This is a genomic window from Cellulomonas fimi, assembly GCF_028527925.1.
GTDB lineage: Bacteria > Actinomycetota > Actinomycetes > Actinomycetales > Cellulomonadaceae > Cellulomonas > Cellulomonas fimi_C.
Window position 1 is genome coordinate 1 of the sequence record NZ_JAPESW010000029.1, and the last position, 46,729, is coordinate 46,729.

Sequence of the window (46,729 nt, forward strand, 5' to 3'; positions counted from 1 at the left end):
GTCCCGGCACTCGTCGAGCCGGATGGCCCGGGTCGCGGCGACGACGGCGCGGTCGAAGCGGCCCCGCTCCATCTCCAGCTCGGCGAGCTCGACGGCGGCGGGCTCCTCGACGACCTGGACCTCGTCCCAGTCGAGGTAGTTGCCGCACTCGCCGCAGAACTGCTCGTCGTCCTCGTTCCGGCTGCCGCACGACGGGCACACGATCATGAGGTCTCCTCCTCCAGGTCGAGCGTGAAGGGCACGTGCGCGGCGGTCACGGCGGCGACGACGCGCTCGACGCGCCGCCGGTCGACGGGACCGCTCGCGCGTACCCGGACCAGCAGGCCGGGTGTCGGCTCGCCGGGCACGGGCCCGCCGGGGGTCGACGACCAGCCCGCCGCACCGGTGTCCGTCACCTCGACGTCGCCGTCGACGACGAGCCGCACCGCCTCGGCGACGCCGCGCGTCGTGCCGCGCCACCGGTGCACGGCGGACGCGTGCGCGACGACCTCGCGCCGACGTCCGACGCTCCACGTCTGGTCGGGCTCGATGCCGACCCAGGCGCACAGCCACTCGAGGAAGTCGGCGGGTGCGAGGTGCGGGTCGACGTACGCGGCGAGCGCGTCGAGCGTGAGGTGGACGGGCGCGAAGGTGTCGTCGATCGCGGCGACGAACCGCAGCAGGAAGTCGTCCTCCTGAAGGACGGCGGGCAGGCGCGTGCCGATCGGGACGGGCGTGGTGAGCCCGTCGACCATCCCGCGCCTGCTGCGGACGTCGGGCATCAGCGCCTCGCCACCCTGACCTGGTGCCGGAAGGAGAAGACGAGCGCGTGCTTGTCGAGGTCGATGCGCTGCACGGCCTCGCCCCGGCGGCCGGTGAGGGGGTCGGCGGCGAACAGCTTGACGTCCTCGACGAGCTCGGTGCCGGACAGCCGCTGCAGGACCGCGTAGACCTCACCGGCCTGGACGGGACGCCCGAACGGCCAGCCGTCGCCGTCGGGTCCGCCGGTGAGCGGGTCGAAGTAGCGGTAGAGCGCACGCTCGGCCTCGGTCGCGAGCAGCGCGACGTCGGCCCGGGGGCGGGGGGACAGGCGCGCGACGACGGTGACGCCCTGGTAGAACGGCGGCTCGACGAGCACCCGCGCGCCCACGGGACGGCGCTCGTCGAGGTGGTCGGCGATCGCGGCGAGCGTGTCGGCGGGCGGCACGAGGTCCTCGAACCGCAGCATCCCCGCGGCGTCCGGCACGGCGGTCGGCACGACGAGCACACGCACGGCACCCGCGTCGGCCCCGTCGCCGGCGGCCACGGCCCGGACACGGGCGACCCCGGTCGTGGCGGCCCGCGCGATCTCCTCGTAGTCCTCGGTCGTCACGGCCCGGTCGCGGACGCGCAGCGCGAGCGGCCCGCGCTCCTTCGCCTCGTCGACCGTCTCCGCCGCGACCCCGCCCACCGCGGCGCGCCGGTTGGAGACGCGGTCGACGAACGGCACGGCACCGCGCAGCACCTGGATCGTCCCGGGCGCGACGTTCCCGTCGGGACCGCCGCCGGTGCGGTAGCGCGGCAGCCTCAGGGGCGCGCCCTTGGGCGGGACCGCGCCGTACGCGCGCAGCGTCCCGTCGGGCTCGCGGACCGCGGGGGCGAGGTGCAGCTCGCCCGCGGCGCGGTCGATCCGGAACACCTGGTCGTCGGGCTCGTGCCCCGCGAACGAGTCGACCTCGGTCCACGTGTCCCAGCCGGGCCCCGCGGCGACCTCGAGCGTCAGCGGCGGACCGGCGACGACGGGCCCGTGCTCGAGCGGGAAGACCTGCGCGTACGTGCCCTCGGACAGCCCGACGACCTCGTCCTCGACGGTCGCCGCGTGGATCGCCGCGACGGTCCCGCCGATGGTGAACGCGCTCGCCTCGCGGACCGTCGGCGACGCCGAGTAGCCCGTGTAGTCGGTGTCGGGCGGGACGACCCGGCAGCGCAGCCACCCCGCGCGGCGGTCGGCGAGCACGTGCGCGGTGTGCGTCGGGGGCACGTGCAGCACGACGTCGCCGGGGCGGTTCAGGCCGCCCGTGCCGTCGCTGTCGACGTCGCACGACACCCACGACCGCCCGTCCCACGCCTCCCAGACGATCGGCGGGTGGCGCGGGTCGACGCCGACGCCCTGCACGTCGGAGTCGAAGCGCAGGACGATGACGCACGACGGCGCCGCGTCGTCGAGGCCGAGCAGCAGCACGTCGTCGAGCTGCGGGACGTCGGCGAACACCGGGAACTGCTCGCGGAACGAGAGCTGCTCGTCGTGCGGGACGGGCTCGCCGCCGGGTCGCTGCGTGAGCACGTGCCGCAGCTCGCGCGGCGGGATGCGCAGCTCCGCGGTCGTCGCGAACACGACGGGCTCCTCGCCCTCGCCGCGCTGCGTCGCGGCCTCGGTACCCTCGGGCACGACCACCGTCTCCGGCTGCGGGGCGGACAGCCACATCGTGACGTCGACGCTCGCCGCGCCCGCCGGGTGCAGCGTGACGCCCAGGAGGTCGAGGAACGCGACGTACAGCCGGTCGGGCACGCGGTTGAGCCGGTAGAACAGCTCGTCGGCCATGAACGCGACCGTCTCGATGAGCGTCACGCCCGGGTCGGACACGTTGTGGTCGGTCCACTCCGGGCACCGCCGCTGCACCATGCGCTTCGCGTCGTCGACGAGGTCCTGGAACCGGCGGTCGTCGAGGTTCGGGGTGGGCAGCACGTCAGGCACCTCCGCCCGTCGGCCCGGCGGCGCCCGTGCCCGCGGGGGTGCCGGGGCGCTCGTCGGGGATCGTGTAGAAGGGGAAGACGAGGTTGCGGGGGTCGTTGGTGCCGCGCAGCGCGTACTGCACGTCGATGTACAGCAGGCCGCGGTCGACCTCGTCGTAGCGGACCAGCACGTCCTGCAGGTCGATCCGCGGCTCCCACCGGTCGAGCGCGATGCGGACCGCGTCGGCGATCGCCCCGGCGGTCGACGCGTCGGCGGGCGCGAACACGTGGTCGTGCGCCGCGCAGCCGAACTCGGGCCGCATGGGCCGCTCGCCGGGGGCCGTCGCGAGGATCAGCCGGATGCTCTCCTCGATCTCGCGGCCCTCGCGGGACAGCGCGATGCGGCCGGTCGCGTCGGTGCGCACGGGGAACGCCCACCCGGCACCGATGAACTCCTGGCCCACGTCGCGCCCCCTCAGTTGATCTTCACGAGCGAGCCGCGGACGGTGGTGACGCCGGACGCGGACAGCTCGGCCGTCCCCTGCGCGGCGACCTTGACGGCGGCACCCTTGACCTCGGCGCTCGCGGTGCCCTCGACGGTGACCTGCGGGCCCTTCACGGCGACCGACTTCGAGCCCTCGATCGACACGTCGACGCCCTTGACCTTGACCGCGCCCGTCTGGCTCGTCACCGAGACGTCCTTCTGCGCGGTGACCGTCGCCTCCTTCTTGGCGGTGACGGTGACCGGGCCCTCGGAGATGATCTCGATCGCCGCGTCCGGCTTCTGCACGAGCCGGATCTTCTGCGCGCCGGCGTTCGTCGAGATGGTCAGCTCCTCCGCACCGGGCTTCTCCAGGTGCTCGACGCGCATGCCGGTGCGGGACACGAACACGCGCTTCTGGATCTTGCCGTCGGTCCCGCCGACCTGGTCCGCGTCGGGCTTGTCCTTGCCGTTGTAGAGACCGCCGAGCACGTACGGCTGCGCGAGGTCGCCCTCGGCGAACGCGACGAGCACCTCGTCGCCGACCTCGGGCAGCATGCCGGTGCCGCGGTTGGCGCCCGCGCCGGGCTGCACGACGCGCGCCCAGCCCGACTCGTACGTGTCGGAGTGCGCGGGGAGCTTGATGCGGACCCGGTTGAGCGCCTCGGGGTCCTTCGCGTCCGTGACGATCGCCTGCATGACGCCGAGGGTCGGGGTGCGACCCGTCGGACCGCCCGCGACGCCCAGCCCACCGCCCGTCGACCCGAGCACCGTGCCGAGCAGCGACCGCTCGGACGCGCCCGCCACCGTGAACGACGTGATGTACCCGCCCTCGGCGTCGAAGTCGTGGCGCACCGCGGTCAGCACGTACTGGCCGTCGAACGGCGAGCCGATCCCGCGCACCGCGACCGACGCGCCCGCGAGCAGCGCCGGGTTGCCGTGCGCCGCGCCCTCGAGCTCCGCGAACCCGCCCGCGATCCGGTCCGCGAGCGCCTTGGCGCGCGCGGTCACCGCGGCCTGCGTCTCGAGCGACGACGCGGACTCGACGAACGTCGGGCTGCCGAACTTCTTCGCGAGCTTCACGGGGTCGGTGTCGGCGAGCTGGGCGCTCGTCGTGGTTGCCGTGGCCGTGCCGACGAGCGCCTTCTTCTGCTTCACGTCCCAGCTGCGGACCTCGACGTCCGGCACCTGCCCCGCGGCCGTCACGGTCGCGCGCAACCACTGGAGGTTCATGCCCTTCTCCAGCACGAGCGGGTCCTTGCGCGCCTCACCGCTCGTCGCGGGCGCGGAGGTGGCCTGCGCGGGCGGCCCGGCCTGCAGCTTGCCGTCGACGACGCGCAGCACCCAGCCGAGCTCGTCCGCGAGCGTCGAGACGAACGTCCAGTCGTCCACGTCGTCCTGCACCGCGTGCTCGATGACGGAACCGTCGGACGACACCGTGCCGACCGCGACGCCCGCGCGCCCCGCGACCTTGCGGACGATCTCACCCGGCTTCATGCGTCGGTACGCCTCCATCCGCCGGCCCCGGAACATCCGGTGGGACACGTCGTAGCCGCGCACGACGGTGTGCAGCCCTTCCGGGCTCAGCTCCGCCTCGACCGCCGTCACCTCGCCCTTGAGCAGCGGCTTCGGGCCGCCCGGGCCGCTGAGCTGCACCTGCAGCTCGACCTGCGCGCCGATCGTGAACCCGCCCTTCGCGAGCACGGTCCCGTGCTCGTCGGAGAACCGCAGCACGAACAGGTCGGGCACGCTGCGCGCGCTGTCGACGTACCCGGACACGAGCAGCGGCGCGACGTCGGCCGGCAGCGGTGCCCCGTCGACCGACACCAGCAGCGTCGCGCTGTGCTCCTCACCGAACGGCACCGGCCACCTCCCTGCGGGGTGCGGGGGTCACCGCGGGGGCGCCCGCGCGCGGCGTCGTGGGCGGCGTCCGCGGCGCCGTCGACGGGGCCTGGCGCAGCAGCTCGTCGGCGGTCGGGAGCAGCAGGCGTCGCCCGGGACGCAGCCGTGCGGGGTCGTCGATGCCGTTCACGTCCGCGACCGCCCGCCACAGCGCCGCATCCCCGTACTCCTGGTACGCGACGCCCGGAAGCGTGTCGCCCTGCACCACGACGTGCTCGCGGTGCGGCACGCGGCCGCCCGACGTGGGGTTCGTGCCCGGCGGCTCGCCCGCGAGCTCCTGCAGCGTCACCGTGCACACCGCGCGCACCGGCAGCCCCGCGGGCGTGAACAGCGTGTACTTCACCTGCACCTGCTCGATGTACGCGAGGAACCCCGTCAGGCCGCCCCAGGAGAACTTGACCCACGGCGGGGAGTCCTTCTTCTGCCCGTGCGACGCGTCGGTCGGCACGCAGCACTTGAACAGCTGCTCCACGGTCTTGACGACCGAGCCGCTCTGCTTCTTGCCCGGGTCGAAGAACACCGACTCGTCGAGGAACATCTCGAGCGTCAGCTTCGACGGCTGCGGTCCCTGGTACTGCGGCGGGCTCGACCGGGTCGCGCCGCTCGTCGTCGGGCGCGTCCACTTCGCCGACTTCTGGAGCGTCAGCTCCTTCGGGTTGAACTGGAAGTCCACCGACCCGATGAGCGGCCCCGGCTTGTCGAGCGCACCGTCCTTCGACGGCTCGTGCAGGTCGAGCTTCGCGTGCGTCAGCGTCGAGGCGCCCGCCGGTGCCGCCGACGCCGCGCTCGCGTTGAACCCCGTCGCCGATCCCACGTCACGCCGCCTTGCCGAAGCCGTGGTGCGCGAGCTCGAGCGTCTCGGTGGCGACCTTCGTCGTGTCCGGCGTCAGCGACGGGCCCGTCCACCGGATCGGGACCACGCCCTGCAGCGTCCAGCGCACGACCTTCGTGCCGTCGGTCGTCCTCGCCTCGATGCTCGCCGTCGTCGCCACGAGCCCCTGGCTCACCGTCGACAGCCACGCCATGACGTCCGCCGTCTCCTTGCCCAGCGGCCGGCTCAGCTTGACGTTCGGGTACTTCACGCGCGTCGGCAGCTGCCACACGCCGGTGTTGAACCCGCCCTCCTCGCGGCTCTCGACGACGACCTCCAGGCCCAGCCCCTCGCACGACGCGAACGCGCCGAGGTTGTGGCCGTCCACCGTCACGACGTACTGCAGCCCGACGGCCGTCGCGGTGTCCTCCAGCACGGTTCCCTCCTCCCGCTCGTCGTCCTGCCCGTCATCGGTCCGTCCGCGTGCCGCGGCGCTCGCGGTCCACCAGCAGCTGGCCGCGTACCCGTCGCATGAGCGGCGTCATGAGCCGACGGGCCAGCTCGTCGAGGTCCGCCGGGGTCGCCGACGCGAACGGCGACGCCCCGGACCCGTCCGGCGCCTCGCCCGCCGCGTCGGGCGCCACGACCGGCGTCGCGACGGGCGGCGGGGGAGCGGCGTCGTCGCTGCGCTGGAGCGTGGGCCGTGCGGCGGGCGGCTCCGGCGGGACCGTCGTCGGTGCGCGCTCGGCCCGGCGCTGCACCAGCGGCAGGGCGTCGGGCGACGCGGCGGTCCCGGTCGCGGTGCCGGTCGGAGGGGTGGCCGGTGCGGGAACCGGCCGCGTCGACCGCGACACCGTCAGGCCGCCCGGCGCCCCGACGCCACCTGGGGAGAGGGGCGTCAGGGGCCGGTCGGTGGTCATGGTCGTCGACGGTGCGCCGGCGAGGTCGAGGCCGCTCGGGAGGGACGACGCCGGCCCCGTCGACGAGTCGTCCGTGGCTCGCCCCGGCGCCGCGAGCGGGCCGTCGGCGGAGGCGCGCTGGACGGTCGCGGGCCGCCTCTCGGCCCGCGAGGTGCTGGTCGAGGGCAGGGCGAGCGCGGACGTGGTCGCTGCCGGTGCCTGCAGGGTGACGAGGTCGGCTCGCGTCGTCACCGCCGCATCGGGCGGCGCCCACGGGTCGATGCCGTCCGGGCCCTCGTGCACCGCGGGCGCCGGCGTGGCGTCCGCGCCGGGGGCATCGGCGGCGCCGGACGCCGGCACAGCCCCGGTCGGGTCGTGGTCGAGCACGGTGGCGGACAGGGTCGCGCCGCCGGTCGTCGGGGTCGAGGGGGAGGGAGCGCCGACGACGACGCGCTGCACGGGCACCGCGCGGCGCGCGGCGGGCCGGCCCGCGAGCACCGTCGGCGGGCGGCGCTCCGTCAGCTGGACGGGGACGGGCGTGCCCGCGAGCAGCGGACCGACGCGCAGCGGTCGGCCGAGGTCCGGGAGGGGAGTCGACGGCGCCGTGCCCGCTCCGGTCCTCTGCAGGGCGGCCGTCGGGCGGGCGCCGGTGGTGCTTCCGCCGGCTGGGGTGGTCGAGCGTGCTCCTGGCGTGGCCGTGCTCGCGGCGGTGGGCATGTCGGGGGCGGTGGTCGTAGGGCCGCCGCCGGACGTCGTCGTGCCCGTGCCGCTGCCGTTGTCCTCGGCCGTGGTCGCGCGGGCGTCCGTGCGCGCGACGACGACCGGGAGGTCCGATCCGCCCGCCGGGCGCGGGGCGTCGAGCGACACGGCGGGGGCGGCTCCTCGGCGCGCGGTGGGCGGCGTGTCGGTCCACGCCGGTCCGCGCGGGGCGCCGTTGTCTGCCGGCGCGGCGTCGTGCTCGGATCCCGTCACCGTGCGCTGGACGGGCGGTGCGGCGGCGGGGTCCGTCGGCGCGGGTGAGGACGGTGCCGGGGGCGGCGGTGCCGGTGGTGCTGCGGGCGTCGACGCGGTGCCGTCCGTCCCGCGTCCCGCACCAGCCGTCGCGCTGTGGGCGGAGCCGCCCGCCGGGGTCGTCCCGAGCGTGGGGAGCCGAGCACCCGAGGGAGTGTCCCGGCCGGGGACGTGCGGGGCCGTGAGCGCGGCGTCCTGTCCGCTCGACCGCTGGACGGGCGTCGGCGGTGACGCGAGCGTCAGGTCCGTCGTGGGACCGGCGCGATGCCCCGCGGGGCTCACGCTCGCACCCGTCGGCGCGTCCGGCCGGAGCCCCGTCGGTCCGGTGGTCAGGGACGTCGCGTCGTTCGCCACGGGCGCTGCGACGCCGAGCGTGGGTGCGGACGACCCACGCTCCGCCGCGTCGCGCGGGGAGGGTGCATCGGCGGCCGGGGACGCGCCGTCGGAGGCGGCTGCGTGGGGGGTCTCGGCCGTGCCGGACGCGGGGGCTGCGGCGGTCGCGGCGACAGCGCCGATCGGGTCGGGCGCGTCGATCGCCGAGCCGAGATCGGTGGTCGGGCGTGCTGCGTCCACGGTGTCGCTGCGCTGCACCGGGGTGCCGTCGGCAGGCGCCGGGACCGGTGCGGCGAAGTCGCCGGCCGTCAGGCCCGTCGCGCCGTCACCGGTCCTCGCCGTCGGGCCGTCGGTGCGGCGCTGCACCAGGGCGAGGGCGTCCGTCGACGTGGGCGCCGGACGCGGGGGCTCGGCCTGGACGGGCGCCGTGGACGGGCCGGGGACGTCCGGACGGCGGGAGGTCGTGCCGCCCGATCCCGACGCAGACGCTGCCGACGCCGTGGGTGCCGACGTCAGGGGCGCCGACGACCGAGGAGTCGCGGCCGGAGGCCCTCCCGGCGCTCCGAGCACCGTCGGGTCGCCCACGACGCGCTGCACCGGTGGCACGCCGCCTGCGCCCCCCGCGTCGGCTGTGCCGCCCGCGTCCGACGGCCCGGCCAGGTCGAGAGCGGACGGGCTGGTCGGCGCCGGGGGATCGACACGCGCCGCCGGGACGCCCGAGGGTTCCGCCGACCGTCGCAGGGTCGCGTCGGCGCCCTCGGCGGTCGCCGGGGAACCCGCACCTGCGCCCCGTTCGCCGCCCGTCCGCACCGGTCCGCGGGGCGCGGACGTCGTGTCGCGCTGCACGAGCGGCAGGTCCGGCGGCGTGGCGGCGAGCGGTGACCGGCTGATCGGCGCCCCGAGCCCCACACGACGCTGCACGGCGGCGCCGCCGTCGGTCCGGCTCGGGGCAGGTGCGGCGGTCGGCGGCGCCGAGGACCCGATCGGCACCGTCGTCCCGCCGGCGTCGCGCCAGGACCCGTCGGGACCGGACGCGCCGGACGCGTCGGGTGCGGCCCAGCCGTCGGCGGTCCAGCCGCCCGCCCCGGCCGCACCCGCCGAGGGTGCCGTTTCGAGGGGCGTGACGGTGGGGGTGTCCGGCGCCGGCGGGTCCACGGGCACGGCCCGCAGTCGTGGCGTTCCCGCCGGCGCCGAGTCGAGGGCCACGAGCCTGCCCGTGCGGCGCTGCACGGGGGTGGCGGCACGCGGGGCGGGTGGCAGGAGGGTGAGGTCCACGTCGGCGGACCGCTGGACGGGCGGCGCCGAGCGGTCGCCGTCGCCGTCGACGACGCCCGACGGGGCGCGGTGGTCGACGACGTGCGTCATCGACCCGGTGAAGGGCAGGGCCGCGCGCGTCGGCAGGTCCGCGAGGAACGCGACGGGGCGGCTGGTGAGCTCGGCGGGCCGGACGGTCCGCTGCAGGGGCGGGAGGAAGGCCCACCCGGCGGTCGACTCCGGCGCGCCGGGCGCGTCCGCCCCCCGGGGGCCCGTCGGCGAGCCCGATGAGCCCGACGACCCCGGGGGGTCCGGGACCGGGCTCGCCGCGACACCCGCACCCGTGCGCGACGCGCGCGCCCCGGGGTCGGCGACGGGCGGGACTGCACGGTCCCGCTGCCACGGCCAGCGCACGTCAGCGCTCCTCGCTCATGCGGCGGTTGATCGCCGCGATCTCCTGGACGTAGGCGATCCGCTGCGGGTGCTCGAGGTCGAGGATCTCGTCGTGGGACCAGTGGAAGTGGTAGGCGACGTACGCGACCTCCTCCCGGATGCGGGCCGGCGCGTACGTCACGATTCCCCCAGGCGCCCACCGGAGATGTCGACGTCGAAGCGGTGCTGGCACGACGGGCACGTGACGGCGGCGCGCGTGTGCCCCTCGGCGTTGATGCGGCGGTAGAGGTCCTGCAGGAACGCCACGTCGGACGCGAACATGTTCTCGACGACGCTCTGCGTGACCGCGCCGAGGGTGCCGAGCGACGTGATGACGCGGCTCAGCAGCACGACCGTCGTGTAGGCCGGGTTCTCCTGCACGCGCGCGTCGTACAGCGGCAGCAGCTCGTCGCGGGCCGTCGCGAGCCGCATCGTGCCGTGCCGGTGCAGCACGCCGTCGCCGTCCAGGTACCCGCGCGGGAGCTGGAAGTCGAACTCGGTGCGCAGCGCGTCCCGCCGGACGGCCGAGGCCGACGGTGTGCCGGTGGGCACCTCGTCGACCTCGGGCGCGTCCAGCTGGACGGGCAGGGAGCGTCGCATCAGGCGAACTCCATCTCGTCCCAGCAGACCGTGAACGTCTCGGACAGCGGCTCGGTGGACCCGGCCTTGAGGGTGCCGCCGAGCTCGACGTCCTTGACCCAGACGTTGCGGAAGTTCATCCGCTTGAGCAGCTGGTTGTCGGACGTGTAGATCGCGACCTCGGCCGTCTTGCGGGCGTCGGCGAGCTTGCCCTCGAAGACCGCCTTGAGCCAGTCCGTGACGGTCGTCGAGTCGGTGAGGCCGCGCTTGACCTTGAACTCGCCGGCCTTCTGGCGGCCCATCATCTGGCGCGTGACGAACTTCCCGTCGGACGCCTGCTGCTGGTAGGTGACCTTGTCGACCTCGGCCTTGAGCCCGCTGACCTCCATGACGTGCGGGATCTGGATGCCGTCGATCTTCACCGAGAACGAGTACGCGGTGGCGAGGTCGAAGGTGTCGGGGAGTGCCATGTTTCACCGTTCCTGTGGTCGTCGGGGACCGGTCACTCGCCGACGAGGCTCGTGCCGCCGGAGAACTGCGAGAGCTGGAAGATCACGAACTCGGCGGGCTTGACCGGCGCGACCCCGATGCGGCAGACGACCTGGCCCGCGTCGATCCCCTCGGCGGGGTTCGTCTCCCGGTCGCACTGGACGAAGAACGCCTCCTCGGGGCTGAGCCCGAACAGGGCGCCCTTGCGCCACTCGTTGACGAGGAACGCGGAGATGGTCCGGCGGATGCGGGCCCACAGCGCGTCGTCGTTCGGCTCGAACACCACCCACTGGGTGCCGACGAGGATCGACTCCTCGAGGTAGTTGAAGAGCCGCCGCACGTTGACGTACCGCCAGGCCGGGTCGGACGACAGGGTCCGGGCGCCCCACACGCGCACCCCGCGGCCGGGGAACGTGCGGATCGCGTTGATCCCCACCGGGTTGAGCAGGTTGTGCTCGGCGCGCGTGATCTGCGTCTGCAGCGTGATCGCGCCGCGGACGACCTCGTTCGCGGGCGCCTTGTGCACGCCGCGGGTGTCGTCGTTGCGCGCCCAGATGCCGGCCATGTGGCCCGACGGCGGCACGAACTTGTTCGAGCCGGACGCGGGGTCGAACACCTTGATGTACGGCCAGTACAGCGTCGCGTACTTGGAGTCGTAGCCCGCGGTGTCGACGCGCCAGTCCTTGATCGCCTGCGGACCGAGCCCGGGCGGCGGGTCGAGGATCGCCATGCGGTCGCCCATCAGCTCGCAGTGCGCGATGACGGCGAGCTGCACGGCCTGGAACGTCTCCAGGTCGATCGCGCCCTGCTCGAGCGCGGCCACGAGGTCCGGGACGGCGACGATCGTGACCTCGTCGATCGCCTCCAGGCCGGAGAACCCGGTGCGGTCGGCCGCGTCGCCGATGTAGTCGTCGGCGCCGAGGTCGCCCGTGGCGGGCGGCTCGGGCTCGGGCTCCGGCTCGATCAGGTCCGCGATGCCCTTGTCGGGCTTCACGAGCGCGCTGCCGCTGGCCAGCTCCTCGATCGTCACGAGCTTCGACTGCTGGTTCACCTTGGTCGCGACGTTGTCGTCGCCGCGCTTCGTGGTGACGTGGTCGTACGTCTCGGTCGCCTTGCCGTCGACGTGGATGACGAGCTTGAAGTGGTCGTCGGGCGGGTTGTCGCCGCTCGGCTCGGCCACCTCGACGCTCAGCTTCTTCGTCTTCGGCGCCTTGTCCGACGCCGTCACCTTGTACGCCCCGAGCACGGCCTGCGGGACCGCCGGCAGCGCCTTCGGCGAGGTGCGCGTGCGCGGCTGCGCCTCGGGGTCGTCGGCGGCGCCGTCGGCACCGATCCGCACGACGTAGGCGTTCGAGCCGCCGTTGAGGAAGTACCCGTACACCGAGTGCGCGAGGTACGAGTTCGGCAGGAAGTCGCCGAACGTCTCGGCGTACTGCGTCCAGTTCGAGACGAGCGTCGGCGTGTTGAACGGTCCCTTCGCCGCCAGGCCGACGAACGCGGCGACGGACGTCCCGACCCCCTCGATGGGCCGGGTGCCCGCCTCCACCTCCTCGACGTAGACGCCGGGTGACAGGTAGGTCGGCATGTCCCCTCCTTCGGGCACAGGGAGTCGTACTGGTCAGCGTGCTGCGGGCGGTCGGGAGGGCGGTGGTCCGCCCGGACGCCCCTGAGGGACGGCGTGGTTGCCCGATCGGGCGTCGGCCGGAGCCGGGACGTCCCGCGCGGGCGTCAGCCCTCCTCGATCTCCTCCTCCGGGGCCTCCTCCCGCTGGACGAAGGACCCCTGGACCGGTTCCTCCTCCTCCTCGACCGGCGCCTCGTCCTGGCGCTGCGCGACGACGCTCGCGTCGGCGGCGCGAGCCGAGCCGGGGGAGGCGGTGGCGGGTGCGGCGTCGGCCATGACGCGCTCGGCGTTCGCGGCGGCGGCCGTCTCGTACCGGTCGCCCGGGTCGGAGACGCTGATGCCGCCCCCGGTCGGCGTGCCGTCGACGGGTCCGCTGCGCTGCTGGACGACGTGCGTCAGCTCGTGCGCGAGGGTCGTGCGGCCCGCCGTCGACGTCGGGTCGTACGCGTCGCGCTGGAAGACGATGTCCGAGCCGACGGTGTACGCGTGGGCGCCGACCGAGCGCGCCGAGTCCGACGCCGCACCGTCGGTGTGGACGCGCACGTCGCCGAAGTCGGCGCCGAGCCGGCCCTCCATGTCCGCGCGGGTCTCCGGGTCGAGCGGCCGGCCGCCGCCGGACCCGACCACGTCGAGCACGGGCGAGCGCTCCTCCTCGACCAGGCCCGTCGTCGACGCGTTCCCCGCGGTCCGCTGCAGGTACGCCAGCCCGCTCGCGTCGAGCCGGTCGGTGCGCCCCTCGGACAGCGCGCGGGCCACGACCGGCGCGGTGCCCCGCTCGTCGACCCGGGCGGCCTTCGGCCGCAGCGGCTCGGTGCCCTCCAGGTGGTCGTGGCTGTGCATCGTCGGCCCCTCTCGACGCAGGTCGTCCTCGACCCGCTCGACGCTGCCACCGCACGCCGCCGCCCGGCAGGATCGCCCGGTCCACCCCGTCGGGCACTCCCCGCCGCCCGATCGGGCACCGGCCGCCGGGTGACGCCCGCGCGCCGTGCGGGCCCGAGGCGCCACCGCTGAGAAGGAGAGACAACGGCTCGGGAGTGCGACATCGATGTCGCACCCCTGAGCCGAAGTCGCACATGGCCGAAGTCGCGCAGACGGGCCGCCACCCGCGCCGGGGCGGGTGGATCGCCGACGGTGCTGGCCGGGCCATCGACGGGCCGGGTGGACGGCGTCAGGCCAGCAGGCTCCAGTAGTGGCCGAACTCGCTGGGGAGCGTGAGGCGGCCGAGCTTGCGGTACTCGCGGTAGACGGCCGCGACGACGTGCCGCATCGCGACTGTCCCGCCGTCCTGCGCGGCGAGGTAGGCCGCGGTGACGGCGGCGGACCGGATCGCCCCGCCGGCGAGCTCGAACGCGTCGGCGCAGAACGTGAGGTCGACGTCGGGGTCGCGCGGCACCCGGGTGCCGAGGCTGCGGTCCCACAGGGCCACGCGCTGCCCGGCGTCGGGCACGGGGAAGTCGACGACGACGTCGAGGCGGCGGATGAACGCGTCGTCGATGTTGGCGCGCAGGTTGGTCGCGAGGATCGCGAGCCCGTCGAACGTCTCCATGCGTTGCAGCAGGTAGGCCGACTCGATGTTGGCGTACCGGTCGTGCGCGTCCTTGACCTCGCTGCGCCGCCCGAACACGGCGTCGGCCTCGTCGAACAGCAGGACCGCGTTGACGCCGGCGGCGCCGGCGAAGATGCGTTCGAGGTTCTTCTCGGTCTCCCCGATGTACTTGTCGACGACGGTCGCGAGGTCGACGACGTACAGGTCGAGCCCGAGCTCGTGCGCGACGACCTCCGCGGACATCGTCTTGCCGGTGCCGGAGTCGCCCGCGAACAGCGCCGCGACGCCGTGCCCGCGCCCGCCGCCGGGCCGCATCCGCCAGTCGCCGAGCACCTGCTCGCGGAACCGGGCGCGCGTCGCGACCTCCTGCAACGACCCGAGCACGTCGGGCGGCAGCACGAGGTCCTGCCAGCCGACGGCGGGTTCGATGCGCCGCGCGAGCCGCTCGAGCGCGGTGCCGTTCTCGGCGCGCGCCCCGACGCGCACGTGCTCCGCGGTGAGGCCGCCGTCGAGCGTCGCCTGCTGCCGGGCGGCCCGCGCGGCGCGCGTGACCTGCTCGGGACGCAGGAGGTAGGGCGCGGTCGTGCGCGCGGTGTCGACCGTGTCGGCGTCGGGCGACCGGCCGAGCGACCGCTGCCACAGCGTCGTGCGCTCGGCGACGGTCGACGGCGGCACGTCGAGCAGCAGCGGCGGCCACTCGCTCCACGCGGGGTCCCACGTCGTGCGGCCGACGACGAGCACGGGTGCCGCCGCGAGGAGCGCGCGCGAGGCCCGCGGCTGCGCAGTCAGCGGGTCGGTCCCGACGACGACGAGCCCGGCGCCGGTGAGGAGCGCCTCGCGTGCGGCGGTGCGCGCGACGGCCTCCGGCTCGGGCACGGACGCGACTGCGCCGCCGTCCACGACGAGCGCGCCGCGACCCGCGGCCTGCAGCGCGCGCACGGCGAGCACCCGCCCGGAGCCGGTGGGCGGCTCCCGCAGGTAGACGAGCGGGGTGCCGGCGCGCAGCGCGGCGACGAGCCGGCCCGGGTCACCCCACGGCACGTCCTCGTCGTCCACCAGGACGGGCGCGAGCGCAGGGTCGGGTGCGTCGTCGCCGAGCAGGTGCCCGACGACCCGGTCCGGTACGCGCAGGGGCCGCCCGGGCAGCGGGCGGTCGGGCTCCTCGACCTCGAGCAGCCCGCCGCGCAGCAGCGGTCCGTGCTGCAGCCGGTGGCGGCCCGCCGCCGACGCGAGGGGTACGCCGCACAGCGCGAGCGCCACGGCGGCGGACGGCCGTCGTCGGGTCACGTCGTCGTTGAGGTAGCCGAAGAGCTGCTCGAACCGCACGTCCACCTCGCACGCGAGCGCGACGAGCAGCAGCTCGACGTCGAGGGGGTCGAGCGCGAACGCGCGCGTGAGCGTGCGCAGCCGCAGCACGTGCCCCGCGGCCTCGGCGGCGTCGGCGGCCTGCTCGGCGGCGCGCGTCCGGTCGTCGACCTCGGCGGACAGCACCTCGGTGCCGTGGCCCGCGAGCAGCCGGTCGACGGTCTCGTCGTTCAGGTAGAGGCCGCGGAACGGGTCGTCGGGCTGCGGGTCGCCGACGCGCCGGCGGGCGACGAGGGCCCGCACGCGTTCCTCGACGGCGGCGAGCCGGGCGAGCACGTGCGCGGTGCTGGAGTCCGGCGCACGCTGCCCGGCGTCCGGCGCGGTGCCGTCCGCGTCGCCGACGAGGCCCGGTGCGCCGTCCGGTCCGGTGCTCACCGCCGCCTCCGCGCGCGTGCGACGGGTCGCGCACCCGGGCGGCCGTCACCGGCCGAGGACGACGACCCGGACCCGTCGGCGCCGGTCGGCGGCGGCGGGACGTGCCGCTGCACGCCGCTGTCCGCGCCCCCGCCGTCGGTGTCCCGCACGTCGACCCGCAGCGGCGCCTGCACGGGCGGCCCGACCACGTCGCCGGGCACGGGGGTGAGGACGGGCACGTCGACGACGACGTCGATCGACGGCTTGAGCTCACCGCCGAGGGCGGACCACACGTCGGCGAACCCGCGGTCCTCGGGCGGCGGCAGCCCGACGAACAGCGGCACGCGCGCGCCGGCGGCGACGAGCCGCTCCTCGAGCACGCGCGGGGGCAGCGCGTCGAACTGCAGCAGGTGGACGAGCACCGCGTCGAGCAGCCGGTGCTCGTCCTCGGGGCGCTGCGTCCACGCGGTGACGAGGTAGGACAGCCGGAAGTGCCGCGGGGGCTGGAACCGCGTCTGGACGACGCCCTCGACGCGGTTCTCGAGGAAGCCGCGCGACCGGCGCCGCAGGTCCTCGCGCAGGTCGTAGAGGTACATGTCGACGGTGGGTGCGTTGCGGCGCGCGGCCCAGTCCTTCGTCGGGGCGTCCAGCACGACCTCGACGGACGTGCTGTCCACGGCCTCGCGGACCAGCGCGCGGAGCGCCTCGTCGACCGAGCCGATCACGGCCTCACCTCCGGAACAGGAAGTCGGGTGCGGCGACCGAGCTCGGGTTCACCAGCAGGTCCGTGTCGACCTCCCCGAACAGCGGGCCGGGCGACGTGCCGGTGCCGACGAGCCGGCGCGGGCCGAGCAGGGTGTCCGCGACGATCGGCACCGAGGCCTGGAAGCTGCCGTCGGCCCGCGCGGTGTAGGGGCCGGGCGCGCTCATGATGCCGGGGGACCAGGACAGCCGGACGGGCTCGCCGGGCGGGAACCACCGGCCGTTGACGAACGCGACGCCGCCGGGCCGCAGGACGGTCGGCACGACGAGGAGCTCGGGGGCACGCACCTCGACGGGCGCGCTCGCCGTGTCGTCGGCGGGCACGGGGTCGGCCGACGAGGTCGCGACCGCGGCCGTGATCGGCCCGCTCTGGGGCGGGCCGGTGACGGCCCCGGCGGTCAACGTCGACGTCACGACGCGCGTCGCGCCGGGGCCGACCGTCCCGAGCGCGCAGACGCCCGCCGCGACGGTGCACGGCTCGCCGCCCGCGGTCGTCACGATCCCGGGGAACGTCGTCGTGAGGGTGACGTCGTCGGCGGGCTGCCCGCCGAGGTTGGTGACCGTGAACGTCGCGCTGCCCGGCTGCCCGCCGACCCACAGCACGGGGGGTGCGACGGTGACCGCGACGGACACGCCGAGCGCGACGCCGGGGGTGAGCGTGGCGGTGTTGTCGGTGACGTCCCGCTCGGGGCTCGTGCTCGTGACGCCCGCGGTGATCGGCCCGGACGTGGTCGACACGCCCTGCACGGGGACGTCGATCACGACGGGCGCCCCGCCGGCCGGCAGCGGCGTCGTGAGGGGGCACGTCAGCTGCTGCCCGGTGACCGTGCACCCCGGGACGCCCGGGGTCGTGAGGCCGGGGGGCAGCTCGACGTCCACCTGCGCGCGCCGCACGAGTCCCGGTCCGGCGTTGCTCACGGACACGGTGAGCGTCGTGGACCCGTCGGCCGCCGGTGCCGCCGTGAGCGTCACCGCGAGGTCCGCGTAGGGGCGGTAGGCCGGCTCGTCCTGCGTCCCCTGCGTGTCCGTGACGAGCCGCAGGCCCGCGCCGTCGACCGCGGAGACGGCCCAGATGCCCCGCTGCTGCGGCTGGCCCGCGCGGAACGCGGAGAAGGCGATCTCGGTCCCGTCGGGCGACCACGCGGGGTGGTCGGTGCCGTCGACGGTCGGGCGCGAGGGGGTCGCGGTGCCGTCGCTGCGGATGCCGGTGAGCGCCACGGCGCTCGTCACCGGGGGCAGGTTCCCGGTCGTGTCGAGCGTGAGGATCCCGATCCCGCCGAGGGCGACCGCGCCGGAGAGCGGGAGCTCCGGCAGGCCGAGGTTGCGGGTCGCCAGGTCCACGACCGCGAGGCGCGTGCCGTCGGGGGACAGGGCGGGGGAGCGTCCGGACACGACCTGCGGGCACAGGGCGGCGGGAGCGCAGGGGTCCGCGACGACGAACGGCTGCTCGGGCGTGGTGCCCCGCGAGTCGACCGACCAGATCGTCGTCGCCCGGACGGGGTACCGCTCGGCAGCGGGTACGTCCGCGCCCCGGTCGTCGAGGTACCAGCGGCTGAAGAACAGGCGCGACCCGTCGGGCGTCCACGTCGGGTCGTGGTCCTCGACGAGCACCCCCTCGACGCCCTGCGTCACCTGCGTGACCGTCGCCGGGCTCGTGGAGAGGTCCGCGACGTAGAGCAGCGTCGGAGCGTTGCCGTTCGGGTCCGGCGAGCGCGCGAACGCCACGCGCGTGCCGTCGGGCGACCACGCGGGCTCCGCGTCGAACGGACCGTGCGGGTAGTCGAGCACGGTCCCCGCGTTCTCGTCCGCCGGGGTGCTGCGGATCACCTGCGACAGCTCCCACCCGAACGGCACCGGTTCCGCGTTCTCGGAGGCGTACGCGAGCTCGTCTCCGGCGGGGTGGTACGCGGGCGACAGCTCGTGCAGCGGCTCCGGCGGCGGCGCGCTCGGCTCGTCGGGCGGCCGCGTCTCGGTGCGCTGCGCGAGGATGCGCAGGTCCCCGCTGCCGTCGGCGCGCACGTCGTGGATGTCGATCAGCCGGGGCGCGTCGGTGAACGTCAGGTAGGCGGCCGGCGTGTCGCCCTCGCCGCCGTCGAACACGGACCCCCAGGTCGGGTGGGACTCGCTGCGTCCCGGCGTCGCGATCACGGGCTCCTGGAACTCGACGGTGATGCCCTCCTCGCTGTCGTCGAGGAACCCGATCCAGACGTCGCCCGCCGGGTCGAGCTCGCGGCTCGTCCACGCCAGCCACGCGACGTCGTCGACCTGGCCGAACGTCGGCTCGGACGCCTGCACGCGGCCCGGGTACTCCTCGCTGCCGGCGCCGGGCGGGTAGAGGTCGACGACCTCGCCGTCGTTGCCCTCGAACAGGCTCGCGGGCTGACCCTCCCGGTCGATGCCGACGAGCCCGAGGGAGCCGTCGGGGCGGAACTGCGAGGTGGTGAACGCGACGGTCGCGGTGGAGTCGCTCCACGGCGACACCGTGGGCTGGGTCTCGGCGGCAGGCCCGTCGGTGAGCCGCACGGCCTCCAGCGTGTCGGTGGACACCGACCACAGGTCGCCCAGCGGGTCGGACTCGGTGCTGCTGTAGACGATCCGGTCGCTGTCGGAGGTCCACGCGGGCCACGTCTCGTCGAACTCGCCCGTCGTCACCGCCTCGGCCTGGTCGCCGACCTCCTCGCACCAGTCCAGGTCGTCGGGGAAGGCGAGGTCGTCGATCGAGGCCCGGACGATCGACCACGTCCCGTCGCGCGTGGTCGCCCACGCGATCCACGTGCCGTCCGGCGAGATGACGGGGTGCGACTCGACGGCCGCGTCGCAGGTGAGGCGCACGACCTGCGTCGGCAGGTCCTCGGTCGCCTCGTAGCGGACGAACACGTCGCCCTCGGGCAGGTACCGCGCGCTGACGAACGCGGTCGGCGGCTGCGTCTCGAACCGGCCGCCCGGGCGACCGCCCGGCTGCTGGACCGAGGCCTCCGCGTCGTAGCGGTGGTCCTGCTCGACCCCGCCGATGCCCTGGACGTCGAGGTCCCCGAACGCGGGCAGGACGGTCCGGCCCCCGACGGGCGGAGCGGCCGCGCCGAGCGGCCCTCCGGCACCGCCGGGTCCGGCCGCGATCTCGGGCACGCCGGGGTCCTCGCCCGCCTCGGGCTCGGGAACGGGCTCGGGCGGGTCGGTGACGAGCGCGTACATGAGGCGCTGCTCCGAGTCCGCGTACGCGAGCCGCGGCTCCGTGACGAGCGGCGCCGGCAGCGCCGCGGGCCGCGGCCCGATCCCGGCCGCCGCGAGGACCGTCGAGGGCAGCACGACGGCAGCGACCAGCCCAGCCGTGAGTGCTCGGCGCACGACGCCTCCTCCGCGCTCGGTGCGGTGTCCCACGGTGCCGCCCGCGGACGGACCCCGGCACACGCCCCCGGTCAGCCGTCGGGGCAGCCGCCCCGGGCCGAAAGGGCAGCGGTCAGATGAGCCCTTCGCGCAGCGCGTACGCGACCGCGTGCGAGCGGTTGCGCAGCTGCAGGCGCGTCGTGACGTCGTGCAGCACGTTCTTCACGGTCCGCTCGGAGTACGCGAGGTGCTGCGCGATCTCGGACGTGTCGTAGCCGTCGGCGACGAGCCGCAGCACCTCGATCTCGCGCGACGCGAGCCCGGTGAACGTCAGCCCGCGCGGCCGCAGCACCTGCCGCTGCAGCGTGCCGACCTGGTCGAGCAGGCGGCCCAGCAGGTCGGGCGGCACGCTGCCCTCGCCGGTCGCGGCGCCGCAGATCACGCGCACGAGCCGGTCGGGCGTGGCCTCGGCGCGGCGTACGAGCCCGAGCACCCCGGCCTCGACCGCCGTGACCACGTCGCCGTCCTCGAGCCGGCCCGCGACCAGCACGGCCTGCGCGGCGCTCTGCCGTCGCACCATGCGGACCAGGCGCAGCGCGTCGTCGTCCACCGAGTCCGCCACCACGACGGCGACCTGCGCGTTGGGCGCCTCCTCCGCGGGCACCACGCGCACCTCGGGACGCGGCCGCAGCGCGCTCACCACTCCTGCCTCCGAGATCGGGTCCCTCGCGCTGACCCACACGGCCACCCTGTCCATCGTCGCCCCCTGCGCCGTGGCACCCGCTGCTCGGGTGCACTGACGGACAGCGTGCCGGGGCGCACTGATCGTGCAGTCAACAACGACTCAACGGGCATCCGCGGTGCCCCTCCGGCCGGGCCGCAGGCCGTACCGCGCGCCCGACCCCGCTCGTAGCGTCGCGAGCATGACGACGACGGCGAAGCTGGACTCGGCGCGCGTGGAGCTCAGCCCCGGCACCGAGGCGGTCGTCCCGCTGCAGATCCGGAACACGGGCGACGTGGTGGAGGGCTACCGCATCGAGGTGCTGGGCGCGCCCGCGGCGTGGACGACGGTCGAGCCGGCCGTCATCGAGGGCCTCTACCCGGGCACGACGACGACGGCGACCGTGCGGTTCGCGCCGCCGCGGTCCGCGGCCGTGCCCGCGGGGACGCTCGACTTCGGCATCCGCGTCGTCCCGTTCGAGCACGTCGACGAGACGGTGATCCCCGAGGGCGTCGTCGAGGTCCTGCCGTTCCTCGACACGACCGCCGAGCTGCTGCCGCGCACGTCGCACGGCCGCAGCGGGGCCCGGCACCGCGTCGCGCTCGACAACCGCGGCAACGTCCCCGTGACGGTGTCGCTCACGGCCGCCGACGACAACGGTGCGCTCGCCTTCCGCGTCCGCCCGCAGATCGTCGCCGTGAACCCGGGCACCGTCGAGTTCGCCGACGTGCGCGTCACACCCGAGAAGCGGCTGTGGCGCGGTCCCGACATCACGATGCCGTTCACGGTGACCGCCGCCGCGGAGAACACCACGCCCGTCCTGCTCGACGGTGCGCACGTGCAGGTCGCGACGATCCCCAAGTGGTTCTTCAAGGCGCTGCTCGCGCTGCTGCTCCTGCTGGCCCTGCTCGCGCTGCTGTGGTTCACGCTCCTCAAGCCGGTCATCGAGTCCGCCGCCAAGTCGTCGGTCGAGGACGAGGTCGCGCAGGCGCAGGAGGCCGCCGCCGCCGCGCAGCAGGCCGCGACCGCGGCGCAGCAGTCGTCGACCGGCGCCGGGCAGGCCGCCGCCGCTGCGCAGGAGCAGGTCGCGCAGATGGAGGACCTCACGCAGAACTTCCTGCCGCCGACCGAGATCCTCACGCCCACGACGCAGCGCATGACGGTGCAGACGCCGCCGTCCGCGACCGCGGTCGACGCCGACCCGTTCGTCGTGCCCGACGGCGGCACGTTCCGGCTCACCGACCTCGTCCTCAACAACCCGCAGGGCGACTTCGGGCGGCTGCTGCTCACGCAGACCCCGGCCGGCGGCGACCCCGCGGTGCTGTTCGACGTCGCGCTCGAGAACTTCCGCGACAACGACTTCCACTTCCAGACGCCGATCGTCCTGCAGTCCGGCACAGCCCTCACGATGTCCGTGATCTGCCGCGCGCCCGGGCAGCCGCAGAACGAGACGTCACCGCCCACGCAGTGCGACGACGCGCTCGTCTTCAGCGGACAGCTCGCCGTCCCGGCCCCGCCGCCCGCGCCCTGACCGCCGCGCCGGCTGCCCGATCGGGAGGCTGCACATGCCCATGGGTCCCGCGCTGCGCGTCGGCGACACCGCGCTGTGCCCGCTGTTCGACGGCCCGAAGCCGCACGTCGGCGGCCCGATCACCCCGGCCGCCGGGGTCATGACGGTCCTCATCGGCAACCAGCCGGCGGCGGTCGCCAACGCGATGCCCGGCGGCATCCCGTGCGTGTCGCCCGCGCCCAACGGCATCGCGATGGGCTCGCTGACCGTCCTGATCGGCAACTTCCCGGCGGCGCGGCTCGCGGACACGAGCATGCACGGCACCCCCGTCGTCCCGGGCCCGGGCTGCCCGACGGTCATCATCGGCGGCTGACGCCCGGGCGGCAGCAAGGGTCGCGTCGGTCGGTGAATCGGTCCGGTGCGTTGCGCTCCGGTGCGTGCGGGGGGATGGTGGCGGCCTGACGCGTCGACGAGGACGGGGGCCCTCGATGAACGGCATGCGCACGCTCGTGGCCGTGGTGACGGGGGCCCTGGTCGCCGCCGGCCTGGTCGTGGCCGGTCCACCACCCGCGACGGCCGCCGTCCCGGCCGGGTTCACGGAGTCGCTCGTCGCGACCGTGCCGAACCCGTCCGCGATCGCGTTCACCGCCGACGGTCGGATGCTCGTCACGCAGCAGTCGGGCCGCCTGCGCGTCCGCACGGCCGCGGGCACGCTGCTGTCGACGCCGGCGCTCGACCTGTCGAGCCGTCTGTGCACCAACTCGGAGCGCGGCCTGCTCGGCGTCGCGACGGACCCCGACCCGGCGACGCGCGCGATCTACCTCTTCTACACGGCGCGCACGGGCACGACCTGCCCGACGAGCCAGGGCGGGACCCCGGCCGGCGCGCCGGTGAACCGCGTGTCGCGCTTCGTCCTCGGCGACGACAACCTGGTGGACCCGGCGAGCGAGACGGTCCTGCTCGACGGGATCGCGTCCCCGGCGGGCAACCACAACGCGGGCGACCTGCACGTCGGCAAGGACGGCTACCTCTACGTCTCGACCGGTGACGGCGGCTGCGACTACCGCGGCGACAGCGGGTGCGGCGGCAACAACGACGCGTCGCGCGACCGCAACGTGCTCAACGGCAAGATCCTGCGCGTCGACCGGACCACCGGCGCACCGGCACCGGGCAACCCGTTCCTCGGCACCGGGACCGCGAGCTGCCGTCTGGCCCCGGCCGCGGCGGGGACGATCTGCCGCGAGACGTTCGCGTGGGGGCTGCGCAACCCGTTCCGGTTCGCGTTCGACCCGAACGCGAGCGGCACGGTCTTCCACGTCAACGACGTCGGCCAGAACGTGTGGGAGGAGATCGACCTCGGGACGTCGGGCGCGGACTACGGCTGGCCCGTGCGTGAGGGGCACTGCGCGCAGACGGGCTCGGCGACGAGCTGCGGCGGCGCGCTCCCGGCCGGGATGACGGACCCGATCCACGACTACGGCCGGAGCACGGGCTGCGGCTCGATCACGGGCGGCGCGTTCGTCCCCGACGGCGTCTGGCCGGCGGCCTACGAGGACGGGTACCTGTTCAGCGACTACAACTGCGGCAAGCTCATGATGCTCAGGGGCGGGGTGCGCACCGACGTCTCGACCGGGCTGGGCGCGGCCGTGCACCTCGAGTTCGGGCCCTGGTCGGGCAGCCAGGCGCTCTACTACACGACGTACGCGAACGGCGGCGAGGTGCGCCGGCTCGCGTACACGGGCACGGCCAACCGCACGCCGACGGCGGCGCTCACCGCCTCGCCGACGAGCGGCGCGGCACCGCTCACCACGACGCTCGACGGCCGCGGCAGCAGCGACCCCGACGGCGGCACGCTCACGTACCTGTGGCAGTTCGGCGACGGGACGCCCGACGCGACGACCACGACCCCGACGGTCCAGCACACGTACGCGGCGGGCACGTGGACCGCGACGCTGCGCGTGCGCGACCCGCAGGGCGCGACGTCGGCCGCGGTGACGGTCCGGATCAGCTCGGGCAACACAGCGCCGACCGCGCAGATCACGTCACCGGCGGCGGGTGCGACGTTCGTCGTCGGGCAGTCGTACACGCTGAGCGGCTCGGCGACCGACGCGCAGGACGGCACCCTGCCGGGGTCGCGCCTGTCGTGGACGGTCGTCCGCGTGCACGACCAGCACACCCACCCGTTCCTCGGCCCGGTGACGGGCACGTCGGTGTCGTTCGAGGCCCCCGGTCCGGAGGACCTCGCGGCTGCCGCGAACAGCCACCTGCGGATCGCACTCACCGCGACGGACTCGCAGGGCGCGACGACGACGGTGACGCGCGACTTCCTGCCACGCAAGGTCGACGTGACGCTCGCGACCTCGCCCGCGGGACGCACGCTCACGGTCAACGGCCAGACGGTCACCGGTCCGACGACGCTCACGTCGTGGGCGGGCTTCGACCTGCGGCTCGCGGTCCCGTCGCAGCAGGACGCGCAGGGCCGCACCTACGAGCTCGACCGCTGGTCGGACGGCTCGACCGCGGCCAGCCGGACGTGGCGGACACCCTCCGCGGCGACGACGCTCACCGCGACGCTCGGGCTGCGCGGACTCCAGGCGGTCTACTACGACAACGCCGACCTCACCGGCACGACGGTCTCCCGCATCGACCCGAACGTCGCGTTCGACTGGGGCCTCGCGGCCCCCGTGAGCGGCATCGGCGCCGACACCTTCTCCGTCCGATGGAGCGGCTCGGTCGTCCCGCGCTACTCGCAGACGTACACGTTCGCGACGACGTCCGACGACGGCGTGCGGCTCTGGGTCGACGGGCGCCTCGTGATCGACCAGTGGACCAACCACTCCCGCCGCGTCGACACCGGGACGGTCACGCTGACCGCGGGGCAGGCCGTGCCGATCGTGCTCGAGTACTTCGACGGGCTGCGGAACGCGGTCGCCGAGCTCCGGTGGTCGAGCACGTCGCAGACGTCGGAGATCGTCCCGACGGCCCGCCTGCGGCCGTAGCGTCGCGCGGGTCACGGCCCGTCGGGGCCCGTTCGTCGCGGCTACCAGACGCCCAGGTGGTCCAGCAGGATGCGGACGCCGATGAAGATGAGGATCACGCCGCCGACGACCTCGGCCGGCCCCCGGAAGCGGACACCCACGCGGTGGCCGATCAGGACCCCGGCGAGCGAGACGACGAGCGTCACGACGCCGATGAGCAGGGCGGCCCCGGCGATCGGCACGTCGAGGAACGCGAACCCGATCCCGACGGCGAGCGCGTCGACGCTCGTCGCGACGGACAGCACGAGCAGCTCGCGCACGCCGACGTGGTCCTCGTCCGGCTCGTCGTCGTCGCCCTGCGTGAACGCCTCGTGGAGCATCTTCCCGCCGATCACGGCGAGCAGCCCGAACGCGACCCAGTGGTCGACCTCGGTGATGGAGTCCGCGAGCCGTACGCCCAGCAGCCAGCCGAGCAGCGGCATGAGGCCCTGGAACGCGCCGAACGCGACGGCGATCGCCGCGGTGTCGCGGAACGTCAGGCGGCGGATGTGCAGGCCCTTGCCGAGCGCGACGGCGAACGCGTCGGCGGACAGGCTGAGGGCGATCAGGAGCAGCGCCCAGGTCGACATCGTGGAGCTTCCGGTGGAGGGCGGCCGGGGCCGGGGGTGCGGCGGCGACCCCGGCGCCCGACCGTACGGGTCGCTCCACGGCGGGTGGTAGCCGAGGGCGTGTGAGAACGGTCTCGGAACTTCGGAGTGCGTGACCTGCGAAGACGCGGTTCCGGACGACCGAAGTCGCCCGCGGACGTGGTGTCGTGCTTACTATCTGCGCATGCATGCAGATTCGCAGGAACACGGGGTCGGCGTCGACTCGCCGTACGTCGACCTCGTCGTCGAGGTGTTCTCGCTGCTCGCCGACCCGACGCGCGTGCGGATCGTCCTCGCCCTGCGCGACGGCGAGCTCTCCGTGAACCACCTCGCGGACCTCGTCGAGAAGTCGCCCACCTCCGTCTCCCAGCACCTCGCCAAGCTGCGCTGGGGGAGGATCGTCAGGGCCCGGCAGGACGGCACGCGCGTCTACTACTCGCTCGTCGACGAGCACGCCCGGACGCTCGTCACGCAGGCCGTCTACCAGGCGCAGCACGCGCTCGAGGACGTGCCTGCGCACCACCGGACGCACGCGACGTCCTGACCCCGACCGCGCCCCCGGAGCCGCACGACCTCATGACCGCGCTCGCCCACCCCACGTTCCGCCGGCTCTTCACCGCGCAGGTCGTCTCGCTCGCCGGCACCGGGCTCGCCACCGTCGCGCTCGGACTGCTCGCCTACGACGTCGCCGGCGACCGCGCCGGCCAGGTGCTCGGCACGGTCTTCGCGATCAAGATGGTCGCGTACGTCGTCGTCGCACCCCTGGCTGCGGCCCTGGTCGTGCGCCTGCCGCGCCGGGCCGTCCTCGTCACCGCCGACGTCGTCCGCGCCGCCGCCGCGCTGTGCCTGCCGTTCGTCGACGCCACCTGGCAGGTCTACGTCCTCGTCCTCGTCCTGCAGGCCGCCTCCGCGACGCACACCCCGACCTGGCAGGCGGTCGTCCCCGACGTGCTGCCCGACGAGCGCGAGTACACGCAGGCGCTGTCGCTCGCGCGGCTGGCCGACGACCTCGAGATGGTCCTGTCACCCGTGCTCGCCGCCGCCCTCCTGCTGCTCATCCCGTCGCACGCCCTGTTCGTCGGCACCGCCGCCGGGTTCGCCGCGTCGGCCGTGCTGGTCGCGACGGTCGCGATCGGTCGACCGCGCGCGTCGGCCGCGGGCGACGACCCCGCGTTCGCCGAGCTCCCGCTCGGGGCGCGCGTCCGGTACGGCGCCGCGCTGCTCGTCCGCACGCCCGCGCTGCGGCCCGTCCTCGCGCTCAACCTCGCGGTCGCCGCCGCGGGCGCGTTCGTCCTGGTCCAGACCGTCGTCGTCGCCCGCTCGACGTTCGGCCAGGGGGACACCGCGGTCGCGCTGCTGCTCGCCGCCAACGGCGCCGGGTCCATGGCCGCGGCGCTCCTGCTGCCCCGCATGCTGGGGCGGCTGTCCGACCGGGCGGTCATGCTCGGCGGCGCCGTGGCGCTCGCGGCCGCGACCGCGCTCGTGCCGCTCGCGCTGCGTGTGCCGTCCGTCGCGGGGCTCGTGCTCGTCGGCGTCCTCTGGCTCGTCGTCGGCGCCGGGTGGGCGTGCGCCGAGGTCCCCGTCGGGCGGCTCGTCGTGCGCGACCTGCCCGAGGCCGACCGACCCGCCGCGTTCGCGGCGCAGTTCTCGCTGTCGCACGCGTGCTGGCTCGTGACCTACCCGGTCGCCGGATGGCTCGGCGGCGCCGGCCTCACGGGCGCGGCCGTCGCGCTCGCCGTCGTGTCGGCGGTGGCGACCGCCGCAGCGGCGTCGCTGTGGCCGGTGGGCTCGTCGGGCCACGGCGGCCCGCTCCGGAGCACGCCGGCCGCGGGCACGCGTGAGGACGCGACGACGGCCGCGTAGCCGACCACCGGCGCCGGCCCACGCGCGCCGCCGCACGCCGCGCGCACCGGGAGCGGCCGCGTGCGACAGTGGGCGCGCCTCGTCGTCCAGCCCCGGAGCGCACCGTGCAGCCCGTCCCCGACCAGACCGGCCGCACGTTCGTCGTGACCGGTGCCACCAGCGGCCTCGGCCGGGAGGCCGCGCAGCGGCTCGCCGCCGCGGGCGCGCACGTCGTCGCGACCGCGCGGGACGAGCGCCGGGGGACGACCGCGGTCGAGGAGATCCGCGCCGCCGTCCCGGGCGCGCACGTCGAGCTGCGGATGCTCGACCTCGCCGACCTGTCCTCGGTCGCCGCGTTCGCCGACGGCATCTCCCGCGACCTGCCGCACCTCGACGCGCTGCTCAACAACGCGGGCGTCATGGCCGTGCCGACGCGGTTCGAGACCGTCGACGGCTTCGAGCTGCAGCTCGCGACCAACGCGCTCGGACCGCTCGCCCTCACGAACCGGCTGCTGCCGCTCCTCCTCGACGCCCCCGCGCCGCGCGTCGTGTGGACCGGCAGCGGCGTCGCGCACGTCGGCCGCATCCGGTTCGACGACCTCCAGGCCCGCCGCCGCTACCGCCCGTGGCGCGCGTACGCGCAGTCGAAGCTCGCCGACGTGCTCCTCGCCCGCCACCTGGCGCACGTCGCCGACCGCCGCGGCTGGCCCCTGCTGTCGCTCGCGACGCACCCCGGCTTCACGCGCACCAACCTGCAGACCGCCGGCGCGTCGCTGGGCCGGGACACGCCCCGCCGGTCTCCCTTCGGCGAGCGGTCCGTGCTGCCGTCCATGTCGGCGGCCGAGGGCGTCGGGTCGCTCCTGCTCGCGGCGACCGGCGACGTCGCGCAGGGCGCGTACCTCGGGCCCACGGGAACCTTCGGGATCGTCGGCCCGCCCGGACCTGCGCGGCTCGGGCGGCGGATGCGCGACGCCGGGACCGCCGCCCGGCTGTGGCAGGTCGCCGAGGACCTCACCGGGACGTCCCTCCCGGACCGCTGAGCCGCGCCGTCGTCGACGCCGACGCCCGTCGCCCTCGGTGACCTGGGACCCACGTCCCGGCCGCACGCCGAGCGGGGTCGTCGCGGTGAGGAGGAAGGGTGAAGGCTTCCGTGTTCTCACCCGGTCGGGCGTCGGGCGGTGCCACGCTGCCGGGAGACGTCCCGCCCCGCGAACTCGCTGGCCCCCGGCCTGCGCGACGGGCCAGGATGACCGCTCGGACGGAACGCAGACGGGCCGACGCCGCTGCCGGCCCGACGACAGGAGACCTGATGACGCTCGACCGCGCGCGCGACGACGCGCCCGCCCTCCGCCGACGCCCCCGCCGCCGCCGGGGACCGGCCGTGCTCGGGCTGGTCGGCGCGGCGACGCTCGTCGTCGTCGGGACGCTCTCGGCGTGCTCGCCCAAGCCCCCCGGTCCGCAGGAGGCGCTCGAGACGCTGACCCAGGCGATCGAGTCGGGCGACTTCGGCGCGGTCGAGTTCGTGGCCGGCTCCGGGGACGCCGCGGCCGCGGCGGAGCTGCGCACCACGACGTTCGAGGGGATCCAGCCGTGGGTCCCTCAGGTCGCGGTCGGCGAGGTGACGGAGCCCGAGGACGACCCCGACGCCGCGACCGCGAGCCTCGCGTACACGTGGGACGTCGACGACGGCCCGGTCGACTGGACGTACACGACGCAGGTGTCCCTCGCGCGCGACGCCGAGGACGCCGAGGTGTGGCGGGTCGCGTGGACGCCGGGGGTCCTCGTGCCCGACCTCCAGCCGACCGAGACCCTGCGCGTGACGCGCCAGCAGGCCGAGCGCGGCCGGGTGCTCGGGGCGGGGGACCAGGTCATCGTCGAGCCGCGCGCGGTGCGTCGCGTGGGTGTCGACAAGACGCTCGTCGACGCCGCGGGCCAGGAGGCCGCCGCCCGCGCGCTCGCCGCGGCGCTCACGATGGACGTCGACGCGTACGTGCAGCGGGTCGCGTCCGCGGGCCCGAAGGCGTTCGTCGAGGCGATCGTCGTGCGCGACGGCGACACGCAGTACGACGTCGACGCGCTGCTCGCGACGCCCGGCGTACGGGCCGTGGCCGACACGATCCCGCTCGCCCCGACGCGCCGCTTCGCGCGGCCCATCCTCGGGACGGTGGGGTCGGCGACCGCGGAGATCGTCGAGAAGTCGCAGGGAGCGATCGCGGCGGGCGACCTGACGGGGCTGTCCGGGCTGCAACGGCAGTACGACGCGCAGCTGCGCGGCCGGCCCGGGCTCACGATCGAGGCCGTGCCGGCCGACGGTGTCGCCGTGCGGCAGCTCTTCCGGTCCGACCCCGCGCCCGGCACGGACCTGCGCACGACGCTCGACCCCCGCCTGCAGGACGGCGCCGAGACGATCCTCGCGGATGTCGGGCCTGCGAGCGCGATCGTCGCGATCCGTCCGTCGTCGGGCGAGGTGCTGGCCGCGGCCAGCGGTCCCGGCGGCGACGGCATGTCGACCGCGACGCTCGGGCAGTACGCGCCGGGCTCGACGTTCAAGGTCGCGAGCGCGCTCGCCCTGCTGCGGTCGGGCCTGACGGCGGACTCGACCGTCTCGTGCCCGCCGACGACGACCGTCGACGGCCGCCAGTTCTCGAACTTCCCGGACTACCCGTCGGACGCGCTCGGCGACGTGCCGCTGCGGACCGCGTTCGCGCAGTCCTGCAACACCGCCTTCATCTCGGCGCGCGACCAGGCGCCGCAGTCGGCGCTCGTCGACGCCGCGGGGTCGCTCGGGCTCGTGCCGGACGCCGACCTGGGCTTCGCGGCGTTCCTCGGCGCGGTGCCGTCGGACTCCGACGGGACGGACCACGCGGCGTCGATGATCGGGCAGGGGCGCGTGCTCGCGTCACCGCTCGGCATGGCGACCGTCGCGGCGTCGGTCGCGGCAGGCGCCACGGTGACCCCGCACCTCGTCGTCGACGCCGAGGGTGACGGTGACGCGGCGGATGAGGCGGCGGACGACCCGTCGGGGGCGCCGACACCCGCCGAGGACACGCCGACGGCGCGCCCGCACGTGCCGCTCACCGGACCGGAGTCGGAGTCGCTGCGCGCGCTCATGCGGGCGGTCGTGACCGAGGGCGGCGGGTCGTTCCTGCAGGACGCGCCCGGCGGCGAGGTCATGGCGAAGTCCGGGACGGCGCAGTTCGGCGACGCGGCGAACCTGCAGAACCACGTGTGGATGATCGCGATCCAGGGCGACCTGGCCGTCGCGGTGTTCGTGGATGTCGGAGACTACGGTTCGACGACCGCGGGCCCGCTGCTCGAGCAGTTCCTGGCGACCGCCGCCGGCTGACGCGCGGTCGTCGTCCGCCCGGTCCCGGGCGGGTGCGCCACCAGGAGGACGACGATGACCGACCGTGCGCTCAGCGTGCTGCTGCCCCGTGACCTGCCCGCCGGACGCGTCCGCGAGTTCGTGCTGCGCGCGGAGGGGCTCGGCTTCGACGAGGTGTGGGTCGTCGAGGACTGCTTCTTCCGCGGCGGCGTCGCACAGGCATCGGCGGTGCTCGCCTGGACCGAGCGGATCCGGGTCGGCGTCGGGATCCTGCCCGCGGCCGTACGGGACGCGGCGTTCACGGCCATGGAGGCCGCGACGCTCGCCGAGCTGTTCCCCGGCCGGGTCGACGTGGGCATCGGGCACGGCATGCCCGCGTGGATGCGGCAGGTCGGGGCGTGGCCCGCGAGCCCGCTCACGATGCTCGAGGAGCACCTGCGCGCCGTGCGCGCGATCGTGCACGGCGAGCGCGTCGACGCCGACGGCCGGTACGTGCACCTCGACGGCGTGCAGCTCGAGTCGCCGCCCGCGCACCCGCCGCGCATCCTCGCCGGTGTGCGCGGTCCGCGGTCGCTCGCGGTGTCGGGCCGGTACGCCGACGGGACCGTCCTCGCCGAGCCCGTGACGCCCGAGTACGTCGCGACGGCGCTCTCGCAGATCGCCCCGACGCGTGACCACCGCGTGGTCGCGTACTGCGTCGCGGCGGTCGACGACGACGCCGACGCGGCCCGTCGGCTGGCGCGGCCCGCGCTCGCGTGGGTGGGCGAGCCGGACTGGGCGCCGCACCTCGCGCCGCTGCCCTACGCCGACGAGATCGCCGCGCTGCGGGCGTCGGTCGGGTCGCCCGAGGACTTCGGTGCCGCGCTGCCCGACGCGTGGGTCGACGACCTCGGGATCGTCGGGACGCCGGCGGCCGCGCGCGCCCGGCTCGACGCGCTGTTCGACGCGGGCGTGTCGTCGGCGGTCCTGTTCCCGCTCGGCCCCGACCCCGTCGCCGCGCTGGACTCGCTCGCGCGTCTGCGCTGACCGCGGCGGCGTCCCGGGGGGCCGTCGCACGGCGGGTCGTCCCCGGCGTGCGGGACGTGCGCGGCCGGGCGCGTCGTCCCGTGATGGAATGCGACGAGCCCGCCGCCGTCGGATCGCCGCCGATCCGTGATCGCCCCCTGGAGCCCGTCATGACGTCGTTCGCCCCCGGCACGCCCGGCTGGATGCGCCCCCTCGGTCGCACGGGACTCGAGGTGTCCGCGGTGTGCCTCGGCGGTGGGCCGCTCGGCAGCATGCCGGACCTGTTCGGCCGCGACGTGCCCGCCGACGAGGGCGTCGCGACCGTGCTCGCCGCGCTCGACAGCCCCATCCGGTTCGTCGACACGTCGAACGGGTACAGCGACGGCGAGAGCGAGCGGCGGATCGGCGCGGCGCTGCGCGAGGTCGGCGGGCTGCCCGCGGGCGTCACGGTCGCGACGAAGGTCGACCCGAAGGACGGCGACTACTCGGGCGACCGCGTGCTCGCGTCGGTCGCGGAGAGCCGCGAGCGCCTGGGACTCGACCACCTGCCGCTCGTGCACCTGCACGACCCCGAGTTCTGGTCGTTCGAGGACCTCGCCGGTCCGGGCGGGGCCGTCGAGGCGCTCGTCGCGCTGCGGGAGTCGGGCGAGGTCGGGGCGATCGGGCTGGCGGGCGGGCGCGTGCAGGAGATCGCGCGCTACCTCGCGCTCGGGGTGTTCGACGTGCTGCTCGTGCACAACCGCTGGACGCTGCTCGACCGGTCCGCGGGGCCGCTGCTCGACGAGGCGGAGCGGCAGGGCATGGGCATCCTCAACGCGGCCGTGCACGGCGGCGGCATCCTCGCGAAGCAGGAGGGCGGCCCGACGACGTACGGCTACCGCGAGGCCCCGCCCGAGGTGCTGGACGCTGCCGAGGCGATGCGACGCGTGTGCGCCGAGCACGGCACGGACATCGCGACGGCGGCGCTGCAGTTCTCCCTGCGCGACCCGCGCGTCGGGGCGACGATCGTCGGCATGAGCCGCCCGCAGCGCGTCGCGCAGACCGTCGCCGCCGCGTCGGCGGAGCTCCCCGACGCGCTGTGGCCGGAGCTCGAGGCGCTGCTCCCGCCCGCGCGGACCTGGCTCGACGCGGAGTGAGCGCCGACCCGACCGCGGGGCCGACGTTCGACCTGCCCGGCGCGCTCGAACCGCTCCTCGCGGAGCGCGGCTTCACGCGCGGCGGTCCCGTGTTCCGCGGGCGGTCCGGGGACGTCGCGATGGTCGTGCGGTGCGAGCCGCAGGCGCGGATCGACCGGGTCCGCACGATCACCGTCGAGTGCACGCCCGCCGAAGGCGAGCGGACGGCGGGGGACCGGTTCGTGCACCAGTTCAACCAGGCCGCGACGGCGTTCGGGTGGCGCGGCGAGTACACCGCGCAGACGCCCGGCTTCCCGCAGGTGATCGTCGACGACTTCGCGCGCCTCACGCTGCCGTTCGTCGACCGGGCGACGAGCGTCCGGGCGATCGCGGAGCTCGTGCTCGACGGCGAGGTGCCGCCGTCGGACGGCCGCGACCCGCTGCTGGCACGCGTGACCGACCCGTACGAGGCGGCGCGGCGGTTCGGCTGGCCGGACCTCGCGGCGCGCGCGGTCGAGGTCGCCGAGGGTCTCGACCTCGACTGGCGCGGCTACGAGGCGTTCCGGACGTGGGCCGACTACTACGCCGTCGAGGTGCGGCTCCGGAAGCCGCGATTCAGCCTCCGGCACTCGATCGACCGCTTCCTGCCGCTCCAGCACCGCCGCTACGCCTAGGACGTGTCCCCTCAAGTGCTGCGGTATCCGTCGTGGTGAAGGGCGGCGTGTTCACGTGGGACGTGCCCACCTCTCGGAAAGACTGAGGTGAAGATCATGACCGAGCTCGACCCCGACCTTGTCGCCGAGATCGAGAACGCGGCGACGCCCGATGCGCAGATTCCGTATTCCATGATGGAGCTCACGAACGTCACGGGGGATCAGCGGGCGCTCGAGCTTTTCCTTCTCGACCTCGCGACCGATTCGTCGCGTGCCATCGTTCGATCGATGGCGGTCGAGTGCATGGGGCATCTCGTTCGGGAGCGCGGACGGCTGACGACGGACCGTGTGCCGCTCCTCGTCTGCGAGGTCCGTGACGACGCTGACGAGATCATGCGCGACAACGCCCGTGTGACGTTCGACGAGATCCGCTACTGGCTCTCGCCGCGGCGACGAGGACGGATACCTCTGCCCACAGACTCGGTGCAGACCGCGGTAGCCGAGGTTCGTCTTGTCGTGACGGGCGACGAGACCGGGGGTGTGGTCGTCGGGGAGCCAGATGATCCTGCGGTGTGGCGGATCGCCGATCTCGTCGGTGCCGGCGTGGAAGTCTCGCCCGGGTTCGAACGTGAGGTGCTCGCAGCGCTCAACCTGCCGAACGGCCCGCGCGGGCTCACTTACCAGCACATCAACGACGCGCGACACGTGCCGTGGTATGCGTGGGCCTTTGGCCCGGGGGGAGCTCTCGGAGCGGTGTACGTGCCTCCGCGGCTCCTGCGGTTGAACCGGCCCCATGTATCTGCGCGCCGGGTCCGCACCTATCTCCGGGAGGCGCGAGGGGCGCGTCTGGTCTGCAAGACGCCGTAGTGGTCGCCCGTGCCGTCAGCCGACTGGCCCGGTCGGCGGCGTCCGCGGGTGCCGGGTTACGGTCGGGGCATGACGCGCGTCGTGGTGACAGGTGGCAGCGGGAAGCTGGGACGGGCGGTCGTGGACGACCTCGCCGCGCACGGGTACGAGGTCGTGAACGTCGACGTCGCCCCGCCGCCGCCCGGCCAGCCGGCGTTGTTCACACGCGTCGACCTCACCGACCTCGGCCAGGTGACCGAGGCGCTCACCGGCATCGACGACCGTTACCAGGGTGTCGATGCCGTCGTGCACCTCGCGGCGATCCCCGCGCCCGGCCTGATCCCGAGCGGTGCGACGTTCGCGAACAACGTCGTCGCGACGCACCACGTGTTCTCCGCCGCCCGCCGCGCGGGCATTCGCAACGTCGTCTGGGCGTCGAGCGAGACCGTCCTCGGCCTGCCGTTCGACACCCCGCCGCCGTACGCGCCCGTCGACGAGGAGTACCCCGTCCGCCCGGAGAGCACGTACTCCCTCGGCAAGGCCGTCGAGGAGGAGATGGCGCGCCACTTCACGCGGTGGGACCCGTCGGCCAAGCTCATCGGGCTGCGGTTCTCGAACGTCATGGTCGACGAGGACTACCCGGCGTTCCGCGACTTCACCGCGCAGTCGCGCCGCTGGAACCTGTGGGGCTACATCGACGCCCGCGACGGCGCGCAGGCCGTGCGCCTCGCGCTGGAGAGCGACCTCACGGGCTTCGAGGCGTTCATCATCGCCGCGCCCGACACCGTCCTCGACACCCCGTCGGCCGAGCTGCTGGCCGCCGAGTTCCCCGACGTCGAGCTCCGCCGCCCCGTCGAGGGCCGCGAGACGCTCCTGTCCATCGACAAGGCCCGCCGCCTCCTGGGCTACGAGCCGACCCACACCTGGCGCTCGCGCCTCCCCGGCGCGCAGGCCTGACGCGCCTCAGCCGACGGGGCGCGTGCGGCGGCCGTAGGTGAGGCGGCGGAGGAGGACCTCGAACGGGCCGCGGCGTCCCGCGCGGTCGAGAGCGACGGCGACGGCGACCGTGACGAGCCAGACGGCGACGGCGAGCGCGGCGGCCGTCGCCGTGCCGATCCGGCCGCCCAGACCGAGGCCCCACGCGCTCAGCAGCGGCGCGAACATCACGGACTGCAGCAGGTACGACGTGAGCGACCGCTCGCCGACCGCCGTCACCGCCCGCACCACGGGCAGGTCGCGGCGGTCGTGCCAGACGGCCGCGAGCCAGCCGAACAGGCACACGTACCCCAGACCCATGACGACGCCCGACGCGATGTGGACCATCTCGAGCACCCCGCCGACGGCGTTCGACGGCTCGCACACGTGCCCGACGACGAGGGCCCACGGCAGGTTGCCGACGACGTTGACGACGAGCGCGACCACGACGACCTGGCCGAGGCGGCGGCGGTGCTCCCACGGGCGGGTGAGCCAGCCCGCGCGCGACAGCAGGATGCCGAGCACGACCTGCGGCACGAAGAACAGCAGCACCGCCGCGAGCCCGATCGAGACGCCGGACGACAGCAGCCGCTCGCCGGCCGACGCCAGGTAGCCGGTCGTCGGGGAGCCGTCGCCGCCGAAGCCCTCCTCGAAGAACAGCAGCAGGACGACGCCCGCCGCGGTCGACAGCAGCGTGCCGGCGGCGAACCAGAGCCAGAGCGTCGTGCGCGACCGCTGCAGGAAGGCGAGCGCGATCAGGCCCGTCACGCCGTAGGTCGCGAGGATGTCACCGCCGAACAGCAGCGCCGAGTGCACGAGGCCGAGCACGACGAGCCACACGCCGCGTCGTGCCAGCACCCGGCGCACGCCGGCACGGCCCTCGCCGCGCGCCGCGAGGCGGCTCGCCATCGTCGCGAGGCCGAACCCGTAGAGGATCGCGAACATGGGCCGCGAGCGGTCGTCGACGAAGAACGCGGTCAGCGCGTCGACCAGGTGGTCGACGCCCGACCCGCCCGCCGGTCGCCCCCCGGGCCCCACCTCACCGGTCGACCACAGGTAGCCCCACACGTTCGCGAGCGCGATGAACAGCAGCAGCATGCCGCGCGCGAGGTCCGGGGCCAGCGAGCGGCGGTCCGGTGCGACCGGCGTCGAGGCGGCGACGGCCGGGACGGTGACCGCAGGCGGGGCGGTCAGGGTCGCGCTGTTCTGGTCGGAGGTCATGGCCCGAACCTAGGGAGCCCGGCCGTCACGTCGACATCCGGCATCCCCCCGAATCTCCCCTCATGGTTCCCCCCACGTCCGGGGGCCCGACGCCGTGCGGAAGTCCGTCGGCCGGTGGATGCGCGGGCGCGGGACCAGACCGTCGGGGGACGACAGGCCGTCGACGACGCGACCAGCGGCGGACGCCGCGGGTGCGCGGGCGCGACGAGCATGGGCGTGCACGGGCGGCCGACCGGGTGACCGACGTATCTGACCGCCGCCGCCGGACCTCTTCACCTGCGTCGCGGCCCCGGGCCGCACCCTCGATCGGCCCTGCGGGGCCGCGATCCCCTGGAGAACCGCCGATGAGTGCCGTCCCGTTCGCGTTCCTGGTCCACCCGCGGGCCAGCGTGTCCGACGACCTCGCGCGCGTCTGGTCGCCGCTCGGCCGCGTCCCCGAGGGCCTGGCCGACCGCGCGGTGCGACGCCTCCCGCTGCGGCCGTTCACGATGGCCCGCGTCCACCTGCCCGACGTCACGCCCGACCCGGTCGGCCGGGTCGTGCTCGTCCCGTTCGGCGCCCGGCACATGCTCGAGGCCCCGCACGCCGCACGCGACCGTGTCGGTGCCGCCGTGGACCTCGCGGCACGACGCGGCGCCGGGATCGTGGGCCTCGGGGCGCTGACCGCGACGGTCACGTCGGGCGGGTCGACGCTCGCGGGCCGCACCGACATCGGCGTCACCAACGGCAACGCGTACACGGCGGCGATCGTCGAGGACCAGCTCCGCTCGCTGCTCGCCGCGCGGCCCGACCGCGCACGCCGCGTCGCGGTCGTCGGCGCCACGGGCTCGGTCGGGACGACCCTCGTCCGCCTCCTCGCCCGCGACCGAGCCGTCGAGCACCTGACCCTCGTCGCCCGCGCGGGCGGCCGGCTCGGCGCCCTGGCCGGTGAGGTCTGCCGCCGCGTCCCGACGACGATCTCCACCGACCTGCGCGACGTGCGTGCGTGCGACGTCGTCGTCCTGCTCACCGCCGCCGCCGACGCGCTCCTCCGGTCCGAGCACCTCGCCCCCGGGGCGGTCGTGCTCGACGCGACGCAGCCCCGCAACACCTCGCCCGACCTGCTCGTCGAGCGGCCCGACGTGACCGTGGTCGACGGCGGCGTCGTCGCCGTCCCGGGCCTGCGGCTGCGCGGCGGCGACATCGGCCAGCCGCCCGGGTCCACGTACGGCTGCTTCGCCGAGACCGCGCTGCTCGCCCTGTCCGGCCACACCGGCCACTTCTCGCTGGGCGTCCCGACGCTGGACCAGGTCGACCACGTCCGCGCGATCGCCCGCCGCTTCGCGGGCCTGGGGTTCCGCGCCGCCCCGCCGACGACCTTCGGCCGCCCCCTGGACGGCCACCTCGCCGACCGCCTGATGACCCCCGCCGCCACCACGTCGACGAGGGTGGCCGACGCTGCGCCGTCGCCCGCCTCCGACGCGACCGAGCCCGCGACCGCCGGACCCGTCCCGAGCGGTGCCTCGCTCGTCACGGCGGGGACGAGCCGGTGACCCGGCGGGTCGTCCTGCTCGGCGGCGGGTACGTGACGTTGCACGCCTACGGCGCCCTCGTGCGCCGCGTCCGGGGCATGCTCCGTGACGGGTCGGTCGAGATCGTCGTCGTGTCCGAGAACCCCGTGCACAACTTCCACGGCTTCACCGGCGAGGTCGCGTCAGGCCTGCTGCCCGCCCACCTCACGCAGACCCCGCTCGCTGAGGCCATGCCGCTCGCGACCGTACTCCACGCGCGCGTCGAGCGCGTCGACCTGTCCGCCCGCACGGTCACCTACCGGCCGGCCGACGGGAGCGCGCCGGCGACCACGTCGTACGACGCCCTGGTCCTCGGCACGGGGGCGGGCGAGCCGGTCGACGAGGTCGACGGCCTGACCGGCCGCGGCCTCACGCTGCGCCACCCGGGCGGCCTGGAGGCGCTCGCGGCCCGCGCCGAGGCGGCCGCCGACGACCCCGACCCCGTCGTCGTGGTCGGGGGCGGCCTCGCGGGCGCCGAGCTCGCCGCCGCGCTCGCGGACCGCTCCGGCGGTCGGCCCGGCCGGGTCGTCCTGGTCCACCGCGGCGAGCGCGTCGTGCCCGCGCTGCACGCGCGCCGCCCGCGCCTCGCGCGGCGGGTCGAGCGCGAGCTCGCGCGCCTGAACGTCGACGTCCGCACGGGCGTCGCCGTGACGTCCGCCGACGACGACGGGGTCACGCTGTCCGACGGCACGCGCATCCGCACACGCACGGTCCTGGCGACGACGGGTCAGCGCCCGGTCCGCCTGCCCGGGACCGAGCCCCTGGCCCGCGACGACGACGGCCGCCTCCGCACGCTGCCCGACCTCACGGTCCGCGACGGGGTCTGGGCCGCAGGCGACGCGGCACGCGTCCTGCACCCGCGCACGCACGAGCCCGTCCCCGCGAACGCGCTGTGGGCGATCAAGGCCGGCGACCAGGTCGGCCGCAACGTCGCCCGCGCGCTGCAGGGCCGTCCGGGGACGCCGTTCCGCTACCTCGGCCTCGGCCAGGGCGCCGCGTTCGGCGTCGGCCACGGCGTCGCGGACATCTGGGGCCTGAGCATCACGGGTCCGCTCGCGTGGACCCTCCGTGTGGCGTTCTTCCTCCGCTTCATGCCCTCGCGCCGTCGCGCCCTCGCGATCCCCGCCGAGCTGCGCCGCCGCCATGCGGTGCGTCGAGATCGGCTGGACGAGGCGCAGGGCGGGGCCACGACCGCCACCCGGACGGACGCGTCGAGGCTTGCGCCGGTGGAGGGCTGACGCGCGCACGCGAGCAGCAGCGCCCGAGCGTCGATCGGTCGGCGTGACCGTCGGCCGCACCGCAGAACGGCTGAGGGCGGGTCACCCCGGAAGGTGACCCGCCCTCAGGCGCTGTGCGTGGACGGTCAGAGGACCTGCGAGACCGCCGGCAGCATGTCCTTGATCGTGCGGCCGCTGGTGCGTACGCCGAGCGCCGTCATGCTCCAGCCGGCGCCGTCCCGCGTCACCTTCGCCATGATCTGCGCGGTGTGCGAGCCCGAGCCGGACAGGTCGTAGCGGGCGACCTCCTGGCCGGTCGTCTCGTCGATCAGGCGGCAGAACGCGTTCTCGATCTGCGCGAACGTCTCGCCCGTGTAGCTGTTCACGACGAACACGAGCGTCTTGACCGCCGGGTTCACGCCGGTGAGCGCGACGCGGATCGACTCGTCGTCGCCGTCGCCCGCACCGGTCCGGTTGTCCCCGGTGTGCTGCACGGCGCCGTCCTTGCTGGCGAGCTGGCTGAACCACACCTGGTCGACCAGGGCGCCGTTCGCGTCGAACAGCAGCGCCGAGGCGTCGAGGTCGACCGACCGCTCCTTCGACCGCCCGAACAGGCCCTTGACCTTGATGGCGTCCCAGCCGAGGCCCATGCGGACCTGCGTGAGAGTGCCACCGTCGGACTTGGTGAGCGAGACGGTCTGGCCCTTGGTGAGGTTGACGGACACGTGCGGCCTTTCGACGGGACGGGTAAGGCAGGTCAGGGGGCCGGCGTCAGCTGCGGCTCACGCTCGTCCTCCGTGGAGTCGCCCGACGCGGCGCGCTCGCGCCGGTTGCGGACGACGGAGTTGACGAACGCGGCGCCGATGAAGGCGACACCCACGAGGCCGGTGATGATCTCGTCGACGTGGAAGCCGATGCTGACCAGCAGGATCGCGGCGAGCGCACCGATCGCCCAGTGCGCGCCGTGCTCGAGGTAGACGTACTCGGACAGCGTGCCCTTGCGGACGAGGAACACGGTGATCGACCGGACGAACATCGCGCCGATGAAGCCGAGGCCCAGGGCGATGATGATCGGGTCGGGGGTGATCGCGAAGGCGCCGATGACGCCGTCGAACGAGAACGACGCGTCGAGGACCTCGAGGTAGAGGAACAGGAAGAAGCCGGCCTTGCCGGTGGCCTTCGCGAGCTCGGTCGGGCCGGAGCGGCCGGACTTCTCGGCGACGGCCCTGTCCGCGACGGCCTCGGCCTCCGCGGGCGCCTCGTCGTCGGCCGCGTCGGGCACGTTGAACAGCGAGCCCAGGCCGTTGACGGCGATGTACGTGATCATGCCGAGCACGCCGGAGACCATGACGATCGCCGGGTCCTCCGCGAGCAGCTCGGCCGCGAGGACGAGCGCGATGCCGCCGACGACGACGGACAGCTGGTCGAGCTTGCCGATCGTGGCGAGCGGCTTCTCGAGCCAGGACAGCCAGGTGATCTCGCGGTCCTCGAAGATGAAGTCGAGGAACAGCATGAGCAGGAACATGCCGCCGAACGCCGCGATCTGCGGGTGCGCCTCGTTGAGCAGGTACCCGTAGGTCCCCGGCTCGTGCGGGTCGCCCTTCTCCATCGCGAGCTGGATCGCCTCGACCGGGTTGAGGTTCGCGGTGATGCCGACGATGAGCAGCGGGAAGACGAGCCGCATGCCGAACACCGCGATGGCGATGCCGACGGTGAGGAAGATCCGCTGCCAGAACGGGCTCATCCGCTCCAGGATCTTCGCGTTGACGACCGCGTTGTCGAAGGACAGGGACACCTCGAGCACGCCGAGGATGAGGCACAGCACGAAGGCGTTCCAGCCGCCGTAGAAGAACGCGACGACGAGCGACACGAGCGTGACGGCGAGCGACCAGCCGAAGATGCGGAAGAACACGGGACTCTCGATCTCGTGGAGGGGGTGGGGTGACCGCTGCAGGGCCGACCGCAGTCTAGGAGCGACTGCGGCCGGCCGTGCGGCGGGTCAGCCGATCTGGACGCCGAAGTCGGTCGCGATGCCCGCCAGGCCGGTGTCGTAGCCCTGGCCGACCGCGCGGAACTTCCACTCGGCGCCGTGCCGGTAGATCTCCCCGAAGATCATCGCCGTCTCGGTCGAGGCGTCCTCGGACAGGTCGTACCGCGCGAGCTCGTTGCCGTCGGACTGGTCGACGACGCGGATGAACGCGTTGCGCACCTGCCCGAAGCTCTGCTGCCGGGCCGGTGCGTCGTAGATCGAGACGGGGAAGACGATCCGCTCGACGTCGGCGGGCACCGCCGCCAGGTCGAGCACGATCGCCTCGTCGTCCCCGTCGCCCTCGCCCGTGCGGTTGTCGCCCGTGTGCGTCACGGACCCGTCCGGGCTGGTGAGGTTGTTGTAGAAGACGAAGTGCGCGTCCGACAGGACCTTGCCGTTCGCGCCGACGAGCAGCGCGCTGGCGTCCAGGTCGAACCCGGCACCCGTCGTGGTGCGGACGTCCCAGCCGAGCCCGACGAGCGCCTTCGTGAGGTTCGGCGCCTCCTTCGTCAGGGAGACGTTGCCGCCCTTGGCGAGGACGACGCCCATCAGACGCCGACGCCGAAGTCGCGGGCGATGCCCGCCAGGCCGGACGCATAGCCCTGGCCGACCGCGCGGAACTTCCACTCGTCGCCGTTGCGGTACAGCTCGCCGAAGACCATCGCGGTCTCGGTCGAGGCGTCCTCCGACAGGTCGTAGCGCGCGAGCTCGCTGTTGTCGGCCTGGTTGACGACGCGGATGAACGCGTTGCGGACCTGGCCGAACGTCTGGCGGCGGTTGTCGGCGTCGTAGATCGAGACCGGGAAGACGATCTTGTCGGCCTCGGCCGGCACACCGGCGAGGTTCACCTTGATCTGCTCGTCGTCGCCCTCGCCCTCACCCGTGAGGTTGTCGCCGAGGTGCTGCACCGAGCCGTCGACGCTCGTGAGGTTGTTGAAGAAGACGAAGTGCTTGTCCGAGAGGACCTTGCCGTCGGCGCCGACGACGATCGCCGAGGCGTCGAGGTCGAAGTCGTCACCGGTCGTCGTGCGCAGGTCCCAGCCGAGACCGACGACGACCGCGGTCAGCCCGGGCGCCGCCTTCGTCAGGCTGACGTTCCCGCCCTTGGTGAGGCTGAGAGACACGTGCTCCTCCTTCGCGGACCGGGGGGAGCGGCTCTCCCGCCCGTCGGACGATCCCAACGACCGATCCGGCGCCGGGGTTCCGGCCGATGCTATCCACGCGGACCCGCCCACGACGTCGGTCCACAGGAGGATCCGCCCTCCGGACGAGCACACGCGCCGCCGCCGCGTCCTAGAGTCGTTCCCGTGCCCGGCGAGGCCGGGCCACCCGCCCGATCGCCCTGCCTGGAGGTCTCCCCATGTCCGAGCTCGACCTCGGGTCGACGCCCACCGCGCCTGCCGCCCCTGCGGCGCCGGCGCCCGGCGCGCTCGTCCTCACGCCGCCCGCCCCGGTCGTCGTGGTCAAGGAGGAGCAGGCCGTCGGGGCGGTCCCGCTCGAGGACGCCAAGCAGGTCGAGCTGCGCGCGAAGGCGACCGCGTTCGTCGCCGAGCTCACCGCGATCGACGCCAAGTCGCCCGCGTTCAGCCAGAAGGTCGCGTCGATCACGTCGATGGGCGAGCAGGACATGCGCGCCGCCGCGACCGTGTCGAGCCGCATGCTCGACCGCCCGGCCGCGATCGTGAAGGGCAAGAACACCGGCGACGCCCAGACGCGCGTCGCGAACACGCTCGTCGACCTGCGCAACACCGTGACGGACCTCGACCCGAACCGGGCCGACCTGACGGGCGCCAAGAAGGTCCTCAAGTGGATCCCGGGCGGGTCGAAGATCGACCAGTACTTCGCCAAGTACCAGTCGGCGCAGCAGCACCTCGACGCGATCATCAAGGCGCTCGCGTCCGGCCAGGACGAGCTGCGCAAGGACAACGCGGCCATCGAGACCGAGAAGGCGAACCTGTGGGCCGCGATGGGCCGCCTCGCCGAGTACAACTCGCTCGCGTCCGCGCTCGACGACGCGCTCGTCGAGAAGATCGCCCAGCTCGAGGCCGCGGGTCGCCAGGAGGACGCCGACGCCGTGCGGGCCGACGCGCTGTTCCCGGTGCGCCAGCGCCGCCAGGACTTCATGACGCAGATGGCCGTGTCCGTGCAGGGCTACATGGCGCTGGACCTGGTCCGCCGCAACAACCTCGAGCTCATCAAGGGCGTCGACCGCGCGCAGACCACGACCGTGGCCGCGCTGCGGACCGCCGTCATCGTCGCGCAGGCGCTGTCGCGCCAGAAGCTCGTGCTCGACCAGATCACGGCGCTCAACACCGTCACGTCGAACCTCATCGAGTCGACGTCCGAGCAGCTGAAGATCCAGGGCGCGGCGATCAACCAGCAGGCGTCGGAGGCGACGCTCGACGTCGCGAAGCTGCAGGCGGCGTTCGACAACGTCTTCCAGACGATGGACGCGCTCGACACCTTCCGCGCGCAGGCCGTCGACTCCATGGCGCAGACCGTCACCGCCCTCGAGGGCCAGATCCAGCGCGCCCAGCCGTACCTGGAGCGCACCCGCCGGCGTGAGCTCGACTCCTGAGGGCGGCAGCCGCCGCCGGGGGTTCTGGCAGCGGCTGCGCGACCGCGACGAGCCCGTCGCCGTCGTGCAGCCGCCGGCGCCGTCCGGCGACAGCCCGGCCGAGCTGCGCCGCGCGGTGGCCGAGGTCGTCCGGCTCGTGAACTCGCGGTCGGGCGAGCTGCCCGTCGCAGCCGTCGTCAACGCGCGCCGTCTCACGGACCTGCTGCGCGAGGTCGTCGACACCTCCGAGGTCCGCCCGCTCGACGTGTACGCCGTGATGTCCGTGCAGGGCACCGCGACGGACTACCTGCCGACGACGCTGCGCTCGTACCTCGCCGTCGACGAGTCGCTCCGCGACGTCCCGCGGGGCAGCGGCGTGACGCCGACGCAGGCGCTGATGATCCAGATCGACACCCTCACGACGTCCGTCGCGGCCACCCTCGACGCCGTGCAGCACCAGGACGCCGACGCCCTCATGACGCAGGGCTCGTTCCTCCGTACGAAGTTCGCCCGCTCCGACCTGGACCTGTGAGCAGACCCCTGATGGCAGCCCGACCCATGCCCCGCGGCGGCAACGCCAACCTCACGCGCGAGATCCCGCACCTCACCGGCGTGGTCGTCGGCGTCGCGCTCGCGTCGCCCGAGACCGTGCTCGTCGACAACCTCGTCGTCGCGGCCCTCCTGTGCGACGACGCGACCCAGCTCCTGTCGCGCGAGCACGTCGTGTTCTTCAACCAGCTCACGTCGCCCGACCTGTCCGTCGCGCAGCTCGAGAAGGCGCGCTCCACCGGCGACCTCGAGCAGATCGAGGTGGACCTGCGCGACGTGCCGCCCGAGGTGGCGCGCATCGTCGTCGTCGCCTACATCAACGAGGGCCTCGGCCACCGGCGCTCGCTCGGGCAGCTCCGCGAGGCGCGCGTGCGCGTGCTCGACCTGGCCGGGGACAACGAGCTCGTGGTCTCCGAGAACCTCGCGCCCGCGCTGTCCACCGAGACGGGCCTCGTGCTCGCCGAGCTCTACCGCAACGGCCCGCACTGGAAGTTCAAGGTCGTCGGGCAGGGGTACGCCGACGGGATCGCGGGCATCCTGCGCGACCACGGCCTGCGGTCGTGAGCGGCGTCGGCATCGGCCCGGCGGGGGCACCGCCGCGCGACGACCTGCCCTGGCTGCGCCGCCGACGGCTGCGTCCTGACGCTCCGCCCCGGCCGACGTCGGGTGCGGCGTCCGGGACCGCCGCGTCGTCTGCCCCGCCGACGGGCGGCTCGTCCGCGTCGGGAGGCGGCACGTCGCTCGACCTCGGCGCACCCACGCCCGCACCGGCGGGCGGGACGTCGCTCGACCTGTCGGTTCCCGCTGCCGTGCCGAGCGGGTCGTCGTCGGGGACGCCGCTCGACGTCTCGACGCCCGCACGGCCCTCGACGTCACCCGCGTCGTCGACCGGGACCTCGCTGGACCTGTCGGCGTCCGGGCACCCGCCGACGCCTCCGTCCGCGTCCGGCACGTCGCTCGACCTGCCGGTGCCGGCCCGCCCGGCGACGCCGTCGGCGGCGTCGGGTACGTCGCTCGACCTGTCGGCGTCCGGGCGCTCGTCGGCGCCTTCGTCCGCGTCCGGCACGTCGCTCGACCTCCCGTCGGCCGGACGTTCGGCGCCCGCGTCCCCCGGCACGTCGCTGGACCTGTCCGGCTCGTCGGCGCCCGCCGCCGCGCCCTCCCGACCCGCGCGCCCGCGCCGGTCCGCCGCGGCCGGCGATCTCGTCCTCGGCTACACGCCGGACCGCCTGGCACCCGGCGGGCGTGCGTCGCTCACCGACGACCGGTGCTTGTCGAGCAGCCGCTGCACGCCGAGCAGCGCGTCCTCGCGCGTCTCGCGGTGGATGATCTCGGGCGACTCGATGACGGGCATCGCGAGCAGCCTGACGCCCGCGCTCGCGGCGGTGTCGTCGACCGCGTCGAGGAACGCCGCGCCGTGCGTCTCGGTGAACTTCGGCAGCACGAAGCCCGACAGGATGCGCGCGTCGTCGCCGAGCGCCGTGACGATCGCCGGGATCTGCTCCGGGTTGCGCACGCGTACGAACACGAACGGCGCGGCGTCCTCGTCGCGCGCGAGCTCCCGGAGCTGCGCGACGACGTTGCGCTCGGCCTCCGGGACGTCGGCGTCGGCGACCGCGTCCTCGAGGCACACGACCGAGCTCACCGCGCCCGCGGCGGCGCGTCGCACCAGGTCACCCGCCAGGTTCGGCCGTGTCCCGGGCATGTAGAGCGTCGCGCCCAGTGCGACCGCGAGCAGCGCGGGCGGGCACGAGCGGCCCAGCGCCTCGGGCGGCCGGGAGAACAGGCGCTCGACGTCCTCGTCGGGCAGGTGCGAGAAGTGGCGCGCGCTCACGCGGCGCCCGGTCCCGAGGGCGTGGTGACCTGCATGTCGACTCCGTCCGTCTGCGGCCCGCCGCGGGGGGTGGTGCGGGGCGCGCGCACACGGTAGCCCAGCGGTGCTACGCGCACGGCGCGTCCAGGTGAACGTCCGGTGCACACCGCCGGTTCCGCGGTCGCCTGTCCGCTCGTGCCAGGCCCCTTCCCTCCCCCACGAGTTCGTCGGTCCGTGCCGAGCTCGTCGGCTCGGGCTGACGAGCTCGACGCCAGCTGACGAACTCAGCGCGGGTGGGGAGGTGGGGTGCGGGGCAAGGG

At 74.9% G+C, this 46,729-nt stretch carries 41 protein-coding genes; 17 read left to right on the top strand and 24 right to left on the bottom strand.

Translation table 11 applies throughout. The annotated features are described in order from the left end of the window. The 17 genes from OMK64_RS13595 to OMK64_RS13675 all read right to left on the bottom strand — a co-directional run. On the bottom strand, positions 1-207 hold a 207-nt coding region (locus OMK64_RS13595), incomplete at its 3' end, for a zinc-ribbon domain-containing protein (RefSeq protein WP_272728916.1). Beyond that, entirely contained in the window at positions 204-761 is a 558-nt protein-coding gene (locus OMK64_RS13600; RefSeq protein ID WP_272728917.1) for a phage tail protein, read from the bottom strand. The genes OMK64_RS13600 and OMK64_RS13595, both read right to left, overlap by 4 nt. Then, complete coding sequence (locus OMK64_RS13605) at positions 761-2,704, bottom strand: putative baseplate assembly protein (protein WP_272728918.1); 1,944 nt, start codon at positions 2,702-2,704, stop codon at positions 761-763. Before OMK64_RS13605 ends, OMK64_RS13600 begins: the two co-directional genes overlap by 1 nt. Position 2,705: 1 nt before the next feature. Continuing rightward, on the bottom strand, positions 2,706-3,155 hold the full coding sequence (locus OMK64_RS13610; protein ID WP_272728919.1) for a gp25 family contractile injection system sheath assembly initiator: 450 nt from the start codon (positions 3,153-3,155) through the stop codon (positions 2,706-2,708). An 11-nt stretch (positions 3,156-3,166) separates the two neighbouring features. Next, positions 3,167-5,035, bottom strand: coding sequence for a VgrG-related protein (locus OMK64_RS13615; protein WP_272728920.1), 1,869 nt, complete (start codon positions 5,033-5,035; stop codon positions 3,167-3,169). Beyond that, complete coding sequence (locus OMK64_RS13620; RefSeq protein WP_272728921.1) at positions 5,022-5,888, bottom strand: CIS tube protein; 867 nt, start codon at positions 5,886-5,888, stop codon at positions 5,022-5,024. Before OMK64_RS13620 ends, OMK64_RS13615 begins: the two co-directional genes overlap by 14 nt. A gap of 1 nt (position 5,889) precedes the next feature. Beyond that, positions 5,890-6,321: a phage tail protein gene (locus OMK64_RS13625; protein WP_272728922.1), complete on the bottom strand. Its 432-nt coding sequence runs from the start codon at positions 6,319-6,321 to the stop codon at positions 5,890-5,892. A 31-nt stretch (positions 6,322-6,352) separates the two neighbouring features. Then, positions 6,353-9,796 (bottom strand): hypothetical protein, encoded by a 3,444-nt coding sequence (locus tag OMK64_RS13630; RefSeq protein WP_272728923.1) that lies wholly within the window; start codon positions 9,794-9,796, stop codon positions 6,353-6,355. Position 9,797: 1 nt separating this feature from the next. Then, a complete protein-coding gene (locus OMK64_RS13635) occupies positions 9,798-9,956 on the bottom strand; it encodes a DUF6760 family protein (RefSeq protein WP_202924278.1) in 159 nt (52 codons plus the stop codon). Beyond that, positions 9,953-10,414 carry a hypothetical protein gene (locus OMK64_RS13640; protein WP_272728924.1) on the bottom strand — a complete coding sequence of 154 codons (462 nt, stop codon included), beginning with the start codon at positions 10,412-10,414 and terminating at the stop codon, positions 9,953-9,955. Before OMK64_RS13640 ends, OMK64_RS13635 begins: the two co-directional genes overlap by 4 nt. Next, a complete protein-coding gene (locus OMK64_RS13645; RefSeq protein WP_124343995.1) occupies positions 10,414-10,863 on the bottom strand; it encodes a phage tail protein in 450 nt (149 codons plus the stop codon). The genes OMK64_RS13640 and OMK64_RS13645 overlap by 1 nt, the downstream gene beginning before the upstream one ends. A gap of 32 nt (positions 10,864-10,895) precedes the next feature. Further along, positions 10,896-12,467 carry a phage tail sheath family protein gene (locus tag OMK64_RS13650; protein WP_272728925.1) on the bottom strand — a complete coding sequence of 524 codons (1,572 nt, stop codon included), beginning with the start codon at positions 12,465-12,467 and terminating at the stop codon, positions 10,896-10,898. 143 nt (positions 12,468-12,610) lie between these two features. Continuing rightward, positions 12,611-13,345 carry an eCIS core domain-containing protein gene (locus OMK64_RS13655; protein WP_272728926.1) on the bottom strand — a complete coding sequence of 245 codons (735 nt, stop codon included), beginning with the start codon at positions 13,343-13,345 and terminating at the stop codon, positions 12,611-12,613. A 328-nt stretch (positions 13,346-13,673) separates the two neighbouring features. Beyond that, positions 13,674-15,791 carry an ATP-binding protein gene (locus OMK64_RS21105; protein WP_272728927.1) on the bottom strand — a complete coding sequence of 706 codons (2,118 nt, stop codon included), beginning with the start codon at positions 15,789-15,791 and terminating at the stop codon, positions 13,674-13,676. After that, positions 15,788-16,495, bottom strand: a complete 708-nt coding sequence (locus OMK64_RS13665) for a Pvc16 family protein (RefSeq protein WP_272728928.1) — start codon at positions 16,493-16,495, stop codon at positions 15,788-15,790. The genes OMK64_RS21105 and OMK64_RS13665 overlap by 4 nt, the downstream gene beginning before the upstream one ends. Before the next feature lie 4 nt (positions 16,496-16,499). After that, positions 16,500-19,877 carry a hypothetical protein gene (locus tag OMK64_RS13670; RefSeq protein ID WP_272728929.1) on the bottom strand — a complete coding sequence of 1,126 codons (3,378 nt, stop codon included), beginning with the start codon at positions 19,875-19,877 and terminating at the stop codon, positions 16,500-16,502. Between the two features lie 112 nt (positions 19,878-19,989). Continuing rightward, positions 19,990-20,556: a helix-turn-helix transcriptional regulator gene (locus OMK64_RS13675; RefSeq protein ID WP_272728930.1), complete on the bottom strand. Its 567-nt coding sequence runs from the start codon at positions 20,554-20,556 to the stop codon at positions 19,990-19,992. A 223-nt stretch (positions 20,557-20,779) separates the two neighbouring features. On the opposite strand from OMK64_RS13675, the gene OMK64_RS13680 reads away from it, so the two are divergent. From OMK64_RS13680 to OMK64_RS13690, 3 genes are all read left to right on the top strand, one after another. Beyond that, positions 20,780-22,108 carry a COG1470 family protein gene (locus tag OMK64_RS13680; RefSeq protein WP_272728931.1) on the top strand — a complete coding sequence of 443 codons (1,329 nt, stop codon included), beginning with the start codon at positions 20,780-20,782 and terminating at the stop codon, positions 22,106-22,108. Between the two features lie 34 nt (positions 22,109-22,142). Further along, entirely contained in the window at positions 22,143-22,460 is a 318-nt protein-coding gene (locus OMK64_RS13685) for a PAAR domain-containing contractile injection system baseplate protein (protein WP_218051584.1), read from the top strand. Between the two features lie 115 nt (positions 22,461-22,575). After that, a complete protein-coding gene (locus tag OMK64_RS13690) occupies positions 22,576-25,086 on the top strand; it encodes a PQQ-dependent sugar dehydrogenase (protein WP_272728932.1) in 2,511 nt (836 codons plus the stop codon). A 41-nt stretch (positions 25,087-25,127) separates the two neighbouring features. Here the strand turns inward: OMK64_RS13690 and OMK64_RS13695 are convergent, their stop codons facing one another. Then, positions 25,128-25,694, bottom strand: a complete 567-nt coding sequence (locus OMK64_RS13695; protein ID WP_272728933.1) for a manganese efflux pump MntP — start codon at positions 25,692-25,694, stop codon at positions 25,128-25,130. Positions 25,695-25,896: 202 nt separating this feature from the next. Here OMK64_RS13695 and OMK64_RS13700 point away from each other — a divergent pair, with 202 nt between their 5' ends. The 9 genes from OMK64_RS13700 (at position 25,897) to OMK64_RS13740 (ending at position 35,455) form a co-directional block, all read left to right on the top strand. After that, positions 25,897-26,256, top strand: coding sequence for an ArsR/SmtB family transcription factor (locus OMK64_RS13700; protein WP_272728934.1), 360 nt, complete (start codon positions 25,897-25,899; stop codon positions 26,254-26,256). Between the two features lie 32 nt (positions 26,257-26,288). Further along, the gene (locus tag OMK64_RS13705) at positions 26,289-27,575 is read left to right on the top strand and encodes an MFS transporter (protein WP_272728935.1); all 1,287 of its coding nucleotides are present in this window, start codon (positions 26,289-26,291) and stop codon (positions 27,573-27,575) included. A 104-nt stretch (positions 27,576-27,679) separates the two neighbouring features. Next, entirely contained in the window at positions 27,680-28,594 is a 915-nt protein-coding gene (locus tag OMK64_RS13710; RefSeq protein WP_272728936.1) for an SDR family NAD(P)-dependent oxidoreductase, read from the top strand. A gap of 269 nt (positions 28,595-28,863) precedes the next feature. After that, the gene (locus OMK64_RS13715) at positions 28,864-30,900 is read left to right on the top strand and encodes a penicillin-binding transpeptidase domain-containing protein (RefSeq protein WP_272728937.1); all 2,037 of its coding nucleotides are present in this window, start codon (positions 28,864-28,866) and stop codon (positions 30,898-30,900) included. 54 nt (positions 30,901-30,954) lie between these two features. After that, the gene (locus OMK64_RS13720; protein ID WP_272728938.1) at positions 30,955-31,905 is read left to right on the top strand and encodes an LLM class flavin-dependent oxidoreductase; all 951 of its coding nucleotides are present in this window, start codon (positions 30,955-30,957) and stop codon (positions 31,903-31,905) included. A gap of 149 nt (positions 31,906-32,054) precedes the next feature. After that, positions 32,055-33,020 (top strand): aldo/keto reductase, encoded by a 966-nt coding sequence (locus OMK64_RS13725; protein WP_272728939.1) that lies wholly within the window; start codon positions 32,055-32,057, stop codon positions 33,018-33,020. Next, a complete protein-coding gene (locus OMK64_RS13730) occupies positions 33,017-33,673 on the top strand; it encodes a hypothetical protein (RefSeq protein WP_272728940.1) in 657 nt (218 codons plus the stop codon). Before OMK64_RS13725 ends, OMK64_RS13730 begins: the two co-directional genes overlap by 4 nt. Positions 33,674-33,769: 96 nt before the next feature. Next, positions 33,770-34,519: a hypothetical protein gene (locus tag OMK64_RS13735; RefSeq protein WP_272728941.1), complete on the top strand. Its 750-nt coding sequence runs from the start codon at positions 33,770-33,772 to the stop codon at positions 34,517-34,519. 69 nt (positions 34,520-34,588) lie between these two features. Next, positions 34,589-35,455, top strand: coding sequence for an NAD-dependent epimerase/dehydratase family protein (locus tag OMK64_RS13740; RefSeq protein ID WP_272728942.1), 867 nt, complete (start codon positions 34,589-34,591; stop codon positions 35,453-35,455). Between the two features lie 6 nt (positions 35,456-35,461). Here the strand turns inward: OMK64_RS13740 and OMK64_RS13745 are convergent, their stop codons facing one another. Further along, positions 35,462-36,694, bottom strand: a complete 1,233-nt coding sequence (locus OMK64_RS13745) for a DUF418 domain-containing protein (protein WP_272728943.1) — start codon at positions 36,692-36,694, stop codon at positions 35,462-35,464. A gap of 344 nt (positions 36,695-37,038) precedes the next feature. Between OMK64_RS13745 and OMK64_RS13750 the strand changes: the two genes are divergently transcribed. Next, on the top strand, positions 37,039-38,226 hold the full coding sequence (locus OMK64_RS13750) for a semialdehyde dehydrogenase (RefSeq protein WP_272728944.1): 1,188 nt from the start codon (positions 37,039-37,041) through the stop codon (positions 38,224-38,226). Further along, positions 38,223-39,482, top strand: coding sequence for an NAD(P)/FAD-dependent oxidoreductase (locus tag OMK64_RS13755; protein ID WP_272728945.1), 1,260 nt, complete (start codon positions 38,223-38,225; stop codon positions 39,480-39,482). Before OMK64_RS13750 ends, OMK64_RS13755 begins: the two co-directional genes overlap by 4 nt. 125 nt (positions 39,483-39,607) lie before the next feature. Here OMK64_RS13755 and OMK64_RS13760 read toward each other — a convergent pair whose 3' ends face one another. The 4 genes from OMK64_RS13760 to OMK64_RS13775 form a co-directional block, all read right to left on the bottom strand. Further along, the gene (locus OMK64_RS13760; RefSeq protein WP_272728946.1) at positions 39,608-40,186 is read right to left on the bottom strand and encodes a TerD family protein; all 579 of its coding nucleotides are present in this window, start codon (positions 40,184-40,186) and stop codon (positions 39,608-39,610) included. A gap of 32 nt (positions 40,187-40,218) precedes the next feature. Continuing rightward, positions 40,219-41,373 (bottom strand): DUF475 domain-containing protein, encoded by a 1,155-nt coding sequence (locus tag OMK64_RS13765; RefSeq protein WP_272728947.1) that lies wholly within the window; start codon positions 41,371-41,373, stop codon positions 40,219-40,221. Between the two features lie 87 nt (positions 41,374-41,460). Next, on the bottom strand, positions 41,461-42,039 hold the full coding sequence (locus OMK64_RS13770; RefSeq protein ID WP_272728948.1) for a TerD family protein: 579 nt from the start codon (positions 42,037-42,039) through the stop codon (positions 41,461-41,463). Continuing rightward, positions 42,039-42,614, bottom strand: a complete 576-nt coding sequence (locus OMK64_RS13775) for a TerD family protein (protein ID WP_272728949.1) — start codon at positions 42,612-42,614, stop codon at positions 42,039-42,041. The genes OMK64_RS13770 and OMK64_RS13775 overlap by 1 nt, the downstream gene beginning before the upstream one ends. A 236-nt stretch (positions 42,615-42,850) precedes the next feature. Here OMK64_RS13775 and OMK64_RS13780 point away from each other — a divergent pair, with 236 nt between their 5' ends. Genes OMK64_RS13780 through OMK64_RS13790 form a run of 3 tightly spaced genes read left to right on the top strand, consistent with a single transcriptional unit; the run spans position 42,851 to position 45,160 of the window. Then, entirely contained in the window at positions 42,851-44,068 is a 1,218-nt protein-coding gene (locus OMK64_RS13780; protein ID WP_272728950.1) for a toxic anion resistance protein, read from the top strand. Continuing rightward, positions 44,052-44,579 (top strand): hypothetical protein, encoded by a 528-nt coding sequence (locus tag OMK64_RS13785; RefSeq protein ID WP_272728951.1) that lies wholly within the window; start codon positions 44,052-44,054, stop codon positions 44,577-44,579. The genes OMK64_RS13780 and OMK64_RS13785 overlap by 17 nt, the downstream gene beginning before the upstream one ends. 11 nt (positions 44,580-44,590) lie before the next feature. Continuing rightward, a complete protein-coding gene (locus OMK64_RS13790; protein WP_272728952.1) occupies positions 44,591-45,160 on the top strand; it encodes a TerD family protein in 570 nt (189 codons plus the stop codon). Between the two features lie 649 nt (positions 45,161-45,809). On the opposite strand, the gene OMK64_RS20905 is transcribed toward OMK64_RS13790, so the two are convergent. Beyond that, positions 45,810-46,430, bottom strand: a complete 621-nt coding sequence (locus OMK64_RS20905) for an HpcH/HpaI aldolase/citrate lyase family protein (protein ID WP_272728953.1) — start codon at positions 46,428-46,430, stop codon at positions 45,810-45,812. Positions 46,431-46,729 lie beyond the last annotated feature (299 nt).

Bases quoted from the DNA above. Each gene is read 5' to 3' on its own strand.
- OMK64_RS13600 (WP_272728917.1), bottom strand. From the start codon at position 761: ATGCCCGACGTCCGCAGCAGGCGCGGGATGGTCGACGGGCTCACCACG.
- OMK64_RS13640 (WP_272728924.1), bottom strand. From the start codon at position 10,414: ATGCGACGCTCCCTGCCCGTCCAGCTGGACGCGCCCGAGGTCGACGAG.
- OMK64_RS13645 (WP_124343995.1), bottom strand. From the start codon at position 10,863: ATGGCACTCCCCGACACCTTCGACCTCGCCACCGCGTACTCGTTCTCG.
- OMK64_RS13650 (WP_272728925.1), bottom strand. From the start codon at position 12,467: ATGCCGACCTACCTGTCACCCGGCGTCTACGTCGAGGAGGTGGAGGCG.
- OMK64_RS13655 (WP_272728926.1), bottom strand. From the start codon at position 13,345: ATGCACAGCCACGACCACCTGGAGGGCACCGAGCCGCTGCGGCCGAAG.
- OMK64_RS13680 (WP_272728931.1), top strand. From the start codon at position 20,780: ATGACGACGACGGCGAAGCTGGACTCGGCGCGCGTGGAGCTCAGCCCC.
- OMK64_RS13685 (WP_218051584.1), top strand. From the start codon at position 22,143: ATGCCCATGGGTCCCGCGCTGCGCGTCGGCGACACCGCGCTGTGCCCG.
- OMK64_RS13690 (WP_272728932.1), top strand. From the start codon at position 22,576: ATGAACGGCATGCGCACGCTCGTGGCCGTGGTGACGGGGGCCCTGGTC.
- OMK64_RS13695 (WP_272728933.1), bottom strand. From the start codon at position 25,694: ATGTCGACCTGGGCGCTGCTCCTGATCGCCCTCAGCCTGTCCGCCGAC.
- OMK64_RS13700 (WP_272728934.1), top strand. From the start codon at position 25,897: ATGCATGCAGATTCGCAGGAACACGGGGTCGGCGTCGACTCGCCGTAC.
- OMK64_RS13705 (WP_272728935.1), top strand. From the start codon at position 26,289: ATGACCGCGCTCGCCCACCCCACGTTCCGCCGGCTCTTCACCGCGCAG.
- OMK64_RS13715 (WP_272728937.1), top strand. From the start codon at position 28,864: ATGACGCTCGACCGCGCGCGCGACGACGCGCCCGCCCTCCGCCGACGC.
- OMK64_RS13720 (WP_272728938.1), top strand. From the start codon at position 30,955: ATGACCGACCGTGCGCTCAGCGTGCTGCTGCCCCGTGACCTGCCCGCC.
- OMK64_RS13725 (WP_272728939.1), top strand. From the start codon at position 32,055: ATGACGTCGTTCGCCCCCGGCACGCCCGGCTGGATGCGCCCCCTCGGT.
- OMK64_RS13735 (WP_272728941.1), top strand. From the start codon at position 33,770: ATGACCGAGCTCGACCCCGACCTTGTCGCCGAGATCGAGAACGCGGCG.
- OMK64_RS13740 (WP_272728942.1), top strand. From the start codon at position 34,589: ATGACGCGCGTCGTGGTGACAGGTGGCAGCGGGAAGCTGGGACGGGCG.
- OMK64_RS13745 (WP_272728943.1), bottom strand. From the start codon at position 36,694: ATGACCTCCGACCAGAACAGCGCGACCCTGACCGCCCCGCCTGCGGTC.
- OMK64_RS13750 (WP_272728944.1), top strand. From the start codon at position 37,039: ATGAGTGCCGTCCCGTTCGCGTTCCTGGTCCACCCGCGGGCCAGCGTG.
- OMK64_RS13770 (WP_272728948.1), bottom strand. From the start codon at position 42,039: ATGGGCGTCGTCCTCGCCAAGGGCGGCAACGTCTCCCTGACGAAGGAG.
- OMK64_RS13780 (WP_272728950.1), top strand. From the start codon at position 42,851: ATGTCCGAGCTCGACCTCGGGTCGACGCCCACCGCGCCTGCCGCCCCT.
- OMK64_RS13790 (WP_272728952.1), top strand. From the start codon at position 44,591: ATGGCAGCCCGACCCATGCCCCGCGGCGGCAACGCCAACCTCACGCGC.